Raw genomic sequence first — 57,671 nt, 5'->3', positions numbered from 1 at the left:
GAGATATTACTAAGGCCTAGCGAATTGGCAGACAATACTGGGAAGAGTGTGCTTGGAAAGCTTAACCTGATCGCAGAAAGGCTAAATAAAGAAAAGAAAGAGCTAGCTTCGCTTATTGGGCGTGTTCTAATGCACTCCGCCTTACGGTTTTTTTCGGATAGTCAACCGGTTCCGGCTACCTTGTACGTAGATGCAGGCGCTGCATTCGACGAATTCGAAAATATTCATATTGTGAAACGATCTGCTGGTGACGAGCTTTGGTTAGGAATAAGCGAATTTTCCGAAAGCGCGGATCTTCCGGATGTGATGGAATCATTAGCTGAAAAGATAAATCTATTAATATCAAATGATTTTGGCAAGCAAAGACGTAGAATTCTGGATATAAAAGAGGATAGTTATTTTATTAACCACGATGTCGCAGACTTGCTAAACGAAAGCATCCCAATTGATGACAATATCGACCGGTTTTGCTTTGTGATATTTCTAGGTTATAAATCATCTCATTTTGAGTTGCGCGGCCAGTTGAGTAGTAATGATGCTCACCTTTTAGAAGCGCAATTATTATTTCAAGATATGATTTCCATTCTTTTGTCGAAAGATACATTTTTCCATAAAATGAGATTTTTTGTATATCTTTTCCCAAACCCTTGTTTAACGACGTTGCAACAAGCTGTTGCCGAGAAATTGCAAAGCACAAAATATGTCTAAAAAATTCGAGACTGCTATAAGCTCTCTTGGGAGCAATCAGTTAGATACTTTCGTATACCTGAGCACTGCGAACAGTTTGCTCTCGAATCCATACGAGGAAGTGCTTGGTAGAGAGCTGGTCATTCGTGCATTAGATGCTAAAGAGAAATTCATTAACCATCTTGGTATCTTGAAAGCTATGGTGCGTAAGGCGGGTCTTTATCCATATCTTAGTAGTGAGTTCGCGAAAATCTCCATCGAGGAGCAATATGCTATAGAGATATACCGAGCCGCTTATCTGCCCGGATTTATATATCATTCGATGCAGCTAAAAATCCTGAAATTACTAAATGAGGGTAGAAATGTCGTATTGAGCGCCCCGACTAGTATGGGGAAAAGTGCAATCGTTGACTCGCTCATAGCAAGTGATAAATATTTTCGAGTGGTTATCGTAGTGCCCACAATTGCACTTATTGATGAGACACGGCGACGAATTGCCCACAAATTTGCGTCGCGCTATGATGTTATTTCTCATAATTCGCAGGAGCTACGAGATTCACGGAAAACAGTGTTCGTGCTCACCCAAGAGCGCATTAATGAACGAACTGATCTCAAACACATAGATTTGTTCGTAATTGATGAGTTTTACAAGTTGGCTTTCAAAAAAAATGATGCTGACGCAAGAACTATCTCACTAAATATCTGCCTGAGTAAATTACTGCTCGTAAGTAAACAGTTTTACATGATCGGCCCTAGCGTTGACGAGGTGCGCGGACTAAACGACTTTGGTCGAAATTATGTTTTCGTACCTTCTGCATTTAATACAGTAGCGGTAAATGTTACAGAATATAATATTCCTGCGAACGATCGTGAGGAAAAAACCCGAGCCTTGTTGAAAATACTTAGGCCCATTGGGTCGACTTCTGGTGAGCAAACAATTATTTATTGTCGTTCTCCACAGGCAGCAGCGGAAATCGTGGAGAGTTTGATAGAAAATGAAATTGGAGCAAGTGTTCGTTCCAGTTATACCGACTGGATCGACACTCACTACAGCACGACCTGGGCATATTCTCGTGCAGTGCGCGCCGGCATCGGTATTCATCACGGTTCTTTGCCTCGCGCCATTCAGCAATACACTATTGATCTATTCAATGAGAAAAAATTAAAGGTGTTGATTTGTACGGCCACAATAATTGAGGGTGTAAATACAAATGCAGAAACGGTAGTTGTATTTGATAATCGAAGCGGAACTGGATCGATTGATCGATTCACTCATAATAATATAAAAGGACGTGCGGGTCGTATGAATGTGCATTTTGTTGGAAATGTACATTGCCTCGAAAAAATTCCTGAAGATACAATTGAGGGGCGAATTGTTGATGTTCCGCTCGGTCTACAAAGCTCCTCCACGCCACCAAATTTACTAGCGGGTATTGAAACGGAACATGTCCAAGAGGCTGCTGCAGGCACGTTGAGTGACTATATTGCTTCGAGTCATGTACCGCTGTCGATCCTGAAGAAGCATGCTACATATCGGGTAGAGACTCTCCGTGCAGTTCTGGAGGCAGTAAAAGCTCATTCAAATTATGAACTGGAGGAGGCTTGTTCGAAGAAGCCTAGCGCAGCTCAGCTAGAGCTAATGTGTAACGCATTGAGAATTGCAGAATACCGAACACTATTGCATTTGAACTTGCATTCACAAGAATCGGACCTGAAATTAAAAATTTCGCGTTATTTATTTGCAGAAAGTCATCAGTCATATCTCGACGAAATAATTGCGTGGATAGATTTGCATTATGCTACAGATATTTTAAAATCCACTGCTATGGATCGCGATCTAAAAATAATCCGTAATATATTTGGATTCGCAGTCCCTCGGACATTGTCTCTTCTGCAAGATCTTATAAATCACGTTATTAATGAGCGCGGTCTCCTTTTCTCGGCTCAGTTCGATTATGTTAAAGCTAAATTTGAAAATAGCCATCTTCCCGGTGTATTTTCTGCGCTTGAAGAGATGGGGATTCCCGTGCAAACGCTTAGTAAAATAAAAAGTGAGCGCTTGGCAAAAGTAAATGTTAACGTATTAGCACGTTATCTCCGCCTTCGGTATCGATCCATGAAGAATCTTACTGACTTAGATAAAAAATTTATAGCACGTGCATTGACATAATTAAGCATTCACGTTCCTAACGAAAACGTTAATGTTTTAGAATACATTTCTACGATATTACACTTTTATACAGGCATGACGTGCCATTCTTGAGAGCTTTTTTGAAATCTGGAGGACCCCAGATCTTCGACGTTTCACATGATATGGTTTGCGGGAGAAAGATGGTGGACGGTTCGCTTGCACTAGCTGTGTCTTATCTCTCTAGATCCCTCCTTTTACAAGCTGCCACAGCTCGGCGCCTCACGCTGAGAAGAGCCTGACTTTAAGTTTCAGCGGTTGTGGCGCCCGGGGCCGCTGTTTGTTGACTAAAGCATAGAAGAGCTGGAGCCGAGTAGGCTCGACCCAACCGTGTGTCTGGCTATCAAAACTTGACCCGGTGGGTCAGTTTCCGGTCGGCGCCAACAAAGGGGTTGAGGCGATCGCGTTGAAACTTATAAGCGCTGAGTCCAAAACCTCATAGTTAATTTACATCGCTGGCCTCTTTTAGTTTTGCAAGCATAAATCGAAGACGTTTAAATCGTGGCTCATCGAGAATTCGGATTTGTCCAATACTCGCTAAATCGAAAATGTCACTTGCTCGATCCAGTCTAGCTAGAAGAGGTGACGCGATTCCGTCAACTAGGTCTGCGAACTCGACAATATCACTATAGGACGTAGGGATTTTGTACCCGCGAGGAGAGCTTGCAACAATCACGTCATGGTCGCGAAGTTTCGATATGACGCTTGACCTTAAGTAATGCTTTGTTACTTCAGTGAACCCATGTAGATGCAGGTGTTCTACGATTTTCTGGGTTGGAATATGGACTTCTTCATTTGTCGAGAACGTTGCTTGGAAGAGCAGGAATTGAAGTGTTGCTTCTTGAATTCTTCTTTCTATATCATCGTCTTGCGACGAACGGTTGAGAAAGCTAGTGGCTGAATTTAATGAAATATTACGAATCTTTTCGTCTAATTGATTTGACCCTGAGATTTCTTTACCGTGCCACTCATAGCGCGGAGGCCACTCATCCACACGAATTCTTTTGTTTGTGATAAACGTTAAAAAATTTTTCCGGAATTGCTCTGTCGATTTTTTTTCGTAGAGCTTAGCTATGGTGCCGACAAGAAAATCAGCCAACTGAATTAAAACGCTTGTCTTACTATCTAGCATCTTCAGTTCACCTGTGGAGAACAGGTCCGGTTTGTGATTCTCGCGAATGTATTTTGTAAAACTTGAAGTAAATTCAGGGCTTCCATGGCCATCAGCGAAAATCGAAACGTCAGCTATATTTTTGAAAAGTGCGGAGTATAGTCGTCCATTGGCAAATTTTATAAATGATTTTTTATGTCTCAGTCCGCTGTCTTTGTCCACTCTTTCCTTATCGACTGCAACAGCATAGAATTGAAAATCTATTGGTGCCAGCTCTGCAAGAATCCGAATTCTACGCTTATCCTTTACATTGCTCGACTTCATCTCTCCCACGCCGAAATGTTTGGCGCGGATTACCTCAATCGCAGCCTCCAACTCGGAGACTTTAGTCTGTGGGACCAGAACTGCCAACACTAAAAAATATTTGGATGCCCCCTCTTTTTCAGTCGCGAGATCGTGATTGCCAGATTCGTCTATGTAGGCCGCGTAATTATTCATGCATGCTCCTGTTAGTGCCACATCGGTCAGCCGTCGGAAAATTCTAATAAGGTTTTAAATGCTTAAAGGCTGAGCGTAGGATAGCCAAAAAATAGGTACAATGCGACTTACCCACAGCACTAGTGCCAAACTTGGCACTTTTCTTATGCCTATACCTAGCTTTGAGCGTGCCAACGCGATGGAAAGCCAAGACGTACTCGCGTTGCTACGTGATCGCGTTCGCATGGAACGTAAGAAATTGGGCTTTACCCAGACAACATTTGCTGAGAGATGCGGTATTCCGTTGCGTACTTTTAAGCGATTCGAGTTGGGAGGTTGCGACTCCGTAGAAGTTTTAATACGCGTTGCGCAGGGATTTGGACGAGGTGCGGGTTTCGAGACGCTCTTCCCAGCGCACTTCATACCGTCGAAGCCACGTGGGCTAGATGCTGCATTGACGAGCATCCGTTCGAAATTAAATGACGGGGTAGTTAAAGGTCAGCCTCTTGAGCCAGATCTTTGAAGTGAAAGTGCTGTTACGTGAGGGCGAGGTTCCTGAGTGTGAGCGCCGTGTCGAAGATCGCAGCCTGATCGTCAAGACCGTTGCCTCTGGTGGTCGTACCCCACCCCCTCCATAAAGTTCGGACGCTGCGGGACGTCTTGGGATGACCAGACGTAAAAAAGCCGCAGTCTCCAGAGGGAGAACTACAGCTTCTTCGCCTTCCTGGTACCTTGGAAGATGAATTCTTGGTGGTGATAGGTGGACTTGAACCACCGACCCCAGCATTATGAATGCTGTGCTCTAACCAACTGAGCTATATCACCCAACAGCCGAGCATTATCCGGTCTTCCGTTTTCCTTGTCAATGCCGGCCGCAAAAAATCTGTGGGTTTTTCGCCCCGGCTTAGCTCAGGCGCGTCCGGATCTGCGCCAGCATCTGTCCGGCCGGGTCAGCACCCAGGCAGTCGATGACGATGCGCTCCGGCATGGAACGCAGCCAGGTCAGCTGGCGCTTGGCCAGTTGGCGCGTGGCGATAATGCCTGTCTCGCGCAGTGCGGCGCGGTCGATGCGACCGTCGAGGTAGTCCCAGGCCTGGCGGTAGCCGACGCAGCGCATCGAAGGCAGGCCCGGGTGCAGGTCGCCGCGCCGGCGCAGCGTTTCCACTTCGTCCAGCAGGGCGTCGTCTTTCAGCATGGCATCAAAACGCGTGGCGATGCGCGCGTGCAGCACGGCGCGGTCGGACGGCTCCAGCGCAAACGACTGCAGCTGGAATGGCAGCACGGTTTTTTCGCGCAGCGCCAGCAGGGCCGACATGGGCTGGCCCGACAGGGCGATGATTTCCAGCGCGCGCTGGACGCGCTGCGCGTCGTTCGGCGCCAGGCGCGCCGCCGTGACGGGATCGAGCGCGGCCAGGCGCGCATGCATGGCGGGCCAGCCGATGGCGGCCGCGTCTTCTTCCAGTTGCACACGCAGGGCCGGGTCGGCGCCGGGCAGGTCGTCCAGGCCATCGGCCAGAGCCTTGAAATACAACATGGTGCCGCCGACCAGCAGTGGCAACTTGCCGCGCGCCGTGATCTCACTCACCAGGCGCAGGGTAGCGTTGCGGAACTGCGCCACCGAGTAGGCGTCGAGCGGGTCGATGATATCGATCAGGTGATGCGGCACGGCCGCCAGTTCGTCAAGCGTGGGCTTGGCCGTGCCGATATCCATGCCGCGATAGACGAGGGCGGAGTCGACCGAGATGATCTCGGAAGGGATGGCTTGCGCGATGGCCAGCGCGCAGGCGGTCTTGCCGCTGGCCGTGGGGCCCATGATGGCGACGGCGGGGGGGAGCGTGGGGGTGTTGGTCATATTGAATCTACTGCCCACGTAAAAATAATTTATCGAGCGCATTGATCTCGACCTGCACCCAGGTCGGCCGACCATGGTTGCACTGGTCGGCGCGCTCGGTGCTTTCCATCTGGCGCAACAGGGCGTTCATTTCCTGCACTGACAGGATGCGGTTGGCGCGCACGGCCGTGTGGCAGGCGAGGGTGCCCAACAGTTCGTTCTGGCGCTCGATCAGCACGCGCGAGCCGCCGTATTCGCGCACGTCGCGCAGCACGTCGCGCGCCAGCGTCTGCGCGTCGGCGTTTTTCAGCAGCGTCGGCACGCTGCGCACGGCCAGGGTGGTGGGCGACAGGGCGGCGATATCGAAGCCCAGCGCCTTTAACGTGTCCTGGTTTTCGTTCGCCGTCGACACTTCGATCGCGTCCGCATAAAACGTCACGGGAATCAGCAAGGCTTGCACCTGCATGTCCTGGCCCGACACCTGCGCCTGCAGCGCGTTTTTCAGCTGCTCGTACAGGATGCGCTCATGTGCCGCGTGCATGTCGACCAGCACCAGGCCCCTGGTGTTCTGCGCCAGAATATAAATGCCGTGCAGCTGGGCCAGGGCGAAGCCCAGTGGATACTCTTCGCGCGCCATCGCTTCGGGCGAGGCGACATAGGGCTGCACCTGCGTGACCGGCGACGCGGCGCCGCCAAACAGCGCGCCATACGCGGCCGTCGTCTGCTCAACCCCCGGCGCGTCGGCAAAGAAGGGCACGGCGCCGCCAGCCGGGACCGGGACCGGGGCCGGCGCAAAGGTATTGGTGAACTGCGCGCCGAACGAGGTCTGCGTCTGCTCGCGGCGCCATAGGCCAGGTCCACCCAGGCCGGGGCCAGCAGTATCGCCGCCGAGGCTGGCGGCGGCCGGCAAGGGCGCCGGCACGCTGCCAAAAGCGGTGGCCGAGGTTTGCGCCAGCGCGCGCTGCACCGCGTGGAACACGAACTGGTGCACCGAGCGGCTGTCGCGGAAGCGCACTTCGATTTTGGACGGATGGACGTTCACGTCAACCAGCGACGGGTCGAGATCGAGCGCCAGCACGTAGGACGGAAAGCGGTCGCCGTGCAGCACGTCCTGGTAGGCCATGCGCACCGCGTGCACCAGCAGCTTGTCGCGCACGAAGCGGCCGTTGACATAAAAGAACTGGCCGTCGGCGCGCGCCTTGGAGGCCGTTGGCAAGCCGGCAAAGCCGTGCAGGCGCAGGCTGCCGGCCGCTTCGTCCAGCGCCAGGCGCGCTTCGGCAAAATCATTGCCAAGGATATGCGCGCTGCGCCTGGCCAGTTCAGTGATGTTCCATTGATCGATGGTGCGGCCGTTGTGCGACAGCGAGAACGACACGTCGGGCCGCGCCAGCGCGATGCGGCGCACGACTTCGGCGCAGTGGCCGTATTCGGTCTGTTCGGACTTCAGGAATTTGCGCCGCGCCGGGGTATTGAAATACAGGTCCTGCACGTCGACCGTGGTGCCCGGTGCGCCCGACGAGGGCGCCACCGTGCCAGTGTGCGAGCCGACGATTTCCCAGGCGTGGTCAGCGTCCGCCGTGCGCGAGGTGACGGTGACGGCCGCCACCGACGCGATCGAGGCCAGCGCCTCGCCGCGAAAGCCCAAAGTACCGACGTTTTCCAGGTCGTGCAGCGAGGCGATTTTTGACGTGGCGTGGCGCGCCAGGGCCAGCGGCAGCTGGTCTTTGGCTATGCCGCGGCCGTTGTCGGTGATCGCGATGCGCTTCACGCCACCCTCTTCCAGGCGCACGGTGATCTGCGTGGCGCCCGAGTCGAGCGCGTTTTCCAGCAGCTCCTTGACCACCGCCGAAGGCCGCTCGACCACCTCGCCGGCGGCGATTTGCGAAATCAGCTGGTCAGGCAGGGCCTGGATCGGACGGTGGGGCGTGAGGGGAGCGTTCATGCCGTGATTATAGCGTGGCTGGCGTGACGCCTATTTCCCCACCTCGCGTACCGGTATCGGTGCATTGCACAAGTCAACATGCCCGGCCTGCACCTTGCTCCACGGTCCGCCCCGGTTGCGCTGGGCTTCCAGTACGCCCTGGTAGGCGGCGCTGTCGGTGCGCATCACTTCCAGCCGCACGCGCTGTTCAGGCGGCACTTCCGATGCCAGGCGCACGGACTTGATCGGCACGTTTTTGTCCGGGCTGTCGTAAAAGCCCATCGGTCCGGCGCCGCGTGGCAGGGTCGAGAGCAGGGGCATGCCGGAGACCACCCGCCCGACCACCGTGATGTCGCGGTCCAGGTGGCGCGGCGACTGGCCGATGACGGCGTACAGCTCGGTGCCGCCGCCGCTGTCGCTGCCCACGTCGCGGCCCACGCCGACGGTGGCGTAGCAATGCGTGAGCCAGGCGGTGCCGCTTTGCGGATCGCGCGCCGAAGCAAAACCGTTGCTGTGGCCCACTTGCGGCGCGTAGCCGTCCGCGTCAGGCAGGCGCGTGAAGCTGCTGATGGTGTTCATCGGCACGGTAAATTCGCCGGGCAGGGTGCGCTGTGCATGATGGATGGCTTTCGGATTCTTTTCATCGGGGTCGCCCCATTGCGCCACCCAGTTGTCCTGCGCGCGCGTGATCGCCAGGCCGTCGTAATAGCGCTCGGCCACCAGCGCCTTGATATTGGCCACGTGCTTCGGCGCGAACTCGGGCGCCAGTTCGATCACGACGCGCCCTGCCGCAATATCCAGGTACAAGGTATTGGCCGGGTCCAGCGCGCGCCAGTCGGCCGGCGTGGACGCCTTGATGGTGTCGGCCACCGTCGGTTTGGCGGGCAGTTCGGCTGGCGCGCGGATGGTGGCGGCGTGCAGGGACGGCAGCGCGGCGCCGAGGGCGGCGGCGATGGTCAGTGCCGTGAGGTGGGGTTTTCGCATGGTCTCTCCTGGCTGGCGCGGCTTGCGCCCGGCGGAAAGTGTATAACGCAATAGCAATATTTCGGAAGGAAAAACATGGCGCAACAGCGCGCCCGCATGTGATGCCGCAAGGCCGGCGGCTTGCGGTTTCCTTAACCTGGCCTTAAATTGTGACACCGCGTGCCACGCTTGCCCGGGCGCTGATAAATTAATCACGAAATATCGGCCCCGGGACTGCCGTCGCACAGGCTCGGTGGTGTATGATTCCGGCGCTACCTTTAGGGAAAAAAATATGGATTTTGTGCAATTCCTCGACATGATTGTTCATGTCGACAAGACACTCGGCCTCTTGATTGAACAGTACGGCACGCTCGTGTATGCGGTGTTGTTCGCCATTATTTTTTGTGAAACAGGTTTGGTGGTGCTGTTTTTCTTTCCCGGCGATACCTTGCTGTTTATCGCCGGCGCTTTTTGCGCGACCGGCCAGATGCACCTGGGCCTGCTGATCGCTTTGCTGGTCACGGCCGCCGTCACCGGCAATACCCTCAATTACTGGATAGGCGAGGCCATCGGGCAAAGGGTGTTTACCCACGATTACCGCTGGATCAACAAGGACGCCATGCGCCGCACGCATGAGTTTTTTGAAAAGCATGGCGGCAAGACGATCATCCTGGCGCGCTTCGTGCCGGTGGTGCGCACCTTTGCCCCGTTCGTGGCCGGTATTTCCGACATGACGCACACGCGCTTCCAGATGTACAACATCACGGGCGCGGTGCTGTGGGTGGTGGGCCTGGTCACGGCCGGCTACTTCTTTGGCAATATTCCGTGGATCCGCGACCACCTGACCCTGATCGTGCTGATCGGCGTGGGCGCGGCCGTGGTGCCGGTGGCGCTGGGCGGCATCTGGAAACTGTACAAGAAAATGACGGCCAGGTCGGCTTGATCGCAGCACACGGCTGCGTGGCCATCGCGCCCGCAGCCGGCTTTTCCCTTCTTTTGTCCTGTCGTGCCTCCCCCTGCATTCAAGTTTTGGATCTTTCCAGCCGTAAACCAGAGAGTACTCTTACTTTCTGGATTTCCATGCGACACTTGAGCGCCCTGTTAGCTTGCAGCCTGGCCGTGATGACGGCGATGGCCAGCGCCAAAGATGCCCCCGCGTCGCCGGTTCCCGCCGCCAAGGCTCCCGCGTCGGCGTCCGAGCGCGCGGCCGCCATGAAAACCCTGACCGAGTCCGTCAAGGGCAAGCCGCCCGTGATCGTGGCCCCCACCGCGCGCGACAAGGAAGAGGCGTCCGAAGTCGATCTGTCCGAACGCATCGCGGCACGCCTGGCGGCCATGCGCGCCACCCAGGCCGCCCGCGCGGCCGCCCGTGCCAGGCACGCCACCGTGGCGAAAGCCGCGCCGTCTGCGCCAACGCCACCGGTGGCGCGCGGCACGCACTGGTCGTACGAAGGCGACAGCGGCCCGGCCAACTGGAGCAAGATCAATGTGGACTGGGGCAAGTGCGGCAGCGGCAACCGCCAGTCGCCGATCGATATCCGCGACGGCATGAAGGTGGAACTGGAGCAGATCAGTTTTGACTACCATCCCTCGTCGTTCAACGTGATCGACAACGGCCACACGGTGCAGGTGGGCGTGGGCAGCGGCAACTACCTCACGGTGCAGAACCGCATGTTCGAGCTGCAGCAGTTCCATTTCCACCGGCCGTCGGAAGACCGCATCAATGGCAAGACCTATGAGATGGTGGTGCACCTGGTGCACCGCGACGCCGAAGGCAAACTGGCCATCCTGGCGCTGATGCTCGAACGCGGTACGCCGCAAGCGACCATCCAGACCGTGTGGAACAACCTGCCGCTGGAGAAATTCGACACCATGAGCCCGTCGATTCTGCTCGACCCGATGGAGATGGTGCCGGCGCGGCGCGATTACTACACCTACATGGGCTCGATGACGGAGCCGCCCTGCAGCGAGAACGTGCTGTGGCTGGTGATGAAGCAGCCGGTGCAGGCGTCGGCGGCGCAGATGGCGCTGTTCAGCCGCTTGTATCCGCTGAACGCACGCCCGGTTCAGGCTACCAACGGCAGGATCATCAAGGAATCGAATTGAACTGCAACTGCGCGCTGCCATGCCATGCGGCGCCGGCGGCCAGCAGGTCCGGCTCGATCAGGGCCGCTTCGATGCAGACAAAACGCGTATATTCATCGTCGGCCAGGTCGGGCAGGGCGGCTGCGTCCTGCGCGCCCGGATTCCACACCACCGCATCGGTAAAACCCTGTTGCGCCAGGCGCAGCGTGTCGCCGCCTGAGGCCAGTTGCAAGGGGCCGGGCAGCTGGTGATAGATGCGATCCAACTTGTCGGCAAATTGCAGCACCTCTTCGGCTTGCAGCGCGTCCGGCGGCGTCTCGTCCGAATAGCGCACGCGCTGCAGGCCGGTGATGCGCGCCTGGTCCAGCCGCTCGATGGCGAAATAGCTGTGCAGGGCGGCCGAAAACGGGAAGGCCTGCTCGCCCGTGTTGTGCACGGTAAAATCGATATCGAGCGACTGGTCTCGCACCGCCACGCGCAGGCGCAGCGCAAACGCGAATGGCCAGGCGGCGGCGATCGCCGGCGGCAAAGCGTCCTGGGTCAGGCGCAATTCGACCCAGGCAGCGCCGTCGTCCACGCCGCTGGCTGCTTGCTGCCAGGTCGCCACGCGGGCAAAGCCGTGGCGCATGCCGGCGCCGCGCGCGCCGAACTGCGGGAAGATCACGGGCACGCCGCCACGGATCGCGCGGCTGCCGTCGAGCTTTGACTCGCGGCTGCAGAACAGGCGTTCGCGGCCATCGCTGCTGCGCCACGACACCAGGTGGCCGCCGTACAGCGTTACCGTCGCCTGCGCGCCATCGGCGGCGCGGATGGTCACGGCCGGCAACTGGCCAAATGTGTTCTTGCTCATGCTTGTGTTCCTGTCAGGTCATGCGGCTTTTCGCCAGCGGCGGATTTTTCGCAAAATAATTCTTGATGCCCGTGACGATGGCGTCGGCCATCTGGTCCTGGTAGCCGTTGTCGGTCAGCTTGGCTTCTTCTTCCGGGTTGGAAATAAAGGCGGTCTCGATCAGGATGGAGGGAATGTCGGGCGCTTTGAGCACGGCGAAGCCGGCCTGCTCGACCGAGCCCTTGTGCAGGCGGTTGATGCCGCCGATTTCGCGCAGCACGGCCGCGCCCAGCTTCATGCTGTCGTTGATCTGCGCGGTGGTCGACAGGTCGAGCAGCACGCTGGCCAGCTGCCGGTCGTGGTTGCCCATGTTGACGCCGCCGATCAGGTCGGCCTGGTTTTCTTTATCCGCCAGCCAGCGCGCCGCGCTCGAGGAGGCGCCTTTTTCGGACAGCGCGAACACGGACGAACCGCGCGCGGTCGGCTGCACGAAGGCGTCGGCGTGGATCGAGACGAACAGGTCGGCCTGCACCTTGCGCGCCTTTTCCACGCGCATGCCGAGCGGGACGAAAAAGTCGGCGTCGCGCGTGAGCATCACGCGCATGTTCGGCAGCAGCTCAAGCTTGGCTTTCAAGCGCTTGGCAATGGCCAGCACCACGTCTTTTTCGCGGCTGCCACGGCTCCCGCTGGCGCCCGGGTCCTCGCCGCCATGGCCGGGGTCGAGTGTGACGGTAATCATGCGCACCACTTTCTGGCCCGGCTGGCGCCGCGCCTCGGGACGCTGTTCCGGGCGCAGGTCGGGGCGCATCGCCGGCACGGCGGGCGTAGCCGGCACGCCCGGTATCACCACGACCAGCGGCGGCTTGCCGCTTTCGGGCAGGGGCAGCGCCGGCGGCGGCGTGTGCGTGTCGCTCATCAACGGCTTGTTCGGGTCGCTCGACCAGTCGCCTTTTTCGATCATCTGCGCGATCAGGTCCGGTTCCTGCACCGGATACAAATCGAAGATCAGGCGGTGGTTATAGGCGCCCGCCGGCGGCAGGGTAAACAGCTGCGGGCGCACTTCTTCCTTCAGGTCGAACACCAGGCGCACCACGTGCGGCCGGTTCTGGCCCACGCGCACCTGCTTGATGTACGGATCGTTTGACTGGATCTTGGCCACCAGGCCCTTGAGCGTGGGATTGAGTTCGAGTCCCTCGATATCGACCACCAGGCGTTCCGGGTCCTTGACGATGAAATGGGTCGCCTTGAGGATGCTGTCGTTTTCCAGCGTGACGCGGGTGTAGTCGTCGGCCGGCCAGACGCGCACGGCGAGGATTTGCGCCGCCATCGCCGACATCGGCGCGAACACGGACAACAGCAGGGTGCCGCCGGCCTTCAGTACCGTACGCCGTGTGATCGGCGACGATATCAAAGGTTCGGGGCGAATGTGAGACGGTGGAGGCATGACAGACCCAATTCAGAAGACGCTTGCAATTTTACATCACGGCCCTGTCCCGCCACGCTCAAATAAATAGCGAGGTCGGCCGGCGGCAGCACCGGAAAGGCTTTTTCCGGCCACTCGATGATGCAGATGTTATGGCCGTCGAAGTCCTCGCGAAAACCGGCGTCGAGGAATTCTTCGGCGCTGCCCATGCGGTACAGGTCGAAGTGAATCACCTGCACGGCCTGGCCGTCCAGCTGTATCGAATACGGTTCGGACAGGGTGTAGGTGGGACTTTTTACATGGCCCGCATGGCCGGCCGCGTGCAGCAGGGCGCGCGTGAGGGCCGTCTTGCCGGCGCCCAGGTCACCGTGCAGATGGATCGCCAGTCCCGGCGCCAGCGCGCGCGCCAGGGCGCTGCCCAGGGCGGCCGTGCCGGCTTCATCGTGGAGATGGGCTTTGAAGTGTTCGGTCATGGTTGTCGGTATCGCATAAAATAGAGGCCGCCTGCGCCTGCGCGCAGCAGTCATTGTAACCGCCAGCGCTGCTGCCGCATTTCGTAAAGTTTCCTATGTCCACCACCGTCACCGATCTCGTCGCCTTGGCGCGCACCATCAAGCAATGGGGGCGCGAGCTCGGTTTTGCCGAGGTGCGCATCGCCGATGTCGACCTGGCGCACATGGAGGCGCCCTTGCAGGCCTGGCTGGACGCAGGGTATCACGGCGAGATGGAATACATGGCCAGCCACGGCATGAAGCGTGCGCGTCCGGCCGAACTGGTGCCGGGTACGGTGCGCGCCATCAGCGCGCGCATGAACTACCTGCCGCCGGCGCTGGGGCCCGACTGGCGCGCACACGAGGCGGCGCGCGACGCCGATCCGTCGGCCGCCGTGATCTCGGTGTACGCGCGCGGGCGCGACTATCACAAGGTGATGCGCTCGCGCCTGCAGCAGCTGGCCGAACGCATCAAGGGCGAAATCGGCGACTTCGGCTACCGCGTGTTCAGCGATTCGGCGCCCGTGATGGAAGTCGAACTGGCCACCAGGGCGGGGCTGGGCTGGCGCGGCAAGCACACCTTGCTGATCAACCGCCAGGGCGGCTCCTTCTTTTTTCTCGGCGAGATCCTGGTCGACGTGCCGCTGCCGGTCGATGCGCCCGAGACCCCGCGCTGCGGCCAGTGCTCGGCCTGCATCACGGTGTGCCCGACCCAGGCCATTCTGGGACCGCACAAGCTCGACGCGCGCCGCTGCATCTCCTATCTCACCATCGAATTGAAGGGCGCGATTCCGGTCGAGATGCGTGCACTGATCGGCAACAAGGTGTATGGCTGCGACGATTGCCAGACCGTCTGCCCGTGGAACAAGTTCGCCCAGCGCGCCGTGGTGCCCGACTTCGACGAGCGCCACGGCCTGGGCAGCGCCGGCATGGCCCAACTGTTCGCCTGGAGCGAAGAAGAGTTCAACCGCCGCATGGAAGGCAGCGCGATCCGCCGCATCGGCCACGAACGCTGGCTGCGCAACCTGGCCGTCGGCATGGGCAATGCAGCGGCCAAGGCCAAGGGCCAGCCCGATATCGTGGCGGCGCTGCTGTCACGGCGCGACCATCCGTCCGCGATGGTGCGCGAACACATTGAATGGGCGCTGGCCCTGCACGGCGTGGCCTGAGCCAGTTACATTTCTTTTCCTTGACTTATCGATATATCGTTATAAGATGACGATACCTACTAACGATATATCTTTAAAGAAGAGAAAACATGAGAAACTCGGCATACACAGAACAGGGCCATGGCGGCCGCCATCACCATCATCATGACCACCACCATCGGCATGAGCGCATGGATCTGCACGGGCGCGGACCGCGTGGCGGCCTTGACGGCAACGGCGGCGAACGCGGCGACGGCATGGGCCGTGGCGGGCGCGGCGAACGCGCCGAGCGCGTGTTTGGCCGCGGCGACCTGCCGCTGATCGTGCTGGCGCTGATCGAGATCAGCCCGCGCCACGGTTACGAAATCATCAAGGCCATCGAAGAGCGTTGCGCCGGCGCCTATGCCCCCAGCCCGGGCGCGGTCTACCCGACCTTGACCTTGCTCGAAGAGCAGGACCAGGTGACGGCGTCCGATAGCGGCAGCGGCAAGAAGCTCTATACCATCACGGAGCAGGGCCGCCTTTATCTCGACGCCAACCGTGCCCAGGTCGACGGCATTTTCGCCCGTCTCGACATGGTCGCCCGCATGCAGGCGCGCCGCGCGCTGCCCGAGCGCCTGCACCAGGCCATGCATACCCTCAAGCACGCGCTGCTGCTCAATAAAACCAGCTGGAGCGACGAGCAGACCGAACGGGTAGCCGCCATCCTGGAAAAAGCCGCCAACGAGATCGTCGACGGCCACTGATCTTCACCGACAAAGGACAGAACATGACTGATGCAGCAAGCACTTCCCAGCGCCCGCACGCCGTCGAACGCCTGCGCCATGAACTCAAGCTGCGCGTACTGACGGTGGTGCGCACCGAGGCGCTGACGGCGCACATGCGCCGCATCACCCTGGCCGGCGGCGACCTTGACGGTTTTGTGTCGCCCTCGCACGACGACCACGTCAAACTGTTTTTCCCGGCGTCCGGCGACAGCCGGCCGGTATTGCCGGCGCTGGGCAAGGGCGCCAATCCGATTCAATACGCCGACGGCGCGCGTCCGGTCGCGCGCAACTACACGCCGCGCCGCTACGACCCGCTCAAGGGCGAGCTCGAGATCGACTTCGTGCTGCATGGCGACGGGCCGGCATCAAGCTGGGCCGCGCAAGCGGCGCCGGGCCAGACCCTGGGCGTGGGCGGGCCGCGCGGCTCGATGGTGGTGCCGCTCGACTTTGACTGGTATGTGCTGGTCGGCGACCAGACGGCGCTGCCGGCGATCGCGCGCCGCCTGGAACAACTGCCGGCCGGCGCGCGCGCGATTGCCGTGATTGAAACCATCGAGGATGGCGAGCAGCTGGCGCTGGAGTCAGTCGCGCAGGTCGATCTGCACTGGGTCGGGCGCAATGGCCGCAGCGGCGCGCTCTTGCTGGAAGAACTGCGCGCGATCGCCTTGCCGCAGCAGGGCGACGGCCATGTGTGGGTGGCGTGCGAGCATGCGCAGGTGCAGGGGCTGCGCACGCATTTTATCGACGCCGGCGTGCCGAAGCAGCATTTGCATGTGGCCAGTTACTGGAAGCATGGCACGGCCGAGCATCATGAACACCATGATGATTGATCAAGCCCGGCGGCTGATGCTGATGTCGTCTGGTTAAGCTGTGCCATGCATTTGCAGGCGCAAGGCACAAAACGGCGGGCCGGAGACGCGGCCCGATGTGCCCGTGCCGGCGACTCAGGTTTTAATTCGCTTTGCGGGTGGACTCAAGGCGCAGGGACGTAACTTGCCGGCTAAGGCTAAGGGGCTACTTCAGCAACCCCGCCAGCTCCACCGCCGTCTTGACCTGCATCTTGTCGAAAATATGCGCGCGGTGCACTTCCACCGTGCGCATGCTGATGCCCAGCTTGTCGGCTACCACCTTGTTCATCTTGCCGGCCAAAATCAGGTCCAGCACTTCGCGCTCGCGCGTCGACAGGGTGGCCAGGCGGGCGTGCACGGCGGCCAGTTCGCCGGCCTGGCGCGAGCTGGCCAGGCCCTGCTGCACGCGGTCCATCAGGTCGTTGTCGTTGAACGGCTTTTCAAAGAAATCGAGCGCGCCGCGTTTCAGGCTGTCGACGGCCATCGGCACGTCGCCGTGGCCGGTGAGGAAAATCACCGGCAGGCGCGCCGCCAGGTCGCGCTTGACCAACTGGTCGAACAGGGCGATGCCGTTCATGTCGGGCATGCGCACGTCGAGCAGCACGCAGTCGCCCTGTTCGTCAAAGCTGCCGTCCAGGCTGTCGAGGAACTGCTGTGCGCTGGCGTAGCTGCGGGCCTCGATGCCGCGCGAGGCGGCCAGCCAGGACAGGGAGTCGCGCACTACTTCTTCGTCGTCGATAATATGCAGCATGGTCTCTCCGGTAACAGTCGTCGCTGTCGTTATGCGTTGGTCGCGTTATGCGTTACGTTGCGGTTACGGTGCGCGGCACGGCCGGCACGCTGAAGGTGAAGATGGTGCCGCCGGCCGGGTTCGCACCAAAAGTCAGCGCGCCGCCATGGAACTCGATGGCGGTGCGGCAGATATTGAGGCCCATGCCCATGCCTTCGGCCTTGGTCGAGAAAAACGGCGAAAACAGGCGTTCGGCCACCTCCTCGGGGATGCCATGGCCCTGGTCGATCACCTCCACCGTCACCATTTCCTGCTGTGCGTCGTAACTGGCGCGCAGGCGCATGATACGCCGTCCAGGCGCGGCGTCCTGCATCGCCTCGATGGCGTTGCGCGTCAGGTTCAGCAGCACCTGCTCGATCATCACCGGATCGGCATGCAGCAGCGGCAGCTCGGGCGCAATTTCCTCGACGATGGTGACATAGAATTTGCGCGCCTGCAGGTCGATCAGCGCGCGGATGCCATCGAGCAGGCTGCGCACAGCGATGTCCTGGCGCTGCGGCTCGCTCTTGCGCACGAAATCGTGCACGCTGCGGATGATCTGGCCAGCCCGCTGCGCCTGCGCGCTGGCCTGCTCCAGCGCCGGTTTGAGGGTATTGGCTGGTACCGGCTGGCCGCTGTCGCTGGCCCTGCTGATCAGGTTCAGCGCGCCGGTGGTATAGCTGGAAATGGCCGCCAGCGGCTGGTTCAGCTCATGCGCGAGCATGGAGGCCAGTTCGCCCATGGTGGCCAGGCGCGAACTGGTCTGCAGCTTTTCCTGCTGCTGGCGATTGAGTTCCTCGACCCGCTTGCGGTCCGAGATATCGAGCACGGAGCCCATCCAGCCGGTCTGCTTGCCGTTCTTGTCGACCAGCGGCGCCTCGAAAATCAGCACCGGCACGCGGGTGCCGTCGGGGCGCTGGAAATAGGTTTCGAACTGCGGCGTCAGGTCGCCGGCCAGCGCCTTGGCAAAGCGCTGCTGGTATTCGTCCATTGCTTCGGGCGCCCAGTAGGGCATCGGCGGCAATCGTCCCAGGATGTCTGCCGAGCTGTAGCCGACCATCTGGCAGAACGCCGGATTCACATACGTCACGCGCCCCTCCAGGTCGCGCGCGCGCATGCCGGTGACCAGCGAATTTTCCATCGCCGTGCGAAACAGCATCTGCTGGCGCAGCGCGCCTTCGGCCGTCAGACGGCGCGAGATATGGCGCCACAGGGCCAGCAAGCTCCACAGCAAACCGAGCGACAGGGCGATGACCGAGCCGACCAGCAGGTTGGGCAGCAGCTTGGGCTGGCTTTTCACGCTGTCGGTAAACAGGGTGATGTTCGCGCCCGGCACGTCGAGCGCGCGCTTGTGCGTGTAGACGCCGTGGCCGGGGCCGGCGGCGGCGCGCCGCGCCAGCACCTTGTCGTCGCGGTCGATCAGCGAAATCTGGTTATCCTGGGCGAACCACCAGGGCACCATTTCATCGAGCAGGCTACTGATCTGATAGGTGGCCACCAGGCTGCCGATATAGTGCTGGCCGTTGTACAAAGGCTGATGGTAGTCCATCAGCATGGCGCCGGGCGGGACGTCGGGAAAGCCGCTTTGCTGCGCCGGCTGGGCGTACTGGCCACGGTGCAGCCGGCGCGCATTGTCGGCGGCCGTCAGCGAAGCGGGCGCGAACGTCAGCGCATGGGGCACGCCGGCGTCGCTGCTGGCGAGCATCTTGCCGCTGGTGTCGAGCCACAGCACGCGCTGCAGTTCACGGCCATTGCGCAACATCTGCTGCAGCCGCTCGCGCACCTTTGGCGTGTCCAGCATGCCGCTGGCGATGTCGGCCCCCAGGTTGTACAGGCTTTCCTCATTGCGTCCAAGCTGAAAGCGGATGGTTTGCTCCACCCACAGGGTGTCGGCGATCAGCTGTTCCTGGCGTTCGTTGCTTTCCATCTGGCGCGCCTGCCATGGCAACCAGAACAGGACCGACAGGAACAGCAGCAGCAGGATCACCGGCAGCAGCCAGCGCACCGGACTGGACAATTTAAAACGGCGCGCGAAAGTGGGGGGACGGTTCATGGGATCGCAGGGTAGCGGCTAATCGGCACGCGGCTATTGTGGTTAACCACAATAGTCATGAATTTTTCTTTGGCGGAATATCGAAATAGACAAATAATAAATTTTAAAAAACCATACAGGAGACAGCAATGCACATGAAATCCATTCTGGTCGCGCTATGCGCGGCCATCGGCGCCACCGCCGCCGTCGGCGCCCATGCCCAGGCCCCGATCGTCATCAAATTCAGCCATGTGGTGGCCACCGATACGCCAAAAGGCCAGGCTGCCGAGCGCTTCAAGCAACTGGCCGAGAAAGCCACCAACGGCAAGGTCAAGGTCGAACTGTATCCGAACAGCCAGCTGTACAAGGACAAGGAAGAGCTTGAAGCCCTGCAACTGGGTGCGGTGCAGATGCTGGCGCCTTCGCTGGCCAAATTCGGCCCGCTGGGCGTGAAGGAATTCGAAGCGTTCGACCTGCCGTATATTTTCCCGACCAAGACCGCCCTGTACAACGTCACCGAAGGCGATATCGGCAAGAGCCTGCTGAAAAAGCTCGAACCCAAGGGTATCACGGGGCTGGCGTACTGGGACAATGGTTTCAAGGTCATGTCGGCCAACAAACCGCTGCACAAGCCGGCTGACTTCAAGGGCCTGAAGATGCGCATCCAGTCGTCCAAGGTGCTCGACGCACAGATGCGCGCGCTGGGCGCCAATCCACAGGTGCTGGCTTTTTCGGAAGTGTATCAGGCCCTGCAGACCGGCGTGGTCGATGGCACGGAAAATCCGCCGTCGAACATGTATACGCAAAAAATGCATGAAGTGCAAAAGCATGTGACTGTGTCCAATCATGGCTACCTGGGCTACGCCGTCATCGTCAACAAGAAATTCTGGGATGGCTTGCCGCCGGAGATACGCGGCCAGCTGGAAAAAGCCATGCGCGAAGCGACGACGTTTGAAAAAGCCATCGCCCAGCGCGACAATGACCAGGCCCTCGACGCCATCAAGAAGACGGGCAAGACCCAGGTCTACACCCTGACGGTGCAGGAGCAGGCTGAATGGCGCCGTGCGCTCGCGCCCGTGCAAAAGAGCATGGAAGAGCGCATCGGCAAGGAGCTGATCTCGGCCATCAACAAGGAAAGCGCCAAGTAAACACGGCGCAGTTCCGCCGCGCCGCTGCGCGGCGGGCGGGGGAACGCTCCCGCCATTGATGCCCGAACCTCGCCTGCGCGTCCTGCGCAGGCGTTCCTGCACCCGCATTTCTTTGAGAGTCGATCATGAAATTTCTGGATCACCTGGAAGAGTGGCTGATCGCGTCCCTGATGGGCGCGGCCACCTTCATCATCTTCGTGGCGGTCGTGCACCGCTACCTTTCCGGCCTGCCCATTCCGGGCGTGCAAGACTATCTGATTCAAATCAATACCAGCTGGGCCCAGGAGCTGTGCATCTACATGTTCGTCTGGATGGCCAAGTTCGGCGCCGCCTATGGCGTGCGCACCGGCATCCATGTGGGCGTCGATGTGCTGATCAACCGCATGAACCCGCGCTGGCGCGATCGTTTCATCGTCTTCGGTCTGGGCGCCGGCGCGCTGTTTACCGCCATCGTGGGAACGCTGGGAGCGAGCTTCGTCTGGTCCATCGGCCATACCGACCAGACCTCGGCCGACATGGAAATGCCGATGTGGATCGTCTACCTGGCCGTGCCGCTGGGTTCCTATCTGATGTGTTTCCGTTTCATGCAGGTGATGGTGCATTTCATCAAGACCGGCGCCTTGCCCAAACACGACCATTCGCATGTCGAAGGCCTCGATGAAGAATTGGCCGCCGAAGAAAAAGGAGCCAAAGCATGAATGCCCTGATTATCTTTGTGTTATTGCTGGCACTGATGCTGACAGGCATGCCGATCTCCATCTCGCTGGGTCTGACGGTGCTGACCTTCCTGTTTACCATGACCAGCGTGCCGATCGAATCGGTGGCCCTGAAGATTTTCACGGGCATCGAGAAGTTCGAGATCATGGCCATTCCGTTTTTTATCCTGGCGGGCAACTTCCTCACGCATGGCGGGGTGGCGCGGCGCATGATCAACTTTGCCAGTTCCATGGTCGGACACTGGCATGGCGGGCTGGCGCTGGCCGGCGTGATGGCGTGCGCGCTGTTTGCCGCCGTCTCCGGTTCGAGCCCGGCCACCGTGGTGGCCATCGGCTCGATCATCCTGCCGGCCATGGTCAAGCAGGGTTATCCGCGCGGCTTTGGCGCCGGCGTCATCACCACTTCGGGTGCCCTGGGCATTCTGATTCCGCCATCGATCGTGATGGTGATGTATTCGGTCAGCACCAACACCTCGGTCGGCAAGCTGTTCATGGCAGGCGTGATTCCCGGCATGATGCTGGCCATGCTGCTGGGCCTGACCACCTGGTTTTTGGCGCGCAAGCACAACTATCCGCGCATGAAAAAGGCCAGCTGGGGCGAGCGCTTCGTCACGTTCAAGAAAAGTGCCTGGGGATTGTTGTTGATCGTCATCGTCATGGGGGGAATCTACTCTGGCGCCTTTACGCCGACGGAAGCGGCTGCCATGGCCGCCGTGTATGCCTTCTTCATCGCCGTCTTTGTCTACAAGGACCTGAAACTCAAGCAGGTGGGCAAAGTGCTGCTCGATTCGGCCGCCATGTCGGCGATGTTGCTGTACATCATCACCAACGCCGTGCTGTTCTCGTTCCTGATGACCAGCGAGAATATTCCACAAGCGATGGCCGAGTGGATCACGGGCAAGGGCCTGGGCGTGATCAGCTTCCTGTTGGTGGTCAACGTCCTGCTGCTGCTGGCCGGCAATGTGATGGAGCCATCGTCGATCGTGCTGATCATGGCGCCCATCCTGTTCCCCGTGGCCATGAAACTGGGCATCGATCCCGTGCATTTCGGCATTCTGATCGTGGTCAACATGGAAGTCGGCATGTGTCATCCGCCCGTCGGATTGAACTTGTATGTCGCCTCCGGCATCACCAAGATGGGTATTTCCGAGCTGACCGTGGCGGTGATGCCATGGCTGCTGACCATGCTGGCCTTCCTCATGCTCATTACGTACGTACCACAAATATCGCTGTGGCTGCCAAATTTAATTTATAGCTGATCGGCCTGCCACGTCATGGTGCAAAAAAAGTCGATCCTGCAGATTAAATACGTTATGATGGGCGGCCTTAAGGGGGAAACATGGACGAGTTGCTACGGTCCGTCAGCAAGGCAGGCAAGACAGAATTGGTTATATGGTTGGTGGGGGGAGTGGTCTATAAAAACGGTATTGATACCGGGGATATATTGAGGAGACACACGTTTCACAGAAGTTGTTGAGTCATCGCTGTCTGCGGCCACAAGCTGTCACCGGCGGACCCAAACGACCGGGAACGTGAAGAAATACTTGAAGCGCACCGGCTGGTGCGCTTTTTTTTCGTCCGCCGCACACCATCACCTCCCCGCCCTTGGTGCAGGCATAATCAGGTGCACGCCACTTTCTGGTGCGCGGACAGCCAGTTCCAGTTGTATATTTACCACATTTAATTTTTTGATCGCGACCGTGCCGATGATGAACAGCCTGCTTGCGCCCGATAATGCCACCCTGATCGATGAATTCTGCGACAGCCTGTGGCTGGAAGACGGCCTGTCGAAGAACTCGCTCGACGCCTACCGGCGCGACATGCGCCTGTTCGCGCGCTGGCTGGAAGTGAACCTCCCCGGGCGCGACAGCCTGTTCGACGTCAGCACGGCCGACATCGAAGCCTATTTCACGGCCCGCCACGACGACAGCAAGGCCACGTCCTCGAACCGCCGCCTGTCGGTGCTCAAGCGCTTTTACCAACTGGCGCTGCGCCAGAAACATATCGATGTCGATCCCTGCCTGAAGCTGGTGTCGGCCAGGCAGCCCGCGCGTTTCGTCCATACCCTCTCCGAAGCGCAGGTCGAAGCGCTGCTGGCCGCGCCCGACGTGGCCACGCCGCTGGGCCTGCGCGAGCGCACGATGCTTGAATTAATGTATGCGAGCGGCCTGCGCGTGTCGGAACTGGTGGACCTGAAAACGGTGGAACTGAGCCTGAACGATGGCGTGCTGCGCATCACGGGCAAGGGCGACAAGACGCGTCTGGTACCGTTCGGCGGGCAGGCGCGGCAATGGATCGAGCGTTACCTGAAGCAAGCGCGTGCCGTTATTCTCGACGGCCAGATGGATGACGCGCTGTTCGTCACGCGCCGCGGCGGCGCCATGACGCGGCAGATGTTCTGGCTCATCATCAAGAAACATGCGATGCACGCCGGCATCACGTCGCCCCTGTCGCCGCACACCTTGCGCCACGCGTTTGCCACGCATTTGCTGAACCACGGCGCCGACTTGCGTGTGGTGCAATTGTTACTGGGGCACGCCGATATTTCCACTACCCAGATCTATACCCATGTGGCGCGCGAACGGCTGAAGTTGTTACATGCCGAACATCATCCGCGGGGCTGAAAATTTTGCATTTGGCCTAACTGCGTCATAATGTGGCTAGTGCGCTTATCTGTCACAACAAACATTAAAGAGGTAGTAAATGGCCAAGACAAATTTCCAATACGAAAAACGGCAAAAAGAGCTGGAAAAGAAGAAGAAAGCCGAGGAAAAAGCCAGGCGCAAGCTGGAAGCGAAAAACAATCCGAAGGCGGCTGATGGCAGCGAAGGTGAAGCGGGCGCAGAAACCGACGACGCCGATGACGCCGACGAGTCTGGTACCAACACGGCTGAAGGCGACGCGCCAGCCCAGCCGCAGTAATTTTTTCGTTCCTCTCCGGCGCGGACTCACCGCGCCGGCTGTCTTTCTTCCCTTACAGCACCGGCCGCCGGCCGATGGCCAGTTGCAGCTGCGTGCTGGCATTGGCGGCATCGGCGCGCGCCTGCAGATAGCCCTGCCAGGCATCGTCGGCCGAGCGCTGCGCCGCCAGCCACTCCAGCAGCGAGGCGTTGCCACTGAAGTAGGACAGGCGCAGGCCGTCCACCACTTTTTGCGCGTCGACCAGCACGCCGTCGTGGTAGCGCGCCAGCTTGTCCTGCGCCGCGCGCAGTTGCAACTGCGCCGTGCGCACCTGGATCTGTGCCTGCAGCTCGGCCTGGCGCAGCGCCAGCATCGCTTGCGTCACGCCCGCTTCGGCCTGCACCACGTCGCCATGGTCGCGCCGCGACAGCGGAATCGGCACGGCCAGCGTGAGCGTCACGGCGCGCGAACGGGCCGTGCCGTCAACCGCTGCGCCATTGCCATCAACGCCGCCATGGTAGCCGCGCACGGCGGACAGGCCCAGGGTCACGGTCGGGTCGACCGAGCGGTTGGCGCGCACCAGCGCCGCGCCGTCGCGCAGATTGTCCAAGGTGGCGCGGGCGATGCGCACGTCGCTGCGCGCATCGAGCGCCTGCGCCAGCAGCGCGCTGCTGGTGCCGCCGTCAAATTCAAGCACCTCGCAGGCCAGCTGCGCCTCGGGGAACAGCTCGTCGAACGGGCGGCCCAGCGGCGGCGACAAGGCCAGCTGCGCGCTGTGCGCATCGCTGCGCGCCTGCAGCAGCTCGGCCTGGAACCGGTCGCGTTCGACGCGCGACTGCAGCAGCTCGATGCCGCCCACGTCGCCCGCCTTGCGCCGCACCTCATTGGCGGCTACCACTTTTGACAGCGCCGCCAGGGTCTGCTCCTTGCGCGCCACCACGTCGCGCGTGCGGCACGCTTCCGTAAAGGCGGCCGCGCTGCTCGCGTACAGCGCGCTTTTGAAGCCGGCCACGTTTTCCTCGGCCAGCGCCACGTTGCTGTGCGCGGCCTTGATGCGCGCGTCGCGCTTGCCGCCCGTCTCGATCGTCATGGCCAGCGCCGGCGTCCAGGTCACGGGATGGCGCGGCAGCGACTGCACCGCCTCGCGCCCCGCGCCGAGCGAAAATTGCGGGTCGGGGCGCAGGCCGGCGATGCCGATGCCGGCTTTGGCCGAGGTGATGCTTTCCTGCTGCGCCTGCAGTTCCAGGCTGTTGTGCTCCACGGCCGACAGATAGGCGTCAAAACTCAGCGGCGCGGCCATGGCGCAGGGGCTCATCAGGCAGGCGGCCAGGAAGTAATTAAATCTTGTCATGGGTTTCTCCCTCGGTTGGATGCTGGCGCTCGGCCCGTTTGATCATGTGCGCCTCGATCAGGTAATACAGAGCCGGCAACAGCAGCAGGGTCAAGGCGGTAGCCGTCACCAGGCCACCCACCACCACCGTCGCCAGCGGGCGCTGCACATCGCTGCCCAGGCCCGTGGCCAGCATGGCGGGTGTCAGGCCCAGGGCGGCCACGGTGGCCGTCATCAGCACCGGGCGCATGCGGTCGCGCGCGCCTTCGAGCACGGCCTCGCGCAGGCTTTTGTTTTCCTGCAGCCGCAGCCGGTTGAGCTGCGCCAGCATCAGCACGGCGTTCAGGACGGCCACGCCGAACAGGGCGATAAAGCCGACCGCGCTCGATACGTTCAGGGTCATGCCGCGCAGGTGCAGCGCGGCCAGGCCGCCGAGCATGGCCAGCGGCACGGCCAGCAGCACCAGCGCCGGCTGGCGCAGGTTGCGGAACTGGCAGAACAGCAGCAAGAACATGGCGCCCAGGGTCATCGGCAAAATGATGGCCAGGCGGCTTTGCGCGCGCTGCAGGTTCTCGAACTGGCCGCCCCATTCCATGTTGATGCGCTGGTGGTCGTAGGCGACGGCCTGGTCCAGCAGCGGACGCGCTTCGGCCAGGAAGCTGGCCAGGTCGCGGCCACGGGCGTTCAGGCGCACGATGATGTGGCGCCGCCCCATTTCGCGCACGATCACGCTCTCGCCCGAGGTGGTGCTGATGGTGGCCACCTGCGCCAGAGGAATCCGCGCGCCATTGGCGGCGGTCAGCATCAGGCCGGCGATGGCGTCGGGGTTTGATCGCATGGCCAGTGGAAAGCGCACGGCGATGCTGTAGCTTTTCTCGCCTACATACAGCTGGCCGATCGGCGCGCCGCCGATGCCGGTCGAGATCAGGTCGGCCACGTCGGCCGCGTTGATGCCGTAGCGGGCGGCGGCCGCGCGATCGAGTTCCACTTTCAGGTTCGGCAGCGGCGGCTCGACGTCGACCGCCACGTCGGAGGCGCCCGGCACGGTGCGCAGCACCTTGGCCACCTTGCCGGCCAGGGTGCGCACTTCATCGAGGTCATTGCCGAAGATCTTGACCGTCAGGTCGCTGTGCGCGCCCGACAGCTTGTCCTGCACGCCGTCGATCATCGGCTGCATGAAGGCCACCGTGTAGCCGGGCATGCGCGCGAAGCGTTCGTTCATCTTGGCGATCAGCTGCTGCTTGTCCATGCCCGACTTCCAGCTTTTGTACGGCTGCAGGCCCACGCTCGCTTCGATATGCGACGGCGTCCAGTAATCGGTGCCGTCGTCATTGCGCCCGGTCTGCGTGACGATGGTCGACACTTCCGGAAACTCCAGCGCGGCGTGGCGCAATTCGCTGGCCATGATGGACGCTTTTTCCAGCGTGATGCCGGGCGGCATCTGCACCTGCAGCCACAAGGAGCCTTCATCAAGATAAGGCAGGAAGTCGCGGCCGATGGTCGCGCCCAGCAGCGCCAGGCCGGCCAGCGAGGCGGCGCACACCATCACCACCCAGCGCCTGCCGCCTACCGCCCGCTCCAGGAAGCGGCCGTACAGCGCGGCCAGCTTTTCCAGCGCGCGGTTGTGGAACATGGGGCGCGGCTTGCGCAAGGCGATCCAGGCCAGGCCAGGGATCAGCACCAGCGCCACCACCAGCGCACCCACCAGCGCCGCGCCGACCGCGTAGGCCATCGGCGAAAACAGCTTGTATTCGATGCGCTGGAAGGCGAACAGCGGCAAATAGGCGGCGATGATGACGGCCATGCCGAACATGATGGGGCGCGCCACCTGCAACGTCGCCTCGATGGCGTCCTCGATGCTCAAGGGCCGCTGCTGCTCGCGCTCGCGGCGGCGCAGCAGGTTTTCCAGCACCACCACCGAACCGTCGACCAGGATGCCGAAGTCGATCGCCCCCAGCGACAGCAGGTTGGCGGGAATTTTAAAATGATGCATGAAGATAAAGGCGATCAGCAGCGCCAGCGGGATCGTCAGCGCAACGATGGCGGCCGCGCGCGGGCTGCCCAGGAACAGCAGCAGCACTAGGGCCACCAGCAGCATGCCTTCGCCCAGGGTCGAGCCGACCGTGTGCAAGGTGGCGTCGATCAGCGAGCTGCGGTCAAGATACGGCACGATTTTGACGTCTTTCGGCAGCTGGCGCGTATTGAGTTCGTCGACGGCCGCATGGATGCCGGCCAGCGCCTCGGACGGATTGAAGTCCTTCAGCAGCAGGGTGATGCCTTCGATGGTGTCGGGATTGTTGTCCTTGCCCAGCACGCCGCGCCGTTCGACGTTGCCGTAGGCGAGCTTGCCCAGGTCCTTGACCAGCACCGGCACGCCATTTTTGGACGTCACCACCACATTGCCCATGTCGTCCAGCGAATGCAGCAGGCCCACGCCGCGCACCACGTAGGACTGCTGGCCACGGTCGATCACGCTGCCGCCGCCGCTGATATTATTGGCGTTGATGGCGTCCTTGACCTGGGCCAGCGACAGCCCGTAGCTGGACAGTTTTGCCGGGTCGAGCTCCAGCATGAATTGCGTCGTCAGGCCGCCGAAATTGCTGACGCCGGCCACGCCGCGCACCTGCTGCAGGCGCGGGATCACGGTCCAGAACTGCAGCTCGGACAGTTCGCGCAGGCTGCGCGTTTTCGATTCCAGCGTATAGCGGTAGATCTCGCCGGTGGGCGAGGTGTAGGGGTCGAGCGCCGGCTTGGCGCCGTAGGGCAGGTTGACGGTATCCATGCGCTCCTGCAGCCGCTGGCGCGTGAAGTAGCCGTCGCTGCCGTCCTCGAACACCACGGTCACCAGCGACAGCGCGAACAGGCTGCGCGTGCGCAGCACATGCATGCCGGGCGTACCCAGCAGCGCGCGCTCGAGCGGAATCGTGATCTGCTGTTCGATTTCCTCGGCGCCCAGGCCCGGCACTTGCGTGACGATCTGCGAGGTGACGTCGGCAATATCGGGATAGGCTTCGATGGGCAGCTGCTTCCAGCTGTAGACGCCGTAGATGGCGACGAACAGCAGCACCAGCCAGACGATGCCGCGCCGCTGGCAGCAGGTGGCGATCAGGCGGTCAATCATTGAGCAGCACTCCTTCCTTGGCCACGATGCGTTCGCCGGCCCGCAGCCCCGACAGGATTTCCACCTGGTCGCCGTGGCTGGCGCCTACCTGCACTACCGTTGGCGCAAAGCGCAGCGCGCCGCGTTCGACCATCACGCGCGTGTCGAGTCCCGCTTGCAGCAGGGCCGAGGCCGGCACCAGGATGGCGCGCCGGCTCGCACCGGTAAAAGTGGCGCGCGCGAACATGCCCGGCTTGAACGTGCCGGCGCGGTTGTCGATGGCCACGCGCACCTTCACCGTGCGCGTGTCGGCGTCGAGCATGGCGCCGACATAGGCGACCTTGCCTTCGAACGACTTGCCGGGCCAGGCGTCGACATGGATGCGTGCAACCTGGCCGACGGCCACCTGCGCCAGGTCTTTTTCGGCCACATTGGCCGACAGCCAGACCGTCGACAGGTCGGCCACCGTCATCACGGGCGCATTGATATCGTTCCAGTAGCCGCCCTGGGCGCCATCCATGGCGATCACGGTGCCGGCAATCGGCGAGCGCAGCACGTAGTCGCGGCGCGAACCGCGTGCGCCGGCGCCATACTGGGCCAGCTTGTCGGCGCTGGCCTGGGCGTCGCTGCTGGCCTGGTCGTAGCCGGCCTGCGCCGCTTCGTAATCTTTGCGCGCGGCGATCTCCGCTTCGAACAGGGTCTTCTGGCGCTGCAGTTCCTGGCGCGCCTGCAGCAGGGCCGAGCTGGCCTTGCTGTGCTCCGCGTAGGCGGCGCTCAGTTCGGCCGAGTCCAGCGTAAACAGCGCGTCGCCAGCCTTGACGCTGTCGCCCAGCGTGCGTTGCAGGCGCGTGATGCGTCCGGCCACCGGCGGCGTGATGCGCACCAGTTTTTCCGGCATCGCCTCGATGCTGCCCGGCGCTTCGGTCTCGGTGGCGATCTCCCGTTCGAGCGCCGGTTCGACCTGCAGGCGCTGGCGCAGCGGCGCTGTCTTGTTCACTTCGATGCTGCCATCGTCCAGATGGCGCAATTGCGCCTGCGGCTGCGGCTGGGCCGCCTCGCTGGCCTTGCCGCAGCCGGCCAGGCCCGTGCAGGCGAGGGCGACGGCCAGGGCGCATGCGCCCATGGTCATGGCGTTGGGGGTGCTCGTGTTCATCCCGTGTTTCCTTGTTGTTGGTGGGTAGGGGGCATGCGTGGATGCCTTGCCCAGGCGGGCAGTAGAATGCGGTGGTCACAACAGCGCCCCGAAAGCATAGCAAGCTGGTCCTGAAGATGCTCCCAAGAAAGCCTGAATCCTTCTTCAGATTCGGCTGCCAGCGGGGGCTGCGCGGTAAAATGCAGGCTGATCCCTAAGCTGACGGCGCAGCGCGAAAGGCAGGCATGAGAATCCTCTTGGTGGAAGACGACCGCAAGGCGGCGCGGCTGCTGGCGCGCGGCTTGCAGGAAGAAGGATTTGTGGTCGACGTGGCGCACAGCGCCGAAGAGGGCGAGGACGAAAGCTACGCCGTCGACTACGACCTGATCGTGCTCGACTGGATGTTGCCGGGCAAGCAGGGCATCGACTTTTGCCGCGACCTGCGCGCGCGCGCGATCCAGACGCCGGTGCTGATGCTGACCGCGCGCGACGCCACCGCCGACCGGGTCGCAGGCCTGAACACGGGCGCCGACGACTACCTGACCAAGCCGTTCGAATTCGAGGAACTGCTGGCGCGCATCCGCGCGCTGCTGCGCCGCTCCGATATCAGCCGCCCGCTGGTGCTGGCGCTGGCCGACCTGACGCTCGACCCGGTCAGCCATCAGGTCACGCGCGCCGGCGCGCCGCTGGTGCTCACGCCCAAGGAATACGCGATTCTGTTGATATTGCTGCGCCAGGCGGGCGAAGTGGTCAGCCGCGCGCGCCTGGCCGAGCAGATCTGGCAGGCGGACCTGATCGGCATCGACAACCTGATCGACGTCCATGTGCGCAATTTGCGCGGCAAAGTCGATGCGCCGGGGATGGCGCAGCTGATCCACACGGTGCGCGGGCGCGGCTTCCGCCTGGCGGAAAACAGCGGTGGTTAGCTTTCGCAAGCGCTTGCTGCTGGTGCATCTGGCGGTGATCCTGGCCATCGTCGCCTGCACCGCGCTGGCCGGCTACTGGGGCCTGGCGCGCGCCGTGCACGGCCAGCTCGATGCGGCCTTGCTGGCGCTGGGCGAGACGGAAATGGCGATGCTGCCGGCCGCGCCGCGCCAGCCTGTCAAGGTGCACGAGGTGGCGTCCGCAGGCGCGCCGCCGTCGCTGGTGCGGCTCGACCGCCTGGTGCAGATCATCGACGGCCAGGGCCGCGTACTGGCGCGCAGCCGCAACCTGGACGCGGCGCAGCTGCCGGCCGATGCCATCCTGCTGGCGCGCCTGGCGGCCGGCCAGACCGTGTTCGAAACCCTGCCCAGGTTTGGCGAGGAACCGGTGCGCATGGTGTCGATCCCGGTGCGCGGTTCAAACGAGCGGCTGGCGGTGCAGGTGGCCGGCTCGCTCGATGACGTCAACAGCGTGCTGGCCGCCGCCACCCTGCTGTTCGGCGCGATGGCGCTGGCGCTGCTGGCGGCCGTCGGCCTGGCCGGCGAAATGCTGGCGCGCCGCGTGCTGGGCGCCATCGACGACGTGGTGCGCCAGGCGCGCTCGATCGGCGAGGCCAGTCTGGACCAGCGCCTGGCCCATGCCGGCACCCAGGATGAAATCGGCCGCCTGGTCGATACCTTGAACGCCATGCTCGACCGCCTGGAAAACGGCTACGAGGCGCAGCGCCGCTTTACGGCCGACGCCTCGCACGAATTGCGCTCGCCGCTGTCGCGCCTGCGCACGGAAATCGAAATCACCCTGCGCCGCCCGCGCGATACGTCTGACTATGTCGAGGCGCTGGCGTCCTGCCTCGATGAAGTGCAACGCCTGACGACTCTGGTCGAAGAGCTGCTGATGCTCACCCGGCTCGACGCGGGCCAGGAGCGCAATGCGCTCGAAACGGTGGACCTGGCGCCACTGGCGCGCGCCGCCGCCCGGCGGCTCGAGAACGTGGCGGCGCAGCGCGGCATCCGCATCGTGTTCGACGAGGGTGGCCCCGTGCATGCGCGCGTGGCGGCCGGCCCCGCCGATCTGGTGCTGGCCAACCTGTTTGATAACGCCGTCAAATTTTCGCCTTTCGGCAGCCTGATCACGGTGCACGTCACGCGCGACGGCGGCGATGCACTCGTTGGCGTGGCCGACGCGGGTGCAGGCATCGGCGTGGAAGACCTGCCGCACCTGTTCGAACGGTTTTACCGAGGCGCGCAGGCGCGCGCAGGCGAAGCGCCCGGCTTCGGCCTGGGCCTGGCGCTGTCGCAAGCCATCGTGCACGCCTATGGCGGGCGCATCGAGGCGTGCAACCGGCCTGGCGGCGGCGCGTTGTTTACCATGCGCCTGCCCGCTTCACATTAAAGCGTCGCGTCAGACGCCCCGTTCGGCGACAAATTCCGCATTGTTGACCAGCGCCCAGCGCACGGCCGAGACGCTGCCTTCCAGGCTGACCTGGCTGACGATCTGCTCCAGCAGGCCCAGGCTGGCCACCGGCGTGAGCAGGTCGGCCCGCACTTCGATGCGCCCGGCCTGCGCCGCGTCCTCGCTGTGCAAGGACTGCAGCATCAGCGCCGGCATGCCGCTGATCAGGCGCAGCATGAGTTTGCGCACCACGATTTCCTGCTGCGCCTCGCACACGGCCGTGACGCGGTAGATGCTTTCCATCTCGATGCCGGCGGCGCTGCCATGCGTGTTGATGCGCTGGGCCAGGTGGCGCAGCACCAGGTTGGCAACCAGCACGAAGCCCGTGCCGATCGCCGCTTCCAGTGGAAAGCCCAGGCCGCACAGCACGCCGATGGCGGCCGAGCACCACAGGGTGGCGGCCGTATTCAGGCCGCGCACCGTCATGCCTTCGCGCATGATGACGCCGGCGCCCAAAAAGCCGATGCCTGACACCACCTGCGCGGCGATGCGCATCTGGCCGGAGCGGTCGCCATCGAGCGCCGACACCATCACGAACAGCGAGGCGCCGACCGACACCAGTGCATTGGTGCGCAGACCGGCCATGCGCTGGCGCAGCTGGCGTTCGGCGCCGATCATGGCGCCCAGGGTCAATGCTGCGGCCACGCGCAGCGCAAAGTCAAATATCACCATCAGTTTCTCCCGGCTGGGGAGCAACAGGCAAGTGCAAGGGCGTGGCAAAACCGCCCCGCGAAGGGCAGCAGACGATGACGGTGGAACGATCAGGAGGGAGGTGCGGCGAGGAACTCGCCGCGTTGGGAACCGCACCTTGTCCGGAGCAAGGCGAGCGGTGTGAGCGCGTCTTGTCTAGGGTCGAACACCGATGGTCGATCGGCTACTGTCACTGGAACATGCACCCACGAGTTACTCCATATCATTGATAACGGGGACAGTCTAGCCAGCGCCGCAGCGTTGGTCAACTGAAGCTCTCTTCAGGCAGCCGCCGCGTCGTCCCCGCCAATGCGGGGACGGTGAAGGCGACCGTTGCAGCGTTAATGCGCCTTGCCGGCGACGGCGAGCTTGCCGTCGTCGTCGATGTCAGGTTCATGGGCGCCGCCGCCAAAGAAGCGCGCCGCGCGCTTGCCCAGGCTGTCGAGATAGGTGTAGGCCACCGGCACCACCACCAGCGTCAACAGGGTCGAGGTGAGCACGCCGCCGATCACGGCGCGTCCCATCGGCGCCTGCGATTCGCCGCCGTCGCCCATGCCGATGGCCATCGGCAGCATGCCGAACACCATCGCCAGCGTGGTCATCAAAATCGGCCGCAGGCGCACCTGGCCCGCTTCCATCAGCGCGGCGAACTGGCCCAGGCCTTCGCGCTGGCGCTGGTTGGTAAAGTCGACCAGCAAGATGGCGTTTTTCGTCACCAGCCCCATCAGCATGATAAAGCCGATCACCGAGAAGATATTCAGGGTGCTGCCGGTGATTAACAAGGCCAGCAGCACGCCGATCAGCGACAGCGGCAAGGACACCATGATGGCGATCGGCTGCAAAAAGCTGCCGAACTGCGAAGCGAGCACCAGGTAGATGAAGATCACCGCGATCCCCAGCGCCATCATCGCGCCGCCCATGGTTTCGGCCATCTGCTGTGCATTGCCGGCCACGTCGAAGCGCACGCCGGGCGGCAGCGCGATCGACTTGATGGCCTTTTGCACATCGGCGTCGACATCGCCGGCCGGGCGGCCCTGCACGCCGGCATAGATGGCGACCCGGCGCTGCAGCGCCTGGCGTTTCAATACCTGCGGACTGGACGACGGCACGAAGTCGACCACCTGGCGCAGCGGGATCATGATCGGCTTGCCGTTCGCATCGAGCTTGCTGGACGCCAGCGACAGGTCGGCCAGGTCGGCCACTTTCTGGCGGCCCGATTTGGGCAGCTGCACGTTGACATCGTAGTTCTGCCCGTCGGACGCCAGCCAGTGGCTGACCGTGTCGCCAGCGACAAAGGGGCGCAGCGCATTGCCGATCTGCTGCACCGACAGACCCAGGTCGCTGGCCAGTTCGTTGTTGATCTTGATGGTGGTCGACGGGTTGGCGCCTTCCTGGCTGTACTCCATGTCGGCCAGGCCCTTGATGGTACGCATCTTGGCCATCAGGGTGTGGGCCACCGCATCGAGCTTGCCTTCGTCGGTACCTAAAATGGCGATAAAGATCGGCCGCTGGCCCACCGACAGGGTGATGCCGGCAATCGGCGCCAGGCGTTCGCGGATCAGCTTTTCCAGTTCCTGCTGCGAGCGCCGCTTGTGGGTTTTCACATCCGTCAGCTTCAGATTCACTTCGGCGGCGTTGCGGCCATCCGGGGTGCCGACGTTGGCCACCAGGCTGTCGATTTCGGGGAATTCTTTCAAAGCCTGCTCGATCTGGCGCACTTTGCTGTCGGTGTATTCCAGGCTGGAGCCGACCGGCGTCTTGAAGCGCAGGTTGACCCAGCCCTGGTCGGTTTCAGGGAACATCTCGCCGCCGATCATGGGTACCAGCATCAGGCTGCCGACGAACAGCGCCAGGGCGGTGGCCAGGGTGGTCTTGCGCCAGCGCAGGGCCACGGCCAGCACCTTGCCATACCAGAGGTGCAGGCGGTCGATGCCCGTTTCCAGCCAGGCCATGAAGCGGCCCAGCCACGGCGCATACTTGAAGCGGTCCTTGACGGGGTCGCGCCACACCGACGACAGCATCGGGTCGAGCGTGAAGCTGACGAACAGCGACACCAGCACCGCCACCGCCACCGTGATGCCGAACTGCAGGAAGAAACGGCCGATAATGCCGTCCATGAAAGCGACCGGCACGAACACGGCAACGATGGCAAAGGTGGTGGCCATCACGGCCAGGCCGATTTCATTGGTGCCGTCGTTGGCCGCCTTGTAGTGGTTCTTGCCCATGCCCAAGTGCCGCACGATGTTCTCGCGCACCACGATGGCGTCGTCGATCAACAGGCCGATGCACAGGGACAGCGCCATCAGCGTGAGGAAGTTCAGTGTAAAGCCAAACGCCTTCATGGCGATAAAGCTGGCCAGCACGGAAATGGGCAAGGTCAAGCCGGTGATGATGGTGCTGCGCCACGAGTGCAGGAACAGGAACACGATCACCATGGTGAGCACCGCGCCTTCGATGATGGTGCGCTTGACGTTATTGAGCTGGCTTTGCACGCGCGCCGATTCGTCGTCGAGCACCCGCAGGCTGATGTCGGCCGGCAGCGTCTTTTGCAGGTCGGCGGCGACTTTCAGGATGCCGGTGCCCACTTCGACCACATTGGCGTCCTGCACCTTGGTAATTTCCATGGTCACGGCCTGCCGGCCATTCATGCGCGAGATCGACAGCTCTTCCTGCGCGCCATCGACGACGGTCGCCACCTGGTCCAGGTAGACCGGGCCGACGGCGCGGCGCGCGACGATGATCTTGCCAAATTCACGCGCATCCTTGATCTTGCCTTCGACCCGCACCAGCTGCTCGGCCGCGCCATGGCTGATCGAGCCGGCCGGCAGATTGGTATTGGTGGCCTGGATGGCGCGGATCACTTCATCGACGCCGATGCCCTGGGCATTGAGTTCGACCGGTTTCATGCTGATCAAAATCTGGCGCGCGCGCAGGCCGCGCAGCTTGACCTGGCCGACCCCGGCCACGCTCTGGAAGCGCTTGCTGAGCACCTGTTCCGTCATGGTCGACAGCTCGCGCAGATCATGCCCGGTGGAGGTCAGCACGATGGTGGCGATCGGGCGTTCATTGTCGCCTTCGGCGCGCGCGATGAACGGGTCCTTGGCTTCCTTGGGAAAGCGCGGGCGCACCAGGGCCACCTTGTCGCGCAGGTCCTGCATGGCCTTGTCCATATTGGTCGACAGCTCGAATTCCAGGTAGACGCCAGCGCGTCCTTCCCACGAGTTGGCGCGGATGGTCTTGATGCCGCTGACGGTGTTGACGGCGTCTTCGATCGGCCGCGTAATGTCGTTTTCCACCGCTTCGGGCGAGGCGCCCGGATAGCTTACTTCAATGGCGGCAAACGGAAACTGCACGCTGGGCATGCTTTCCACGCCCAGGCCGCGGTACGAGAACACGCCCAGCACCACCAGCGCCACCATGACCATGGTGGCGAACACGGGGTTCTGGATACTGACTTTGGTCATCCACATGGCTCAGCCTTTCGGTGCCGGCGCGGCCGGAGGCGTGGCCACGGCCGTCGCGGAAGACGGCGCGCTGAAGGTCACGCCATGACCGGGCTTGACGCCGTCGAGCCTGGCGACGATGACCCTGGTGCCGGCTGCGAGGCCCTCCTTGACCTCCGCATAGCCTTCGTCCTCGTTGCGCAGGCCCAGGGTCACGGGCTGTTCGACCACCTTGTTGTCGACCACGGCGTAGACCACCGTGCCGCGCTTTTCCGTGCGCACCGCCGTCAAGGGCACCATCGGCGCGACGCTTGAGCGTTCGGTGACGATGCTGCCCTTGGCGAACATGCCGCCGCGCAGGGCGCCATCGCCATTGTCGACGGCGATATACACCAGCATGGCGCGCGAGCCGCTTTCGGTGGTGGGGTTGATGCGCGCCACCTTGCCGGTAAAGTCGCGCGCGCCAAAGCCGTCGACCTTGAAGCGCACCTCCTGGCCGATCCTGATGCGCGGGATTTCCGCACTGGGCACGGGCGCCTCCAGCGTCAGCTGGGCCAGGTTGACGATGGTGTAGACGGGCATGTCGGGCGCGACCTTTTCGCCGGCCTGCACATGGCGCTTGCTGACGATGCCGGCCATCGGCGCGCGGATCACGGTGTCGGCCAGCGCGATGCGGGCGATCTCGACCATGGCGGCGGCGGACTTCACGCTGGCGCGCGCCAGATCGACCGAGTTCTGCGTCGTGTCGTAGGCGGTCTGGGAAATGTACTTTTGCTTCAACAGCGCCTGGCTGTTCGCTTCATTCTTGCTGGCCATCGACAAGCGCGCCTGCGCTTCGTCGAGCATGGCCTGCTGCTGCGTCAGGCGTGCGCGCTGATCGGCCGCGTCCAGGCGCAGCAGCACCTGGCCGCTGGACACCTGCTGGCCTTCCTGCACCGTCGTTTCGCGGATTTCACCGGACACCTTGGCCTTGATGGTGGCCTGGTTCAGGGGCGCGAGCGAACCGGACAAGGGCAGGCTGACGCTCAGGGCGCGCGCGCTGATGGCGGCCACGTCGCCTTGCGCCAGTTCATGCACGGGCGTTTTTTCCTGTTTCTTCGCCGCCTGCGCCTCGGCCGCCCTGGCCGATTGTTGTTTTGACTGCATCACCGTCCAGCCGCCGCCCGCCAGGGCCAGCACCAGCAGGATCAGCACGGGCGCGCGCCAGCGGCGCGGGCGGCGGGTGTTGGCAAAAGGTAACGGCGGGAGCGGGGACGTTGTCTCGTTTTTCATAGGATACTTTTCAGGATAGGCATTCGGGTAGCGTACCGCCGTGGCGGGACCATGGCACGCCTGCCACGGGATCCGTTCACGACGATACGCATGTTGCCACTTTATGAAGATTGCCGCCAGCGTGCCAGTCCGATGCGACAGATTGCACAAAAACGGGGCTGGAATGCACGGTGAGGCGACGGGAGCGGGACGCGATGCTTGTGCAGTCTCAATAAGCCGATACGCTGGCGGGCAAGAATGGGGGCGATGGTTGCGCCACCGGGCGGGCCGTGAAGCGGAAGGGGAGCGCATGGTAGATCCGATTGCCAGGGCCGCCGCGTCGCCGGGCCGTTTGCTGGCCTGCGCGCCTGCGGACGCGGGGCTGGCCGCCCAGGCGCTCGATTTCCTGGCCATTATCGCCGCCGCCGTCGAGCAGGCACCCGGCATGGCGGTGCGCGGCATCGACCGCGACGGCATCGTGCGCTACTGGAGTCCGGGCGCGGCGCGCCTGTATGGCGTGCGCACCGAGCAGGCCGCCGGCCAGCCCTGGACCAGGGTGGCGCAGGCCGCCGCGCCGGAACTGGCCGGCGAACTGGCCGACGGCTTCGGGCCGGAACTGGCGCTGGCGCTGGCCGGCGGCAAGGCCAGGCCGGCGCGCCTGTGGCAGGTGGCGCTGGACGGCGCCGGCGCGCGCTGTTTCTGTTCCACGCTGTTCCCGCTGCTGCACGAGGGCAGGGTGCGCCATGTGGTGTGCATCGACGTCGACATTACGGCCGGCAGCCAGGACGGTACGCCGGTCGGCGCGCTGCTGCTGATGGCCGACCACTTCCGCCAGCTGTATGACAAATCTGCCGACGCCATCGTGCTGCTGCGCGACGAGCATATCGCCGAAGCCAATCCGGCCGCCGTGGCCCTGTTCCAGTGTGAAGACCGGCAACGCCTGCTGGGGCGGCGCCTCAGCGATTTTTCGCCGCTGCGCCAGCCCGGTGGTGAACTCTCCGCCGCGCTGGGCGCGCAGATGGCGGCGCAGGCGCACGCGGACGGCAACCGCCGCTACGAATGGCGCTACCTGACCTGCCTGGGCGAATTGTTCTGGGGCGAAGTGCTGCTCACCTCCGTCACGGTGGACCACAGCTATCTGTTCTATGCCGTGGTACGCGATATCTCCGCGCGCAAGCTGGCCGAGCGTGCGCTGTACCTGGCCGCGCAGGTGCTCGAGCATGCGCGCGAGGCCATCGTGGTGATGGACGAGCAGCATTGCGTGGTCAGCATGAACCCGGCCTATAGCGACATCAGCGGCTACCGCCTGGAAGACCTGCTGGGCCGGAGATTCATTGATGTGGCCAGCGCCGAACAGCAAGCGGTGCTGGCGCAAGCCTGGGACGCGGTGCGGAGCGAAGGCCACTGGCAGGGCGAGTTCCTGGCGCCGCGCAAGGCCGGCGCGCCGTATCCGGCCTGGCTGTCACTCACCGCCATCGGCGACCATGCTGGCCAGGCCAGCAACTACATGGCCATCCTGCTCGACATCAGCGAGCGCAAGAAAGACGAGGCGCAGACGCGCCACCTGGCCGAGCATGATTTTCTGACCGACCTGCCGAACCGCGTGCTGCTGCGCGACCGGCTGTCGCTGGCGCTGGCCGCCGCGCGGCGCAAGCTGCACATGCTGGCGCTGCTGTACCTCGACCTCGACCACTTCAAGCATATCAACGACAGCATGGGCCACCATGTGGGCGATCTGCTGCTCAAGGAAGTGGCGCGGCGCCTGGTGCGCTGCGTGCGCGGCGTCGATACGGTCAGCCGCCACGGCGGCGACGAATTCGTCATCCTGCTGGCCGAAGTGGGCGGCGCCGACCAGGCGGCCCACGTGGCGGCCAGCGTGCTGCAGGCCGTCACCCAGGTCTATCAGCTGGGCGAATATGAGCTGCATGTATCGGTCTCGATCGGCGTGTCGGTGTTTCCAGGCGACGGCGACAGCATCGACGCCCTGATGCACAACGCCGACGTTGCCATGTACCACGCCAAGAGCTGCGGCCGCGACAATTTTCAGTTCTTTAACGCCGACATGAACGCCCACATCATCGAGCGCGCCAGCCTGGAACACGACTTGCGCGCGGCGCTGGGCAAGGACCAATTCGTGCTCGACTGCCAGCCCGTGATCGCCATCGCCAGCGGCGCCGTCATCGCCTGCGAAGCGCTGCTGCGCTGGCGCCACCCGCAACTGGGCCTGTTGCTGCCCGAACGCTTTATCGCCGTGGCCGAGGAATGCGGGCTGATGGTGCAGATCGGCGGCTGGGTGCTGCGCCAGGCCTGCCTGCGCGCCCGCGCCTGGCATGACGCGGGCCACTTGCTGGCCATCTGCGTCAACCTGTCAGCCGCGCAGTGCATGCAGAACAACCTGCTGCACAGCGTGCGCGAAGCGCTGCTGGCCGCCGGCCTGCCGCCCGCGTGCCTGGAGCTGGAGGTAACGGAAAGCATCCTGATGAAAGGCGGCGCGCGCCTGGCCGATATGCTGGCGCAGCTGCGCGCGCTGGGCGTGACCATCAGCATCGACGACTTCGGCACCGGCTACTCGCGCCTGTCCTGCCTGCGCCAGTACCCGGTCGACAAGCTGAAGATCGACCCATCGTTTTTGCAAGGCGACGATCTGGCCGTGGCCGCCACCATCATCGCCATGGCGCGCCAGCTGCACCTGACGGTGATCGCCGAAGGCGTGGAAACGGCGCAGCAACTGAGCTACCTGTGCGAGCAGGGCTGCGACCAGTACCAGGGCCGCCACGCCAGCGCGCAGATCGAGGGCAGCGTGCTGGGAAGGCTGCTGGTCAGCCAAGATTCAACAGCTTGATGCGCGCCACCACCTGCCCGTGGTCCGACGCCTGCGGCAGCGCCTGCAGCAAGTGGTCGTTCACGTACAGCACGTCCTGCACCGCACCGATGGCGCGTGGCGAAGCAGGGTGGAAGTGTTCGGAGACGAGGATATGGTCGATCGTCATGTAGGTGCTGTCGTGCACATTGGTATAGCCCACGTGGCGCAGGTAGTCCTGGCGCAGCTGGATGGCGTTGCAGTCGTACAGGCGCTCGCGCATTTCGGGCAGGTCGGCGCCCGGTTCGCACGGCGCGCCGGCGCCCATCACGATGGAGGTGGTGACGGCACTGGCGATATCGTTGAAGTCGCCGAGCACGATGCAGGGCCGGCCGCTGCGGCCCAGGTCGTTCACCAGCACGCGCAGCGCCACCGCTTCGGCGCCGCGCCGCTGCAGCGAGCGCAGGTTGGCCAGCGCATAGCTGCGCGCGTCGGCGCCGTCGCCGTGGCGGTAGTCGGGCCGGCGCGACTTCAGATGCACCACCAGCACGTCGGTGATCTGGCCACCGGGCAGTATCACCTGCGCATGCAGGGGCGGGCGGGCAAAGCGCGACAGGGTGGCGTCTTCCGGGTGGCCGTCGGCCGGCATGGCCACGCCGGCGGGAAAGTCGGCGTAGGCCACGCTGGGGCCGGCCAGCGGCAGGCGCGACACCAGCGCCACGGTCGGCAGCAGGCGTTCCGGGCCGTCCGGCGCATCGTAGCCGGCCTGCACCGCGTCGCGGTAGTGGCGGGTGCGCGACAGCACGTCGCGCAGGGCGCCTTGCGAGAATACTTCCTGGAAACCGATCACGTCGGCACCCAGCAGATCGATCTGGTGCGCCGTCCATTCCGCCTTGGCGTCGTACTGTTCCTGGCTCAAGGGCGCCAGGTTATCGTACAGCTTGGCGCCCGGCGGGGCAAGATTGCAGACATTGAAGGTGGCAAAGCGTATTTCTTGCTGCATAATTAGCACTCCTCACTGAACGATCAGCGTATCACGCATGGCTAAAAAAGAGCATATTTCAGAAACGCAGGCGACCCAGCTGCTGCGCAAGCACCAGGTTGCCTTTGATGAATTTCCGTATCCCTATGAAGAACATGGCGGCACCAGCGTCTCGGCGCGCGAGCTTGGCGTGCCCGAACACTCTGTGATCAAGACGCTGGTGATGCAGGACGAGGCGGCCAAACCGCTGATCGTGCTGATGCACGGCGACTGCAAGGTGTCGACCAAGAACCTGGCGCGCGCCATCGGCTGCAAGTCGGTCGAGCCGTGCAAGCCCGACGTGGCGCAGCGCCATTCCGGCTACATGATCGGCGGCACCTCGCCGTTCGGCACCAGGAAGGCCATGCCGGTCTACGTCGAGGAAAGCATTTTGGCCTTGCCTCGCATCTATATCAATGGCGGGCGGCGCGGCTTTCTCGTCGCGCTGGCGCCACAGGTGCTGCTCGATCTGTTGAAAGCCAAGGCTGTGCATTGCGCCTTGCACGATTAATCAAATGCGCCGGCACCCTGTCCTTGCACGGGACGCTGGTGTATATTCTGCTGCGCCATCCGCAGCGCTGGTAGCAATCACATAACAAAGGGAAGAAATGAATCCAGTAATCACAACCTTGGCGATGACAGTGGCCGCTTACTTGCTCGGCTCGATTTCGTTCGCCGTGGTGATGAGCAAGGTGTACGGCATTGCCGATCCGCGCACCTATGGCTCGAAGAATCCGGGCGCGACCAATGTGCTGCGCAGCGGCAACAAGGGCGCCGCCATCATGACCCTGCTGGGCGACGGCGCCAAGGGCTGGCTGGCCGTGTTCCTGGCCAACCATTTTGCATTCGACCTGGGCGTGGACGAGACCGCTGTGGCGCTGGTCGCCATCGCCGTCTTCCTCGGCCACTTGTGGCCCGTGTTCTTCCGCTTTATCGGCGGCAAGGGCGTCGCCACGGCGCTGGGCGTGCTGCTGGGCATCAATCCCTGGCTGGGCCTGGCCACCCTGGCGACCTGGCTGATCATTGCCTACGCCTTCCGCTATTCCTCGCTGGCGGCGTTGCTGGCGGCCCTGTTCGCGCCGTTTTATTATGGACTGCTGTTCGGCGTCGACGCGATCCTGTTGTCGGTGGTGGTCATGAGCGTGCTGCTGGCGTATCGTCACAGCCAGAATATCGCCAACTTGCTCGCTGGCAAAGAGAGCAAGATCGGCGCGAAGAAAGATGGTGCAAAAGCGGCTGGCAGCAAGACAAAGTAAAATCAGGGGTCAGACCCGACGGGTCTGACCCCAGTTTTCTGCTGCTCTGCCACTACTCGCGAAAGGCTGTCCCATGTCTGCTACTCCCGTCCGTATCGATTTCGTCTCCGACGTTTCCTGCCCCTGGTGCGTGATCGGCCTCAAATCGCTGGAACAGGCGCTGTCGAGCCTGCAAGACACGGTGGCTGCCGAGATCCATTTCCAGCCGTTCGAGCTGAACGTCAACATGCCGCCCGAAGGCCAGGATATCGGCGAACATATCGCCGAAAAATATGGCTCCACGCCGGAACAGATCGCGCAGTCGCGCGAAGCGATCCGCGCGCGTGGCGCGTCGCTCGGTTTTACTTTTTCCATGGACAAGCGCGGCCGTATCTACAACACCTTTGACGCGCACCGTTTGCTGCACTGGGCCGAACTGGCCGGGCGCCAGCGCGAACTGAAAATGGCCCTGTTCGACGCCTATTTCACGCAGGGCCAGGACCCGTCCTCGCACGAGGTGCTGGTCAAGGCCGCCGCTGACGCGGGGCTCGATCCGGAGACGGCGCGCGATATTCTCACGTCGGACAAATATGCCGACGAAGTGCGCGCGCGCGAACAGTTTTACCAGCAGAACGGCATCAGCTCGGTGCCCGCCATTATCATCAATGAACGCCATTTGATCTCCGGCGGCCAGCCACCGGAAGTATTCGAACAGGCTTTGCGCCAGATCATCACGCAAGAGTAAGTGGTACCAGCGCACCAATGGCGCGCGCCGTTTCTTGATATTCAGGCTACACTTCCCTCTCACCGGAGGATAGCCGAATGCCTACAGCAAGCTGGAATGGCGCCGTCATTGCGCAAGCGAACAGCGATCAGGTACAGATCGTTGAAAATAATGTGTATTTCCCTCTCTCTGCCGTCCGCCAGGAGTACCTGAGCGGCAGCGACCACCAGACGAGCTGCCCGTGGAAGGGCATCGCCAGCTATTACGACATCCATGTCGATGGCAAGGTGAACGAGAACGCGGCCTGGTATTACCCCGCCCCCAAGGCTGAAGCCATGCAGATCGCCGGCCATGTCGCTTTCTGGCGCGGCGTGGTGGTCGAGCGCTGAGCCGCATACCCTTACTTTCGAAAGCAAACGATGGATCTACGTCTGGCCGTGTATCAACTCGCCTCGAGCAATCAGCTCGACGCCGCGCAAACCCGGCAACTGCAGGAACTGGCCGGCTTCGAGCGCGAACCGGACGGCCTGTCCTGGTGGCTGCCGCGCGGCGTGGCCGTGCTGGGTGCGGCCCTGCAGGGCCTGGGACTGATCTTCTGGGTCGCCGCCAACTGGTCCGAGTTCAGCCGCACTGGCCGCTTCGCCCTGATCCAGGCCATTTTCGTGGCCTCCTGCCTGGGCGCCTGTGCGGCGCCGCGCGCCCGCGCGCCGTTGCTGCTGATCGCCATGCTGGCCATTGGCGGCCTGTTCGCCTATTTTGGCCAGACCTACCAGACCGGCGCCGACCCGTGGCAGCTGTTTGCCGTCTGGGCCGCACTGGCGCTGCCGCTGTGCCTGGTGGCGCGCAGCGACGTGCTGTGGACGCCGTGGATGCTGGTGCTGGCCACCGGCGTCACCTTGTGGATCAAGGCCCATGCGCAACGCAGCTGGAGCATCCATAGCGAAGACCTCGGTATCTTCTTTACCGGCTGGCTGGCGCTGCTGCTGGCCTGTGCGTTTGTTTCGCCGCTGCTGGCGCGCTGGACGGGCGCAAAAGCGTGGCCGCTGCGCCTGGGCCTGCTGCTGACCATGATCATGGTCACCGGTTCGGGTATGACGGCGCTGTTCAACAGCAGCATCGCCACGCCGTACTGGGCCGCTCTTGTCCTGCTGCTGGCGGTGGCGGCGCTGTTGCTGATGCCCCATTTCTTTGATGTGTTTGGTCTCAGCGCCGTGGCGCTGGGGATCAATACCTTGATTATTTCTGGCATGGTGTCGCGCCTGTTCAGCGGCAACGATGGCGACGAGATTGCCAGCTTGCTGATGATCGGTCTGGTGGCCGCCGTGTTGCTGGCGCTGACCGTGCAAGGCATTTTGTGGCGCACGCGCCGGGAGCTGGCATGACTATCGCGAAAACCGATGCGCTGGGCGCGTTGATGCAGGACGCCACCCGTGCCGGCGTGCTGCCCGCCAACGTCACCGTGCCGGTGCAGGATGTGCGGCCGTGGCCGGTGGTGCTGATGACGGCGCTGGGCGCCTGGCTGGCGGCGCTGCCGTTGCTGCTGGCGCTGGGCTTTGCGCTGGGCAGTTTCCTGGAAAAAGGCGGTGGCACCTATATCGTGGCGATCCTGGCGCTGGGCGTGGCCGTGATGCTGATACGCCCGCGCGGCGTGTCGTTGTTTGTCGAGCAACTGGGCATACCGTGCCTGCTGGTCGGCGGCGGCTTGCTCGGTTTTGCGCTGTTCCGCGACATGGATGACCAGATCGCCGCGCTGGCGCTGGCCGCCGTCAGCCTGGCGTTTGCCGCCATCGTGCCGCGCGACTGGCTGCGTGTGCTGCTGGGTCTGGTCGCCTGCGGCTTGCTGGCGCTGGGCAGCGTCGGCAGCCATTACATCTGGTCCTACGGCGAAGATTTGGCCACCTTGTACCTGGCCTGGCTGCTGGCGATCGGTGTCTGGCTGGGTGCGCACTGGCTGCAGAGAAACAGCTATGACGATGGCGTCGGCGCGCGCGTGGCCGCCTATATTGAATCGGTCTCGATCGGCTGGGTGCTGGCCATCCTGCTGGGCCTGGCCAGCTGGTCGGGCAAGACTTTCCTGCTCAGTGCCAGCGTCGGCGATGGCTTGAGCAGCGACATGGCCAATGAGCTGAACCGCCATGGCGGCAGCTGGTACGCGCAATGGTTGCCTTTCCTGTCGGTGCTGCTCGCCGTGGCGGCGGCTGCCTGGATGCTGCGCCGCTGGCCGTCGCTGCGCCAGTTGCCGGCCGCCGGCGTGGCGCTGGTGCTGACGGTATTGGCGTGGTTCTTGCCGGGGCTCGGGCCCGTGTTGCTGATCCTGGCGTTTTGCGTCAGCAGCGCGCGCCTGCGCGTGGCTGTGGCCGCTGGCGTGGCCGCCGCCTGGATCATCGGCAGTTTCTATTATCTGCTGGCCTGGCCGTTGGCCAGCAAGGCGCTGCTGCTGGCCGCAGCCGGCCTGGTGCTGGGCCTGATGTCGGTGCTGGCCGCGCGCGGCGCCATCCTGCCTGTTACTGACGGCGATGGTGGCGCGCCTTCCGGCAAGCCTGGCCGCAAGGCGCAGCTGGGCGTGCTGGCCGGCTTGCTGCTGGTACTGCTGGTGGGTAATGGCGCCATCTGGCAAAAAGAGCAGCTGATCGCCAAGGGACAGCGCGTCCTCGTCGCGCTGGAACCTGCCGATCCCCGCTCGTTGATGCAGGGCGATTTCATGACCCTCAATTTCCTGCGACTCAATGACCTCAATGACCTGCCGACCGGCGATGGTTCCAGTGCACGTCCCCAGGTGGTGCTCACGCGCGATGAACGCGGCGTGGCCAGCGTCAAACGCGTCCATGACGGCAAAGCGCTGGCGCCCGGTGAGTTCCTGATGCAGCTGACGCAGAAGAATGGCCGCTGGACGCTGGTCACCGACGCCTGGTTCTTCAGGGAAGGCGAGGGCGCACACTTCGAGAAAGCGCGCTTTGGCGAGTTCCGCGTGCTGCCCGACGGGCGTGCCTTGCTGGTCGGCATGCGCGACGAAAACCTGGCGCCCCTGTAGCGAAAAGCCTGCGGCCCGGCGCGGCTGTACTGTAAAATTGCCCGATGGATAATATTACACATTCGGCGATCGGCCTGGGCGTGGGCGAGCTGCTGCACCGCAGCTTGCCGCCGGAGCCGCAGGAAGCCTCCCAGCGCACGCGGCGCGCCCTGTTGCTGTTTTCCGCCTGGTTTGCCAGCAATGCGCCGGACCTCGACCTGTTCCTGACGCGGCTGATGCCGCGCCCCTTCGGCTACATGCTGCAGCACCGCGGCCATACCCACACGCTATTGCTTGCCTTGCCGCAAGCCTTGCTGGTGCTGGCCCTGCTGTGGCTGCTGTGGCCCGGCGCGCGGCGCCTGCTGAAAACCAGCCCGACGGCCCGCCTCGGGCTGGCGCTGTGCCTGCTACTGGGCTTTGGCTTGCACATGGGCATGGATTTTTTGAATTCCTACGGTCTGCATCCGTTTTACCCGTTCGACAACCGCTGGCTGTTCGGCGACATGGTGTTTATCGTCGAACCGCTGTTCTGGGTGCTGCTGGGCGTGCCCGTGATCGTCGCACTGCGCTCGGGCCTGCTCAAAAGCGTGCTGCTGGCCGGGCTGGCAGCGGCCCTGTGTTTCTTTGCCTATAAAAATTATCTGTCGCCGGTGGCGCTGGCTGTGCTGCTGGCGCTGGGTGCGTTGATGACGGTCGTGCAAGCGCGCGCCGGCGTGAGGGGAAGAGGCGCCTTGTTGCTGGGTTTTGCGCTGTCGGCCACCTTTGTCGGCATGCAGGGTATGGCCTCCGCAGTGGGCCGCGCCAGGGTCGAGGCTGCCTTGCAGCGCATCGCCCCTGGCACGCGCGTGTGGGACGTGGCCATGACCGCCTTCCCCAGCCATCCGCTGTGCTGGACCTATGTCTCGCTCGACAGCAAAACGGACGCCAAGGCGGAAGCCAAGGCGGACGCCTACACCCTGCGGCGCGGCACCATGAGCTTGCTGCCGGCCAGCCTGGCGCCGGCCGCCTGTCCGGCCGGCCTGGCCGAGCCTGGCGACGGTGGCGGCCAGCTGGCGCCCGGCATCGCCGTCTCGGCGCAAGCGATGGGCAGCCTGGCGGCCCTGCGCGCGCTGCAGTCGAGCAACTGCCATGCGGACGCCTGGCTGCGTTTTGGCCGCATGCCCAAGCTGAGCGGCACGACGCTGACCGATGTGCGCTTCAACCCGGACATGCAGGACAACTTCACCACAGTACGGCTGGAACAATTCAGCGGCAAGCCTTGCCCGGGCCATGTGCCGGGCTGGGACCGGCCGCGCGCGGACATGCTGGGATTGCTTCCGGCGCGTTCGCAACCTTAAGGAATGATCGTGGAAGAACAGCACGCCCTGCCGTATTTGCGCGAAACCCTGTTGTTTCTCGCCCTGGCCGGCATTTTTATTCCCTTGTTGCAGCGCCTGAAAGTCAACCAGGTACTGGGTTTTCTCGCCGTCGGGGCCCTGTTCGGGCCTTTCGGCTTCGGCCTGTGGGCTGGCGACTTTGCCTGGCTCAAGTATTTTTCGTTTGTGCGCGCCGAACAGGTCAGCGGCCTGGCCGAGCTGGGCGTGATGTTTTTGATGTTTATGATCGGTTTGGAGTTATCGACCGAACGGCTGTGGGCGTTGCGGCGCTGGGTATTCGGCGCCGGCGTGGGGCAGGTGGGGGTCAGCGCCTGCCTGGTCGGCTTTGTCGCGTATTACGTTGGCCTGTCGCTCGAAGCGTCCATCGTGCTGGGACTGGTGCTGTCGCTGTCATCGACCGCCGTGGTGATGCAGCTGCTGGCCGAGCAGCGCGCGCTGCAAACACCCAGCGGCCAGGCCGGCTTTTCCATCCTGATGTTCCAGGACCTGATGGTGGTGCCGTTGTTTATCCTGATCGACGTGTTCGCCAGCGGGCGCAGCGACGACCTGGCCTCTCTGCTCGGCTTTGCGGCCGTCAAATCGGCCGGCGCCATCGTGCTCATTTACTTGCTGGGGCGCCGCGTGATCCGTCCGCTGTTCCAGTTCTTTGTCGGCAAGCGCCAGCCCGACGTGTTCATGGCATTGACCCTGCTCAGCACCCTGGGCATCGCCGGCTTGACCTACCTGGCCGGCCTGTCGATGGCGCTGGGCGCCTTGCTGGCCGGCCTGCTGCTGGCGGAGACGGAATTCCGGCATGAAGTGGAAGTGATCATCGAACCGTTCAAGGGCTTGCTGATGGGGCTGTTCTTCATGTCGGTGGGCATGCAGATCGATGTGCGTGAAATCGTCCGCTCGCCGGTCTGGATACCGCTGGCCGTATTGAGCCTGTTTGCCGTCAAGACGCTGGTGATCGGCGCGATTTTCCGCCTCGGCGGCTTTCCCTGGGGCCGCGCGGTGGCCTCGGGCGTGCTGCTGGGGCAGGGCGGCGAGTTCGCCTTTATCGTCGTCGCCTATGCGCTGGGCAAGCGGCTGATCACGGTTGAAGTGACGCAGTTCGTGATGCTGGTGGTGGGCCTGAGCCTGTTCGCCACGCCGGCGCTGGCGAAGGCGGCGCGCGCTTTCGGCGCCTGGTGGGACCGGCGCCACCATCACCAGCTGGCCGACCTCGATACCGGCGCCGCGCCGCCGGCCGGCACCGTGATCATTGCCGGCTTCGGCAGGGTGGGCCAGCTGCTGGCCAGGGTATTGACCGAGCAGGACATCAGTTATGTGGCGATCGAAAACGATGCGCGCCTGGTGACCACCCTGCATCCGCGCGGCTTTCCCGTGTATTTTGGCGACGCCTCGCGCGCCGAGTTGCTGCAAAAGGTCCATGCCGACCGCGCCAGCGCCGTGGTGCTGACGATGGACCATGCCGCCTCGGTACTGCATGCAGTGCGCTCGATCCGGCGCGCCTATCCGCAGCTGCCCGTGTATGCGCGCGCCCGCGACGAAGCCCATGCGCTGGCGCTGGTGCAGGCCGGCGCCACCCTGGTCGTGCCCGAAGCGCTGGAAGCGGCGCTGCAACTGACGGCCACCGTGCTGCAGACGGCCGGCGTGAGCGAAGCGCGCGCGACTGACATCGTGCAGGCCGAACGGGACCGCCGCAACGCCGTGCTGCTGGCGGGGCGCCGCCCATAGCGTGTCGTGTCGCCATACTGACTCAATTATCTATACAATAATTGGCATATGGACACATTACCAGCATGAAAGCCGCACCTCTGACGCCCCGGCAGCGCGCCGCGCAGGAAGCTCAAACACGCTATGGCAAACCCGAGGCGGGCTGGCGCGCGCGCATGTATGGCGTGATTTTTGAGGCGGAAACGCCGGCCGGGCGGGCGTTCGACCTGGTGCTGATCGCCGCCATCCTGATCAGCGTGACGGTGGTAGTGCTCAGCAGCGTCGCCTCGGTGGCAGAGCGTTATGGCCACTGGCTGGTGGCACTGGAATGGTTTTTTACCTTGTTGTTTACCATCGAATATCTGGCGCGCCTGTCTTGCCTGCAGCATCCCGTGCGCTATGCGCGCAGTTTTTTCGGCATCATCGACCTGCTGGCCATCGTGCCGACCTATATCGGTCTGCTGCTGCCGGGCGCCCATGTGCTGATCGATGTACGCATCCTGCGCCTGCTGCGCATGTTCCGTATTTTGAAGCTGACCTCGTATGTGCATGAGTACACGATGCTGGGCCGGGCGCTGCTGGCCAGCCGGCGCAAGATCCTGATTTTTTTGTCGGTCGTGATGATGATCGTGTTTTTGCTGGGCACCGTGATGTATGTGGTGGAAGGGCCGCAAAACGGTTTCAGCAGCATCCCCACCTCGATCTACTGGGCCATCAGCACCATGACCACGGTGGGCTTTGGCGATATCACGCCGAAGACCGATATCGGGCGCACCATCGCCTCGATGATGATGCTGCTGGGCTGGGGCATCCTGGCTGTGCCGACCGGCATCATCAGCGCGGAAATGACGGTGCAGCGCGGCGGGCGCCAGCAGGCCGGCCGCCGCTGCCCCGGCTGCGGCGAGCGCGATATCGATGACGACGCCAACTATTGCAAGCATTGCGGCGACGCCCTGCCGCTGCCATGAAGCACGACGCCTGACCAACATAACAATAAAGGCTTATATGATTCCAGTACGCCTGATCGCGACCGGCAAGGCCGTGCCCTCGCAAAGCGTGACGTCCGACAGCCTGGATCGACAACTGGGCCATCCGCCCGGCTACACCCTGCGCAAAAGCGGCGTGGTGTCGCGCTTTGTGGCCGCCCCCGGCGAATCGCAAAGCCAGCTGGGCGCCGCCGCCCTGCTCGACGCCCTGAAGCACGCGGGCCTGCAGCCGGCCGACATTGACCTGCTGATCGGCGCCTGCGGCGTACCCGAGCAGGCCTTGCCGAACACGGCCTGCTTTATCGCCCTGCATGCGGGCCTGCCGCCTGGTACGCCCGCCTTTGATGTCAACGCCAGTTGCCTGAGCTTTATGGCGGCGCTGCGCGTGGCCGCCTCGCTGCTGTCTGATGGCGGCTACCAACGCATCGCCATCGTGTCGGCGGACCTGGCCTCGCGCGGGGTCGACTGGAGCGAGCCGGAGTCGTCGATGATCTTTGGCGACGGCGCCGCCGCCGTCATCGTCGAACGCGGTGACGGCACGGCCGGCATCGTCGCCTGCAAGATGGCCACGTATCCGGAAGGGCGGCGCTACTGCGAGATACGCGGCGGCGGCACCGGGCGCAATCCGCGTGCCGGCTGCGAACCGGGCGACTACCTGTTCCATATGGACGGCAAGGCCGTGTTCCGCCTGGCCGTCAAGGTCATGCCGGCTTTCCTGGACCAGCTGATGGCCGAATCCGGCGCCGGCCTCGATCGCATCGACGTGGTGGTGCCGCACCAGGCCAGCCCGCTGGGGCTCGCGCATGCCGCGCGCATCCTCGACGTCCCCGATGCTAAAATCATCAAGATCTTCGAGACCCATGGCAACCAGGTGGCGGCCTCGCTGCCCAGTGCGCTGCACGAGGCGGTGATCACGGGCCGCGCACGGCCCGGTCAGCGCCTGCTGATGATGGGCACGGCCGCCGGGCTGACCATCGGCGGCATGATTCTTGATCTATGAACATGGTCGATGAATATGAGCTATGACTAGCGATTGATGAGGATGGCGCAATGAGGCGGATACTGGTCACGGGGGCGACAGGCGGCCTGGGGCGCAATGCCGTGCACTTCCTGCTGGCGCAGGGCGTGGACGTGCGCGCCAGCGGCCGCAACCTGGACGTGGGCCGCGAGCTCGAACGCCTGGGGGCGCAGTTCGTGCCGCTTGACCTGGCGCAAGCGACGCCCCAGCAGATGGACCAGCTGGTGCGCGGCATGGACGTCGTCTGGCACTGCGCCGCCCTGTCCTCGCCCTGGGGCCTGGAGCGCGACTTTATCGCTGCCAACGTCACCGCCACCGGCCAGTTGCTGCGCGCGGGGGCAGCTTCTCATGTGGCGCGCTTTGTCCACATCTCCACGCCGGCCCTGTATTTCGACTACCGCCACCGCCTCGACGTGCCGGAAACCTTCCGCCCCGATACCTATGTCAACGCCTATGCGCGCAGCAAGGCGATGGCGGAAAAACTGGTGCAGGAAGCGGCCGACAAGCACCGCCAGATGCTGTGCGTGATCCTGCGCCCGCGCGCCATTTTCGGCCCGCACGACCAGGTGCTGATGCCGCGCCTGGCGCGCGTGCTGCAGCAGCGCGGCGGCAAGCTGCCGCTGCCCAATGGCGGCGCGGCCATCATCGACATCACCTATGTCGACAATGTGGTGCATGCGATGTGGCTGGCCACCCTGCACAAGACGCTGGCCTCGGGCAGCGCCTTCAATATCACCAACTGCGAACCGGCGCGCCTGTGCGACATCCTGCGCAGCCTGTTTTGCGACCATCTGCGCCAGCCTTTCGAGATCGTCAGCGTGCCGTATCGGCTGCTGGCGGCCGTCGCCCGCCTGATGCAGTTCGCCTCGCGCTTCACGCGCCGCGAACCGTCGTTGACGCCGTACAGCATCGGCGCGCTCAGCTTCGACATGACGCTCGATAACGCCAAGGCGCGCAAGGTGCTCGGCTACCGTCCCGTCGTCAGCCTGCGGGACGGCATTGCCCGTACCGCGCAATGGATGCGCCAGGAAGCGGCCGCGCACAAGATGGCGAAGGAGCGTAATGGCTAGCATCACCGCCTTTCGCGTCGGTCACTGTACCCACCCCTCCTGCATGGTACTGAAAGGCAGTGGCCTTGCCAGCCGCTGCTTCCCGTCGCGCGCCTACCTGATCGACACGCGCGCCGGCCTGTACCTGTGGGACACGGGCTACGCCGAACACTTCCGCAGCGCCACGGCCAAGGGCGTGTACCGCATGTACGCCTGGGTCACGCCGATCTTTTTTGACGACAATGAGTCCTTGCGGGGCCAGCTGCGCGCCCATGGCGTGGCGCCCGGCGATATCCACACCCTGTTGCTGTCGCATTTCCATGCCGACCATATCGCCGGCATGCGCGATTTTCCCAGGGCGCGGCTGATGGCCTCCAGAACCGGCTGGGACGCCGTGCGCGGCCTGTCGGGCATTGCGGCCGTGCGCCAGGCTTTTGTGCCCGAGCTGCTGCCGGCAGACGTTGCCGATCGCCTGGCGTTTGTCGACAGCGTACCCGAGACAGCCTTGCCGGCCGCGCTGCAGCCGTTCACCAGGGGGCGCGATGTCAGCGGCACCGGCGAGATTTACATCGTCGAACTGCCCGGCCACGCCATCGGCCACCTGGGCGCTTTTGTGCTGCAGGACAGTGGCTGGACACTGCTGGCCTCGGACGCGGCCTGGGTGCCGGAAAGCTTCCAGCAGCTGCGCGGCCCGTCCGAGCTGTCGTTCATCATCCAGCACAAGCGCGCCCCCTACTACGAGACCTTGCAGCGCCTGCACCAGCTGCACCGGGGCGGCCAGGCGCGCATCCGCATCACCCATGAAGACACGGACGATTACGCGCCTTTGACTTTGCCCGTGGCGGGCCGGCCTTGAAGCGCATACTCTGGCTGCTGCTGGCCTACTGGCGCACGCGCCGCCTGCGCTTTGCCGATCGCGCGCGGCTGGACGCCTGGCAACGGCGCCGGCTGGCGCGTTTTATCGACAGGCTGTGCGCGCGCAGCACCTACTTCGCGCCGTTCCGCGACCTGCCGCTGGCCAGGTGGCCGACCATGAACAAGGCGCTGATGCTCGAGCATTTCGACGCCATGAACACGGCAGGGATCAAGCTGGGCCAGGCAATGGAGGCGGCCATGGCGGCCGAGCGCAGCCGCGACTTCACGCCGGCCGTGGGCGACATCACGGTGGGCCTGTCGTCGGGCACTTCGTCGCAGCGCGCCGTGTTTGCCGTCAGCCCCCGTGAAAAAGCGCAGTGGGCCGGCGTGATGCTGGCCAAGGCGCTGCCCGATGGCCTGTTTTCGGGCGAGCGGGTGGCGCTGTTTTTGCGCGCGAACAGCAATCTGTACACGGCCGTGCGCTCGCCATGGTTGACGTTTGCGTTTTACGACCTGTTCCAGCCGTTCGACGCGCTGTGCACCGAACTGGTGGCCTACCAGCCGTCCGTGATCGTGGCGCCAGCCCAGGTGCTGCGCCAGCTCGCGCTGGGCGTGATCGCGGGGCGCCTGGCGCTGGCGCCGAAAAAAGTCATCTCGGTGGCCGAAGTGCTGGAGCCGCAGGACCGCGCGCTGATCGTGCAGGCGTTTGGCGAGGTGCATGAAATCTACCAGGCCACCGAAGGGTTTTTGGCCAGTACCTGCGAACACGGCGTGCTGCATCTGAACGAGGAATATGTGCATGTCGAGCCGCAGTGGCTGGACCTCGAGCAGCGCCGCTTCGTGCCCGTGATTACCGACTTTACCCGCATCACGCAGCCCATCGTGCGCTACCGGCTCGACGATATTTTGCTGGCGCGTGCCACGCCCTGCCCGTGTGGCCGCGTCACGCGCGCCATCGACGGCATCGAAGGGCGCTGCGACGACATGCTGGTGCTGCCGTCCCGGCAAGGCGCAAACGCCACGGTGGACGTGTTTGCCGATGTGCTCACGCGCGCCTTTGCGCAAGCCTTGCCGGTCGATGGCGATTACCGCCTGGTGCAGCAGGGCGCGGCCAGCTTGCAGCTGCATGCGGCGCAGGATGCTGCCGGCCTGGAGGCGTTGCGTGCGCACCTGGAAGGCGTATTGCGCGGCCTGGGCGTGGACGTCGAGCGCCTGCACTGGCGCGTCAGCGGCGAATTGCCCGCCTTTGATCCCACCATGAAACGGCGCCGCATCCGGCGTCTGCCTTTGCCATGACTTTTTTTACGCGTTTGCTGTATCTGCTGGCCGGCTGGGGCAGCGTCGGCCTGGTTTACTTTTCCAGCGACTGGTTACAGGGGCAGGGCACGCTGTTGCCTCAGCTGTTGCCCGAGACGTTCATCGACCGCGCGATTGCCTACAGCGACACGGCGATCTGGTTGTACCTGTCTTTTTTTATCCTGATCCCCTGTACCTACCTGGTGGTCAGCCCGGCGCGCGTGCGCGCTCTGGCGCGCGCCATGGCCATGTCGGCGCTCATCTGCGGCGTGGTGTTTTTGCTGTATCCGACCACGCTGGCGTATCCGCCGGTCGGTGACGGCGCCGGCTGGAGCACCCAGTTGCTGCGCATGCTGCAGGCGATGGACTCCACGCAAAACTGCCTGCCTTCGCTGCATGGCGCCTTGACCCTGCTGTGCGCCTGGGCGCTGCTCGAACGTGAACATCCAGTGCGCAGCGTGCTGGCCGTGCTGCTGGCGCTGGGCATCTGCTACGCCATTATCGCGCTGCGCCGGCATGTCAGCATCGACCTGGGCGCCGGCCTGCTGGTGGGCCTGGCGGGCGGCGCGCTGGCGCAAATGCGCGTATCCTCGGCAGATCGCCGTGATATTGCTCAGCAAATTGCACCATGACTCTCAATCCTTTTGCCCTGACCTTCGTGGTCATGCTCGCCTTCGTGCTGATCGAACTGTTGATACTCAAATGGGTACGCAAGACGCCGGTGCCATGGAAGGACGTGATCTTCAACCTCAATTCCGGCCATATCCTGATGTGGGTGTTTCGCGGCGTCGAAGTGGCGGCCTTTGCGCTGCTGCTGCGCCACGCCAACCTGCATCTCGTCGACCAGTGGCCGGTGGCCGCGCAATGGCTGTTCGCCTTCGTCGCCTGGGACCTGTGCTTTTACTGGATGCACCGCCTGCACCACAAAATACCGCTGCTGTGGGGCGTGCACGTGGTGCACCACCAGGGCGAGCATTTCAACTTGTCGCTGGGCGTGCGCAATTCCTGGTACTCGTCGCTGACCAATTTTCCCTTCATCGCCATCCTGGCCGTGCTGGGCGTGCCGCTGGAAGTGTTCCTGGTCGTCTCGTCGGTGCATTACTCGGTGCAGTTCTACAACCACAATGCGCTGGTCAACAAATCCGGCATCCTCGACAAATTCATGGTCACCCCTTCGCACCACCGGGTCCATCACGGCACCGACAAGCGCTATATCAACCGCAATTTTGGCGGCACCCTGCTGCTGTGGGATCAATTGTTCGGCAGCTTCCAGCCCGAACTCGAAGGCGTGGAGATGCGCTATGGCGTGCAAGGCACGACGACCACCCACAACCCGCTGCTGGCCAGCAATGGCAAACTGTTCAAATGGCTGCGCGCGCGCTTTCCCCACTGGCAGTCGCGCGGCGTGTTTCACGTACCGGAGCCGTATATAGGCGCAGGCGGGGTGATCCTGTTTGGCCTGGTAATCTATTACGTCAACCACGAAGCGGCGCTAGTCGCCTGGCAGCAGGCGACCTTGTTTGCGCTGATCTTTGGCGGCACCCTGGCGCTGGGCGGCCTGTCGGACGCGCGCCGCTGGGGCGTGCTGGCCTGGGTTGGCATCTCCCTTGCCGCGCCGCTGCTGTTCCTGTTCGGGCAGGGCGCGCGCGACGCCTGGGGCATGGTGTTTTTTGGCTTGCTGCTGCTGCATGGTCTCGATGGCGCGCGCCGCCTGTGGTGGCCGGCGCGGGAGGGCCGCCGCGCATGACGGCGCCGAAGTCCCTGCCGCCGCTGCGCTTTGCCCCGGCGCGCGATTCGGCCTTCCGGCGCGAACTGCGCGAGCGGGCCGACGCCTACCTGGCGGCGGCCTCCACTCACCGCTTTGCCGACTGGCGCATCCATCTCAAGGCCATCGCTCTGACGGTAACAGCTGCGCTGCTGTATGTGCTGGCCCTGCGCGCCGGCGCTAACCTCGGCTTTGTCGCCAGCTATGTCGCCTGCGTGGTCACCGCCATGGTGCTGGCCATGAACAGCCTGCACGACGGCGCCCACAGCGCCATGTTCCGGCGCGGCCCGCTGAACCGGCTGCTCACACGCCTGGTCAGCCTGCCGGTGGGCGTGGACATGGACTTCTGGACCATCCGCCATGTCCACTTCCACCATACTTACGCCAACGTCGAAGGCTATGACCTCGACACGGAGCCGAATCCTTTTTTGCGCCAGACGCCGTACCAGAGCTGGTCGCCGCAGTACCGCTATCAATACCTGTACTGGCCGGTGATCGCCGCGCTGTCGCTGCCGTACCTGAACTGGTATGGCGACTGGCTGGACCGCTTCGGCAAGACGCCGGTGGCGGCCCACAGCCGGCTGCAGGGCTGGCGCGGCTGGGCCGCGTTCCTGGGCTGGAAGCTGGGTCATGTGGCGCTGATGCTGGCGCTGCCGGTCTGGGTGATGCAAGGGCAGGGCATCGCCTGGGGCACGCTGCTGGGCGCCTATCTGCTGGGGCAGATGATCGCCTCCTGCGTGCTGGTGGCGCTGATTCTGGGCACGCACTGGGCCGAGGTCGACTTCTTCCAGCCCGGTGAAGACGGCACCTTGCCGCACGACTGGTACCAGCACACGTTTTACACCACCTGCGACTGGACGCCGAAGCCGCGCGCCTTGCGCTGGCTGGGATACTGGCTCGGCGGCCTGAATTTGCACCTGACCCACCATCTGTTCCCGACCTGGAATCACCGCCATTATCCGGCACTGGCGCGCATCATCGCCGAACTGGCGCCGCGCCATGGCTTGCGCTACCGCGAGATCGGCTACCTGCAGCTGCACGCCTCGCAGCAGCAGTTTTTGAAAGCCATGGGCCAGCGGCCGCCGGCTTCGTCACCTTGCATCGTAAGGACTCGCGCTTGACTCAGATCCTCAATACGCAAGACCAACCAGCCAAAGCCCAAAAGGCCCAATCATGAACGC

At 63.1% G+C, this 57,671-nt stretch carries 48 protein-coding genes and 1 tRNA gene (2 of these 49 only partly in view); 32 read left to right on the top strand and 17 right to left on the bottom strand.

The genetic code is table 11. From position 1 onward, the window contains the following. On the top strand, positions 1-708 hold the end of the coding sequence (locus tag CD932_RS06315) for a dsDNA nuclease domain-containing protein (RefSeq protein ID WP_094441889.1). The gene continues 936 nt to the left of window position 1, outside the view; only the last 708 of its 1,644 coding nucleotides appear in the window; the start codon falls outside the window, past its left edge; the stop codon is at positions 706-708. Further along, positions 701-2,857, top strand: coding sequence for a DEAD/DEAH box helicase (locus CD932_RS06310; protein ID WP_094441888.1), 2,157 nt, complete (start codon positions 701-703; stop codon positions 2,855-2,857). Before CD932_RS06315 ends, CD932_RS06310 begins: the two co-directional genes overlap by 8 nt. 460 nt (positions 2,858-3,317) lie before the next feature. On the opposite strand, the gene CD932_RS06305 is transcribed toward CD932_RS06310, so the two are convergent. The 5 genes from CD932_RS06305 to CD932_RS06285 form a co-directional block, all read right to left on the bottom strand. Further along, positions 3,318-4,484 (bottom strand): DUF3800 domain-containing protein, encoded by a 1,167-nt coding sequence (locus tag CD932_RS06305; protein ID WP_094441887.1) that lies wholly within the window; start codon positions 4,482-4,484, stop codon positions 3,318-3,320. Between the two features lie 727 nt (positions 4,485-5,211). Beyond that, positions 5,212-5,288: transfer RNA gene (locus tag CD932_RS06300), tRNA-Met, on the bottom strand. Positions 5,289-5,367: 79 nt separating this feature from the next. Continuing rightward, positions 5,368-6,315: a tRNA (adenosine(37)-N6)-dimethylallyltransferase MiaA gene (miaA, locus tag CD932_RS06295; protein WP_094441886.1), complete on the bottom strand. Its 948-nt coding sequence runs from the start codon at positions 6,313-6,315 to the stop codon at positions 5,368-5,370. Positions 6,316-6,322: 7 nt separating this feature from the next. Then, positions 6,323-8,236, bottom strand: a complete 1,914-nt coding sequence (gene mutL / locus CD932_RS06290) for a DNA mismatch repair endonuclease MutL (protein ID WP_094441885.1) — start codon at positions 8,234-8,236, stop codon at positions 6,323-6,325. Between the two features lie 30 nt (positions 8,237-8,266). Continuing rightward, entirely contained in the window at positions 8,267-9,199 is a 933-nt protein-coding gene (locus tag CD932_RS06285; RefSeq protein ID WP_094441884.1) for a peptidylprolyl isomerase, read from the bottom strand. 271 nt (positions 9,200-9,470) lie between these two features. Here CD932_RS06285 and CD932_RS06280 point away from each other — a divergent pair, with 271 nt between their 5' ends. After that, positions 9,471-10,121: a VTT domain-containing protein gene (locus CD932_RS06280; protein ID WP_094441883.1), complete on the top strand. Its 651-nt coding sequence runs from the start codon at positions 9,471-9,473 to the stop codon at positions 10,119-10,121. 137 nt (positions 10,122-10,258) lie between these two features. Further along, entirely contained in the window at positions 10,259-11,284 is a 1,026-nt protein-coding gene (locus tag CD932_RS06275) for a carbonic anhydrase (RefSeq protein ID WP_094441882.1), read from the top strand. Here the strand turns inward: CD932_RS06275 and CD932_RS06270 are convergent. From CD932_RS06270 to tsaE, 3 genes are read right to left on the bottom strand one after another with little or no spacing between them, the layout of a single operon-like run. Continuing rightward, positions 11,268-12,113 (bottom strand): D-hexose-6-phosphate mutarotase, encoded by an 846-nt coding sequence (locus tag CD932_RS06270; RefSeq protein WP_094441881.1) that lies wholly within the window; start codon positions 12,111-12,113, stop codon positions 11,268-11,270. The genes CD932_RS06275 and CD932_RS06270 overlap by 17 nt on opposite strands. Positions 12,114-12,126: 13 nt before the next feature. Beyond that, positions 12,127-13,536 carry an N-acetylmuramoyl-L-alanine amidase gene (locus tag CD932_RS06265; RefSeq protein ID WP_094441880.1) on the bottom strand — a complete coding sequence of 470 codons (1,410 nt, stop codon included), beginning with the start codon at positions 13,534-13,536 and terminating at the stop codon, positions 12,127-12,129. Next, on the bottom strand, positions 13,500-13,988 hold the full coding sequence (tsaE, locus tag CD932_RS06260) for a tRNA (adenosine(37)-N6)-threonylcarbamoyltransferase complex ATPase subunit type 1 TsaE (RefSeq protein ID WP_094441879.1): 489 nt from the start codon (positions 13,986-13,988) through the stop codon (positions 13,500-13,502). Before tsaE ends, CD932_RS06265 begins: the two co-directional genes overlap by 37 nt. Positions 13,989-14,083: 95 nt before the next feature. Between tsaE and queG the strand changes: the two genes are divergently transcribed. The 3 genes from queG (at position 14,084) to CD932_RS06245 (ending at position 16,751) form a co-directional block, all read left to right on the top strand. Beyond that, positions 14,084-15,175, top strand: a complete 1,092-nt coding sequence (queG, locus tag CD932_RS06255; protein ID WP_094441878.1) for a tRNA epoxyqueuosine(34) reductase QueG — start codon at positions 14,084-14,086, stop codon at positions 15,173-15,175. 89 nt (positions 15,176-15,264) lie between these two features. Further along, positions 15,265-15,900, top strand: a complete 636-nt coding sequence (locus tag CD932_RS06250) for a PadR family transcriptional regulator (RefSeq protein WP_094441877.1) — start codon at positions 15,265-15,267, stop codon at positions 15,898-15,900. 23 nt (positions 15,901-15,923) lie between these two features. After that, complete coding sequence (locus CD932_RS06245) at positions 15,924-16,751, top strand: siderophore-interacting protein (RefSeq protein ID WP_094441876.1); 828 nt, start codon at positions 15,924-15,926, stop codon at positions 16,749-16,751. 184 nt (positions 16,752-16,935) lie between these two features. On the opposite strand, the gene CD932_RS06240 is transcribed toward CD932_RS06245, so the two are convergent. Together CD932_RS06240 and CD932_RS06235 are read right to left on the bottom strand one after the other, a co-directional pair. Continuing rightward, positions 16,936-17,520 (bottom strand): response regulator transcription factor, encoded by a 585-nt coding sequence (locus tag CD932_RS06240; protein ID WP_094441875.1) that lies wholly within the window; start codon positions 17,518-17,520, stop codon positions 16,936-16,938. Between the two features lie 52 nt (positions 17,521-17,572). Continuing rightward, positions 17,573-19,591, bottom strand: coding sequence for a PAS domain S-box protein (locus CD932_RS06235; protein ID WP_094441874.1), 2,019 nt, complete (start codon positions 19,589-19,591; stop codon positions 17,573-17,575). 128 nt (positions 19,592-19,719) lie between these two features. On the opposite strand from CD932_RS06235, the gene CD932_RS06230 reads away from it, so the two are divergent. From CD932_RS06230 to CD932_RS06210, 5 genes are all read left to right on the top strand, one after another. Then, entirely contained in the window at positions 19,720-20,718 is a 999-nt protein-coding gene (locus tag CD932_RS06230; RefSeq protein ID WP_094441873.1) for a TRAP transporter substrate-binding protein, read from the top strand. Between the two features lie 125 nt (positions 20,719-20,843). Further along, a complete protein-coding gene (locus CD932_RS06225; RefSeq protein WP_094441872.1) occupies positions 20,844-21,416 on the top strand; it encodes a TRAP transporter small permease in 573 nt (190 codons plus the stop codon). Next, positions 21,413-22,693: a TRAP transporter large permease gene (locus tag CD932_RS06220; RefSeq protein WP_094441871.1), complete on the top strand. Its 1,281-nt coding sequence runs from the start codon at positions 21,413-21,415 to the stop codon at positions 22,691-22,693. The genes CD932_RS06225 and CD932_RS06220 overlap by 4 nt, the downstream gene beginning before the upstream one ends. Positions 22,694-23,143: 450 nt before the next feature. Next, positions 23,144-24,058 (top strand): site-specific tyrosine recombinase XerD, encoded by a 915-nt coding sequence (gene xerD, locus CD932_RS06215; protein ID WP_094443489.1) that lies wholly within the window; start codon positions 23,144-23,146, stop codon positions 24,056-24,058. 79 nt (positions 24,059-24,137) lie between these two features. Continuing rightward, entirely contained in the window at positions 24,138-24,356 is a 219-nt protein-coding gene (locus CD932_RS06210; protein ID WP_094441870.1) for a hypothetical protein, read from the top strand. A gap of 52 nt (positions 24,357-24,408) precedes the next feature. Here CD932_RS06210 and CD932_RS06205 read toward each other — a convergent pair whose 3' ends face one another. From CD932_RS06205 to CD932_RS06195, 3 genes are read right to left on the bottom strand one after another with little or no spacing between them, the layout of a single operon-like run. Continuing rightward, positions 24,409-25,686, bottom strand: a complete 1,278-nt coding sequence (locus CD932_RS06205; RefSeq protein WP_094441869.1) for a TolC family protein — start codon at positions 25,684-25,686, stop codon at positions 24,409-24,411. Continuing rightward, positions 25,673-28,786 (bottom strand): efflux RND transporter permease subunit, encoded by a 3,114-nt coding sequence (locus tag CD932_RS06200; RefSeq protein ID WP_094441868.1) that lies wholly within the window; start codon positions 28,784-28,786, stop codon positions 25,673-25,675. The genes CD932_RS06205 and CD932_RS06200 overlap by 14 nt, the downstream gene beginning before the upstream one ends. Continuing rightward, entirely contained in the window at positions 28,779-29,918 is a 1,140-nt protein-coding gene (locus CD932_RS06195) for an efflux RND transporter periplasmic adaptor subunit (protein WP_094441867.1), read from the bottom strand. The genes CD932_RS06200 and CD932_RS06195 overlap by 8 nt, the downstream gene beginning before the upstream one ends. 224 nt (positions 29,919-30,142) lie before the next feature. Here CD932_RS06195 and CD932_RS06190 point away from each other — a divergent pair, with 224 nt between their 5' ends. Continuing rightward, positions 30,143-30,823 (top strand): response regulator transcription factor, encoded by a 681-nt coding sequence (locus CD932_RS06190; protein WP_065309806.1) that lies wholly within the window; start codon positions 30,143-30,145, stop codon positions 30,821-30,823. Beyond that, positions 30,816-32,213, top strand: a complete 1,398-nt coding sequence (locus CD932_RS06185) for a cell wall metabolism sensor histidine kinase WalK (RefSeq protein ID WP_094441866.1) — start codon at positions 30,816-30,818, stop codon at positions 32,211-32,213. The genes CD932_RS06190 and CD932_RS06185 overlap by 8 nt, the downstream gene beginning before the upstream one ends. A 9-nt stretch (positions 32,214-32,222) precedes the next feature. Here CD932_RS06185 and CD932_RS06180 read toward each other — a convergent pair whose 3' ends face one another. The 3 genes from CD932_RS06180 to CD932_RS06170 all read right to left on the bottom strand — a co-directional run bounded on the left by CD932_RS06180 (position 32,223) and on the right by CD932_RS06170 (position 37,678). Continuing rightward, the gene (locus CD932_RS06180) at positions 32,223-32,945 is read right to left on the bottom strand and encodes an MgtC/SapB family protein (protein ID WP_094441865.1); all 723 of its coding nucleotides are present in this window, start codon (positions 32,943-32,945) and stop codon (positions 32,223-32,225) included. A gap of 359 nt (positions 32,946-33,304) precedes the next feature. Then, positions 33,305-36,433, bottom strand: coding sequence for an efflux RND transporter permease subunit (locus CD932_RS06175; protein ID WP_094441864.1), 3,129 nt, complete (start codon positions 36,431-36,433; stop codon positions 33,305-33,307). A gap of 3 nt (positions 36,434-36,436) precedes the next feature. Then, entirely contained in the window at positions 36,437-37,678 is a 1,242-nt protein-coding gene (locus CD932_RS06170) for an efflux RND transporter periplasmic adaptor subunit (protein ID WP_094441863.1), read from the bottom strand. Positions 37,679-37,967: 289 nt separating this feature from the next. Here CD932_RS06170 and CD932_RS06165 point away from each other — a divergent pair, with 289 nt between their 5' ends. Further along, positions 37,968-40,499, top strand: a complete 2,532-nt coding sequence (locus CD932_RS06165) for an EAL domain-containing protein (protein WP_254926484.1) — start codon at positions 37,968-37,970, stop codon at positions 40,497-40,499. Here the strand turns inward: CD932_RS06165 and CD932_RS06160 are convergent. Then, positions 40,477-41,460 (bottom strand): endonuclease/exonuclease/phosphatase family protein, encoded by a 984-nt coding sequence (locus CD932_RS06160; protein WP_094441862.1) that lies wholly within the window; start codon positions 41,458-41,460, stop codon positions 40,477-40,479. The two genes, CD932_RS06165 and CD932_RS06160, sit on opposite strands and share 23 nt — an antisense overlap. 37 nt (positions 41,461-41,497) lie before the next feature. Between CD932_RS06160 and ybaK the strand changes: the two genes are divergently transcribed. The 17 genes from ybaK to CD932_RS06075 all read left to right on the top strand — a co-directional run. Continuing rightward, complete coding sequence (gene ybaK, locus CD932_RS06155; RefSeq protein WP_094441861.1) at positions 41,498-41,989, top strand: Cys-tRNA(Pro) deacylase; 492 nt, start codon at positions 41,498-41,500, stop codon at positions 41,987-41,989. Between the two features lie 97 nt (positions 41,990-42,086). Next, the gene (gene plsY / locus CD932_RS06150) at positions 42,087-42,734 is read left to right on the top strand and encodes a glycerol-3-phosphate 1-O-acyltransferase PlsY (RefSeq protein WP_254926483.1); all 648 of its coding nucleotides are present in this window, start codon (positions 42,087-42,089) and stop codon (positions 42,732-42,734) included. Between the two features lie 73 nt (positions 42,735-42,807). Then, the gene (locus CD932_RS06145) at positions 42,808-43,458 is read left to right on the top strand and encodes a DsbA family oxidoreductase (protein ID WP_094441859.1); all 651 of its coding nucleotides are present in this window, start codon (positions 42,808-42,810) and stop codon (positions 43,456-43,458) included. Positions 43,459-43,535: 77 nt separating this feature from the next. After that, complete coding sequence (locus tag CD932_RS06140; RefSeq protein ID WP_094441858.1) at positions 43,536-43,826, top strand: DUF427 domain-containing protein; 291 nt, start codon at positions 43,536-43,538, stop codon at positions 43,824-43,826. Between the two features lie 30 nt (positions 43,827-43,856). Then, positions 43,857-44,819, top strand: a complete 963-nt coding sequence (locus tag CD932_RS06135; protein ID WP_094441857.1) for a DUF2157 domain-containing protein — start codon at positions 43,857-43,859, stop codon at positions 44,817-44,819. After that, positions 44,816-46,468, top strand: coding sequence for a GDYXXLXY domain-containing protein (locus tag CD932_RS06130; protein ID WP_094441856.1), 1,653 nt, complete (start codon positions 44,816-44,818; stop codon positions 46,466-46,468). The genes CD932_RS06135 and CD932_RS06130 overlap by 4 nt, the downstream gene beginning before the upstream one ends. A gap of 44 nt (positions 46,469-46,512) precedes the next feature. Further along, complete coding sequence (locus tag CD932_RS06125) at positions 46,513-47,784, top strand: metal-dependent hydrolase (RefSeq protein ID WP_094441855.1); 1,272 nt, start codon at positions 46,513-46,515, stop codon at positions 47,782-47,784. Positions 47,785-47,787: 3 nt separating this feature from the next. After that, positions 47,788-49,542 carry a cation:proton antiporter gene (locus tag CD932_RS06120; RefSeq protein ID WP_254926482.1) on the top strand — a complete coding sequence of 585 codons (1,755 nt, stop codon included), beginning with the start codon at positions 47,788-47,790 and terminating at the stop codon, positions 49,540-49,542. A gap of 65 nt (positions 49,543-49,607) precedes the next feature. Continuing rightward, positions 49,608-50,489, top strand: a complete 882-nt coding sequence (locus tag CD932_RS06115; RefSeq protein ID WP_176460894.1) for an ion transporter — start codon at positions 49,608-49,610, stop codon at positions 50,487-50,489. A 37-nt stretch (positions 50,490-50,526) separates the two neighbouring features. Continuing rightward, entirely contained in the window at positions 50,527-51,507 is a 981-nt protein-coding gene (locus CD932_RS06110) for a 3-oxoacyl-[acyl-carrier-protein] synthase III C-terminal domain-containing protein (RefSeq protein ID WP_094441854.1), read from the top strand. 50 nt (positions 51,508-51,557) lie between these two features. Further along, positions 51,558-52,595, top strand: coding sequence for an NAD(P)-dependent oxidoreductase (locus tag CD932_RS06105; RefSeq protein ID WP_094441853.1), 1,038 nt, complete (start codon positions 51,558-51,560; stop codon positions 52,593-52,595). Continuing rightward, complete coding sequence (locus CD932_RS06100; protein ID WP_094441852.1) at positions 52,588-53,430, top strand: MBL fold metallo-hydrolase; 843 nt, start codon at positions 52,588-52,590, stop codon at positions 53,428-53,430. Before CD932_RS06105 ends, CD932_RS06100 begins: the two co-directional genes overlap by 8 nt. Further along, positions 53,427-54,725: a F390 synthetase-related protein gene (locus CD932_RS06095; RefSeq protein ID WP_094441851.1), complete on the top strand. Its 1,299-nt coding sequence runs from the start codon at positions 53,427-53,429 to the stop codon at positions 54,723-54,725. Before CD932_RS06100 ends, CD932_RS06095 begins: the two co-directional genes overlap by 4 nt. After that, entirely contained in the window at positions 54,722-55,357 is a 636-nt protein-coding gene (locus CD932_RS06090; protein ID WP_094441850.1) for a phosphatase PAP2 family protein, read from the top strand. The genes CD932_RS06095 and CD932_RS06090 overlap by 4 nt, the downstream gene beginning before the upstream one ends. After that, a complete protein-coding gene (locus CD932_RS06085) occupies positions 55,354-56,472 on the top strand; it encodes a sterol desaturase family protein (protein ID WP_094441849.1) in 1,119 nt (372 codons plus the stop codon). The genes CD932_RS06090 and CD932_RS06085 overlap by 4 nt, the downstream gene beginning before the upstream one ends. Next, complete coding sequence (locus tag CD932_RS06080; RefSeq protein WP_176460893.1) at positions 56,469-57,611, top strand: acyl-CoA desaturase; 1,143 nt, start codon at positions 56,469-56,471, stop codon at positions 57,609-57,611. Before CD932_RS06085 ends, CD932_RS06080 begins: the two co-directional genes overlap by 4 nt. A 52-nt stretch (positions 57,612-57,663) precedes the next feature. Then, a protein-coding gene (locus CD932_RS06075) for a DUF4166 domain-containing protein (protein ID WP_094441847.1) crosses the window boundary here: on the top strand, positions 57,664-57,671 show its 5' end (the start). It continues 637 nt past the right edge of the window; only the first 8 of its 645 coding nucleotides appear in the window; its start codon is at positions 57,664-57,666; the stop codon falls past the right edge of the window.

It is taken from the genome of Janthinobacterium sp. PC23-8 (assembly GCF_002250505.1).
Taxonomy (GTDB): domain Bacteria; phylum Pseudomonadota; class Gammaproteobacteria; order Burkholderiales; family Burkholderiaceae_D; genus Janthinobacterium.
This window is presented reverse-complemented; position numbering and strand designations above follow the sequence as displayed.

Bases quoted from the DNA above. Each gene is read 5' to 3' on its own strand.
- CD932_RS06310 (WP_094441888.1), top strand. From the start codon at position 701: ATGTCTAAAAAATTCGAGACTGCTATAAGCTCTCTTGGGAGCAATCAG.
- CD932_RS06305 (WP_094441887.1), bottom strand. From the start codon at position 4,484: ATGAATAATTACGCGGCCTACATAGACGAATCTGGCAATCACGATCTC.
- miaA (WP_094441886.1), bottom strand. From the start codon at position 6,315: ATGACCAACACCCCCACGCTCCCCCCCGCCGTCGCCATCATGGGCCCC.
- mutL (WP_094441885.1), bottom strand. From the start codon at position 8,236: ATGAACGCTCCCCTCACGCCCCACCGTCCGATCCAGGCCCTGCCTGAC.
- CD932_RS06285 (WP_094441884.1), bottom strand. From the start codon at position 9,199: ATGCGAAAACCCCACCTCACGGCACTGACCATCGCCGCCGCCCTCGGC.
- CD932_RS06280 (WP_094441883.1), top strand. From the start codon at position 9,471: ATGGATTTTGTGCAATTCCTCGACATGATTGTTCATGTCGACAAGACA.
- CD932_RS06275 (WP_094441882.1), top strand. From the start codon at position 10,259: ATGCGACACTTGAGCGCCCTGTTAGCTTGCAGCCTGGCCGTGATGACG.
- CD932_RS06270 (WP_094441881.1), bottom strand. From the start codon at position 12,113: ATGAGCAAGAACACATTTGGCCAGTTGCCGGCCGTGACCATCCGCGCC.
- CD932_RS06265 (WP_094441880.1), bottom strand. From the start codon at position 13,536: ATGCCTCCACCGTCTCACATTCGCCCCGAACCTTTGATATCGTCGCCG.
- tsaE (WP_094441879.1), bottom strand. From the start codon at position 13,988: ATGACCGAACACTTCAAAGCCCATCTCCACGATGAAGCCGGCACGGCC.
- queG (WP_094441878.1), top strand. From the start codon at position 14,084: ATGTCCACCACCGTCACCGATCTCGTCGCCTTGGCGCGCACCATCAAG.
- CD932_RS06250 (WP_094441877.1), top strand. From the start codon at position 15,265: ATGAGAAACTCGGCATACACAGAACAGGGCCATGGCGGCCGCCATCAC.
- CD932_RS06245 (WP_094441876.1), top strand. From the start codon at position 15,924: ATGACTGATGCAGCAAGCACTTCCCAGCGCCCGCACGCCGTCGAACGC.
- CD932_RS06240 (WP_094441875.1), bottom strand. From the start codon at position 17,520: ATGCTGCATATTATCGACGACGAAGAAGTAGTGCGCGACTCCCTGTCC.
- CD932_RS06235 (WP_094441874.1), bottom strand. From the start codon at position 19,591: ATGAACCGTCCCCCCACTTTCGCGCGCCGTTTTAAATTGTCCAGTCCG.
- CD932_RS06230 (WP_094441873.1), top strand. From the start codon at position 19,720: ATGCACATGAAATCCATTCTGGTCGCGCTATGCGCGGCCATCGGCGCC.
- CD932_RS06225 (WP_094441872.1), top strand. From the start codon at position 20,844: ATGAAATTTCTGGATCACCTGGAAGAGTGGCTGATCGCGTCCCTGATG.
- CD932_RS06220 (WP_094441871.1), top strand. From the start codon at position 21,413: ATGAATGCCCTGATTATCTTTGTGTTATTGCTGGCACTGATGCTGACA.
- xerD (WP_094443489.1), top strand. From the start codon at position 23,144: ATGAACAGCCTGCTTGCGCCCGATAATGCCACCCTGATCGATGAATTC.
- CD932_RS06210 (WP_094441870.1), top strand. From the start codon at position 24,138: ATGGCCAAGACAAATTTCCAATACGAAAAACGGCAAAAAGAGCTGGAA.
- CD932_RS06205 (WP_094441869.1), bottom strand. From the start codon at position 25,686: ATGACAAGATTTAATTACTTCCTGGCCGCCTGCCTGATGAGCCCCTGC.
- CD932_RS06200 (WP_094441868.1), bottom strand. From the start codon at position 28,786: ATGATTGACCGCCTGATCGCCACCTGCTGCCAGCGGCGCGGCATCGTC.
- CD932_RS06195 (WP_094441867.1), bottom strand. From the start codon at position 29,918: ATGAACACGAGCACCCCCAACGCCATGACCATGGGCGCATGCGCCCTG.
- CD932_RS06190 (WP_065309806.1), top strand. From the start codon at position 30,143: ATGAGAATCCTCTTGGTGGAAGACGACCGCAAGGCGGCGCGGCTGCTG.
- CD932_RS06180 (WP_094441865.1), bottom strand. From the start codon at position 32,945: ATGGTGATATTTGACTTTGCGCTGCGCGTGGCCGCAGCATTGACCCTG.
- CD932_RS06175 (WP_094441864.1), bottom strand. From the start codon at position 36,433: ATGTGGATGACCAAAGTCAGTATCCAGAACCCCGTGTTCGCCACCATG.
- CD932_RS06170 (WP_094441863.1), bottom strand. From the start codon at position 37,678: ATGAAAAACGAGACAACGTCCCCGCTCCCGCCGTTACCTTTTGCCAAC.
- CD932_RS06165 (WP_254926484.1), top strand. From the start codon at position 37,968: ATGGTAGATCCGATTGCCAGGGCCGCCGCGTCGCCGGGCCGTTTGCTG.
- CD932_RS06160 (WP_094441862.1), bottom strand. From the start codon at position 41,460: ATGCAGCAAGAAATACGCTTTGCCACCTTCAATGTCTGCAATCTTGCC.
- ybaK (WP_094441861.1), top strand. From the start codon at position 41,498: ATGGCTAAAAAAGAGCATATTTCAGAAACGCAGGCGACCCAGCTGCTG.
- plsY (WP_254926483.1), top strand. From the start codon at position 42,087: ATGAATCCAGTAATCACAACCTTGGCGATGACAGTGGCCGCTTACTTG.
- CD932_RS06145 (WP_094441859.1), top strand. From the start codon at position 42,808: ATGTCTGCTACTCCCGTCCGTATCGATTTCGTCTCCGACGTTTCCTGC.
- CD932_RS06140 (WP_094441858.1), top strand. From the start codon at position 43,536: ATGCCTACAGCAAGCTGGAATGGCGCCGTCATTGCGCAAGCGAACAGC.
- CD932_RS06135 (WP_094441857.1), top strand. From the start codon at position 43,857: ATGGATCTACGTCTGGCCGTGTATCAACTCGCCTCGAGCAATCAGCTC.
- CD932_RS06130 (WP_094441856.1), top strand. From the start codon at position 44,816: ATGACTATCGCGAAAACCGATGCGCTGGGCGCGTTGATGCAGGACGCC.
- CD932_RS06125 (WP_094441855.1), top strand. From the start codon at position 46,513: ATGGATAATATTACACATTCGGCGATCGGCCTGGGCGTGGGCGAGCTG.
- CD932_RS06120 (WP_254926482.1), top strand. From the start codon at position 47,788: ATGATCGTGGAAGAACAGCACGCCCTGCCGTATTTGCGCGAAACCCTG.
- CD932_RS06115 (WP_176460894.1), top strand. From the start codon at position 49,608: ATGAAAGCCGCACCTCTGACGCCCCGGCAGCGCGCCGCGCAGGAAGCT.
- CD932_RS06110 (WP_094441854.1), top strand. From the start codon at position 50,527: ATGATTCCAGTACGCCTGATCGCGACCGGCAAGGCCGTGCCCTCGCAA.
- CD932_RS06105 (WP_094441853.1), top strand. From the start codon at position 51,558: ATGAGGCGGATACTGGTCACGGGGGCGACAGGCGGCCTGGGGCGCAAT.
- CD932_RS06100 (WP_094441852.1), top strand. From the start codon at position 52,588: ATGGCTAGCATCACCGCCTTTCGCGTCGGTCACTGTACCCACCCCTCC.
- CD932_RS06090 (WP_094441850.1), top strand. From the start codon at position 54,722: ATGACTTTTTTTACGCGTTTGCTGTATCTGCTGGCCGGCTGGGGCAGC.
- CD932_RS06085 (WP_094441849.1), top strand. From the start codon at position 55,354: ATGACTCTCAATCCTTTTGCCCTGACCTTCGTGGTCATGCTCGCCTTC.
- CD932_RS06080 (WP_176460893.1), top strand. From the start codon at position 56,469: ATGACGGCGCCGAAGTCCCTGCCGCCGCTGCGCTTTGCCCCGGCGCGC.